Raw genomic sequence first — 42,178 nt, 5'->3', positions numbered from 1 at the left:
GAGTTGGACAAACAGGCAGAGCAGTTCAAGTTACCCGCCCGCCGAGAACGAAGTTACCCAAGGTGCATCAAAGCCAAACCACAGAAGTATGCGACGAGAAAACCTAGTAAAAACAATGCCAGTCAGGCTTAACTGACTGGCATTAGCCCCGAGGCTCCTCTTTTTCTGCGTGTTGCGGGCCCGTTTGGCTAGAACCAGAAGCCGATGATGAAGGAGCCCGCCAGGGTCAGCATGACGTTGGCCACCGCATAGGTGCCGGCATAGCCGAGCGCCGGGATGGAGCTGTTGGCCGCTTCGTTCACCACGTCCATGGCCGGGGCGCAGGTACGTGCGCCCGTGATGGCGCCGAGCAGCAGGGCTGGGTTCATTTTGAGCACCCAGACACCGAACAGGTAGCCTACCAGCACCGGCAAGGTGGTCACCAGCATGCCGGAGAAGAGCACCACCATCCCCACTTCGCTCAGGTGATCAAGGATGCCGCCCCCCGCCTTGAGGCCGGTACTCACCATGAAGACAGCGAGCCCGAGATCCTTGGCAAGGCGCAGGGCCCCCGGCGGCACATAGCCCACCGTGGGGTGGTTGGCCCGCAGGTAGCCCATCAGGATCCCCGCCAGCAGCAGGCCGACGGCATTGCCGAGGCCGAACTCTATCTGGCCGAACACCAGGGAGACGGAGCCGATGAGCAGCCCCAGCACGAAGAAGGTGGCAAAGGCCACCAGATCCGTGGTCTGGCTGTGGATGCTGATGAAGCCGATCTTGTTGGCCAGCAGCTTGACCCGCTGCTTCTCGCCGCTGATCTGCAGCACGTCACCCTTTTGCAGCATGATATTGCGATCGAACGGCATCTCGATCTGGGAGCGCACCACCCGGTTCAGGAAGCACCCCTTCTCGGTGAGGTTGAGCTCCACCAGGTGGCGACCCACCACGGCATCGTTCTTCACCACGATCTCTTCGGTGACGATCTGGAGGTCAAGCAGGTTGCGATCGAACACCTCTTTGCCGTTGCGGTAGTTGACGTCGAGCTTCTCGTGGCTCTCGGGGTAGCCCACCAGAGCTATCTCGTCCCCTTCCTGAATGACGGCATCACCGTCGGGGCTCGCCAGGATGCCGTTGCGGCGAATGCGCTCCACATAGCAGCCGGTGTGGGGATAGATGCCGGTCTCCCGCAGGGTACGCCCCCCGATCCAGGCGGCGAGCTCTGGGCCGACCCGATAGGCGCGGATGATGGGCAGATAGGTCTTGCGGCTCTCGCTGTCGGACAGCCCCCGCTCGCGCGCAATCTTCTGCGCTTCGGTATTGAGATCCAGCCTGGCCAGGGAGGGGAGGTAGCGCACCACCAGCATCAGCCCCACCAGCCCCACCAGGTAGGTCAGGGCGTAGCCGATGCCCATGTTGTCCAGCACCGACTGCATGTCGGTCTGGTGGGGCAGGTTGAGCAATCCGCTTCGCAGGGCGTCCTGCGCCCCCACCAGGGCCGGCGTGGAGGTGAGGGAACCTGCCAGAATGCCGGCGGCCATGCCGGGCCCCAGATTAAAGAACTTGGCGAGCCCCACGGTCAGCAGCAGGGCCGACAGCAGGATCACCAGGGTCAGGGTGATGTAGTGGATGCCGTCGCGAAGGAAGACGCTGAAAAAGTGCGGCCCCGCTTCAATTCCCACACAGAAGATGAACAGCATGAAGCCGACGTTTTCAGTGGAGGTGGAAAACTGGAATCCCATCTGGCCAAACAGCAGGGCGGTGAAGAGCACGCCTATGGTGTTGCCTATCTGGAAGTTGCCGATGCGTACCTTGCCCAGCAGCAGCCCGAAGGCTAGTACCACGAACAGCAGCAGGGAGTCGCTTTGATGTAGCAGTGTCACGAAATCTATGGTCATGCCCGGAAAAACCGAGGATAAAAGTGAGGCCGATATTGTGCCGGATCCTGTATCAAGAAAGAAGCGCCAAAGCGGATTAACAGCCAGTTAAGTGCTGGTCTCTTCGATGAAGATAGGGATGCGAGGGGGGGGCTGGGGAAAACACCTCTATTTTACGCTGCAAGGCCCGCTGTCAATGAGTGAAATATGCTGTTGAGCAGAGAGGGGATGACGCTCCTGTGGACAATTTATTACCTGCTGCATGGGGAGCAAACGGGCATGTTTTTCAGCATTTTCCACTGAGGAAATTGAAGGGTAACAAAAGAGACTCATGACTCATCCGGCGAGGGCTGACCCGCAGGACGCGGCATAGCGAAAAAAAATCCCCCACAGGCAGCACCGCGAGTCGATTCATCCCATTTAGGGGGGAAGGGAAAAACAGCAGAAAATGGGGAAGAGCGGGGGCAGCCATCGCAAACCGGGGACAATGGCTGCCAGCCCAGATGAACCGTGGCTTTGGTCAAGTTACCCACAGAAACTGTGGATAACCCTGTTTATGAAACTTGGCGATCAGGCTGAAAGCCGCGCCAATACTGGGCTGCAAGGACTGTTCAAAAAATACCTGCAATAAATTGTTTCTATAAAAATCAAATAGTTATACGCAGCAGAACAAAACGCTGCTGGTCAGTAACGGGAGATCAAAAGGGAGTCAGGCCGCAGGGGAGGGCTTGTGCATTAAAATTGGAAGAGGAAAGCACTAAAGTGGATAACTTGCACCGAGATGGTGAGGAATTGGCTCCCCCGACTGGACTTGAACCAGTGACATACGGATTAACAGTCCGCCGTTCTACCGACTGAACTACGGGGGAACATCAGGCAAGGAGGTGCATCATACAGAGGTCGTATTTCAGGGTCAATAGCCATCAGGGAGGGTGAGCGGATACCCAGCTCCTTCAACTCGGGGTACACTGCTCCCTTGCCGTTTTTTGCCGGGAGTCGTCATGAGCAAGTTATTCCAGTTGGCCAGCCAGTTTCAACCCGCCGGGGATCAGCCGAGGGCCATCGCCCAGCTGCTCGATGGCATCGAGTCGGGACTGGCCCACCAGACCCTGCTCGGGGTGACCGGTTCGGGCAAGACCTTTACCATGGCCAACGTCATCGCGACTCTTAATCGTCCCACCATGATCCTGGCCCCCAACAAGACCCTGGCGGCCCAGCTCTATGGGGAGATGAAGGAGTTCTTCCCCGACAACGCGGTGGAGTATTTCGTCTCTTATTACGATTACTACCAGCCCGAAGCCTATGTGCCGACCACGGACACCTTCATCGAGAAGGATGCCTCCATCAACGATCACATCGAGCAGATGCGGCTGTCAGCCACCAAGGCGCTGCTGGAGCGGCGCGACGTGGTGATCGTCGCCTCGGTATCGGCCATCTATGGTCTGGGGGATCCCCAGGCCTACCTCAGCATGATGCTGCACCTCAAAGTGGGGGACGTGATCAATCAGCGGGATATCCTGCGCCGCCTCGCCGAACTGCAGTACACCCGCAACGACATGGCCTTCCAGCGCGGCACCTTCCGGGTGCGGGGGGAGGTGATCGACATCTACCCCGCCGAATCGGACAAGCTGGCCCTGCGGGTGGAGCTGTTTGATGAAGAGGTAGAACGCCTCTCCCTGTTCGATCCCTTGACCGGCGCCATCGAGCAGACGGTGGTGCGTTACACCATCTACCCCAAGACCCACTACGCCACCCCGCGGGAGACCATTCTGGGTGCCATCGAGCACATCAAGGAGGAGCTCAAGGGGCGGCGCGAGCAGCTGATGAACCTCAACAAGCTGGTGGAGGAGCAGCGCATCAGCCAACGCACCCAGTTCGACATGGAGATGATGCAGGAGCTGGGTTACTGCTCCGGTATAGAGAACTACAGCCGCTACCTCTCCGGCCGCGCACCGGGTGAGCCGCCGCCCACCCTGTTTGACTACCTGCCGGGGGACGGCCTGCTCATCATCGACGAATCCCACGTCACGGTGCCGCAGATCGGCGCCATGTTCAAAGGGGACAGATCCCGCAAGGAGACCCTGGTGGAGTACGGCTTCCGCCTTCCCTCGGCGCTGGACAACCGGCCCCTCAAGTTCGACGAGTTCGAGGCGCTGATGCCCCAGACGGTGTTCGTCTCGGCGACCCCCGGCCCCTACGAGCTGGAGAAGTCAGGCGGTGACGTGGTGCAGCAGGTGGTGCGTCCCACCGGCCTGCTCGATCCTGAGGTGGAAGTGCGGCCGGTCAGCACCCAGGTGGACGATCTGCTCTCCGAGATCCGCAAGCGGGTGGCGGTGGAGGAGCGGGTGCTGGTCACGACACTGACCAAGCGGATGGCGGAGGACTTGACCGAATACCTGGCGGATCACGAGGTACGGGTGCGCTATCTGCACTCGGATATTGATACCGTGGAGCGGGTGGAAATCATCCGCGACCTGCGCCTTGGCAAGTTCGACGTCTTGGTGGGCATCAACCTGCTGCGCGAAGGACTCGACATGCCGGAAGTCTCCCTGGTGGCCATTCTGGATGCGGATAAAGAGGGCTTCCTGCGTTCCACCCGCTCCCTCATCCAGACCATCGGCCGGGCAGCGCGCAACCTCAACGGCAAGGTGATCCTTTACGGGGATACCATCACCAACTCCATGAAGGTTGCGATCGAAGAGACCGAGCGGCGCCGCGCCCTGCAACACGCCCACAACCTGGAACACGGCATCGTGCCGAAGGGGCTCAACAAGGCCATCGGCGATGTGATGGACATGGGGGGCAGCCGCACGGCGGGCAAGGCGGGCAAGGGGAGTCGCAAGGCTGCCGAACCGCAAGGGGAGTACCATGCCCGCTCTGCCAGCGAGATCAGCAAGGAGATCAAGCGGATGGAAGAGCAGATGTTCCAGCATGCGCGGGATCTGGAGTTCGAACAGGCGGCGGCGCTGCGGGATCAGATCCAGCGGCTGCGCGGCGAGCTGATCGAGTCATGAGCACCAGACGCTGGCTCATCTGGCGGCGTTTGCGCCGCCTCTATCAAGGCTTTCGCCACCCAGGCACGCCCTGGTGGGCGAAGGGGCTGGTGATCCTTATTCTGCTCTATGGCATCAGCCCGGTGGACGTTGTCCCCGATGTGGTGCCTCTCCTTGGCTGGCTCGACGACGCTACCTTGTTGCTGCTCCTCTTGTGGGGCTGGGAGAAATGCTTGCCCGGCGAGGTGCTGGCCGCTCTGGACAAGGCCGAGTGAGCAGAAGCCTACGTTCAGGGAGAGGGGAAAAGAAGGGGGGACTGAATGACTCCCTTCATGGGATTCGAAAAAGGGGACCATGGGGAGATTGTGAGCCAGGTCTCATTGGCGTAGACTCCACGCCGTTCACTTCATGGGTACCAAAAAATGGATCTGATCCTCTTTGCCATCGACTTTATTCTGCACGTTGACGTGCATCTGAAAGAGCTGTTCGAGAACTATGGCGTCTGGGTATACGCCATCCTGTTTCTCATCATCTTCTGTGAAACCGGGCTGGTGGTGACTCCCTTCCTGCCGGGGGACTCCCTGTTGTTTGCTGCAGGTGCCCTCACCGTGGGCAGCGTGTTGGACGTGCACACCCTAGCCGCCGTGCTGATCATCGCCGCGGTGCTCGGCAACGTGGTGAACTACACCATAGGCCACTTCTTCGGTGAGCAGCTGTTTCGCAACCCCGATTCCAAAATCTTTCGCCGGGACTATCTGGTCAAGACCCATGCCTTCTATGCCAAGCATGGCGGCAAGACCATCATCATCACCCGCTTCCTGCCCATAGTGCGCACCTTCGCCCCCTTCGTGGCGGGCATGGGGGCCATGACCTATCCCCGCTTCCTGGCGTTCAACCTGGTGGGGGGGCTCTTGTGGGTGCTCTCCTTCGTCTATGCCGGCCACTTCTTTGGCAATCTGCCGGTAGTGCGCCACAACTTTACCCTGCTCATCTTCGGCATCATCGCGGTCTCCTTGTTGCCCATGGTGATCGGCATGGTGAAGGCCAGGAGAAGTGCCAGCAAGGCTACCTCCGAAGGCGCGTGACATCGCCGTGCACGACATGAAAGAAGGGAGCCGATGGCTCCCTTCTTGTTGGTAGGCCGAGTGGCAGGTCGCTGCTGCGCCCTTTGACCCGCTTGTGGCCTGTTACGATGATGCACACCCGCAGGCAGCCACTTCATTGGCAGAACAGGGAGAAGGAGATCCGGCCCTCTGGGCATGGGGTCGTGAGGCGATAAAGAGGAAATAAAAAGGGAGCCATGGGCTCCCTTCTTAGGGTCGAGTGACGAACTAGTTGCAGCAGCGCCCTTTTATCAGGTTGCCAGCAGCCACGATGACGAACACCAGCAGATAGGCGGCAAAGATGACCACGAGCCACTGCGGCATGGAGAAACCGAGGAACTGCCAGCTGATCTCGCTGCAGTCGCCGTCCGGGTAGAACATCCAGGGAACCCACTTATCCAGTGGTGCCCAGGCAGGGAAGTCAACAAATCCCTCGCATACGTTGAAGGGGGAGGGGTTCATCTGGTAATCCACATGCTTGAGCGCCAGTTTCAGGCCCCAGAAGGCGCTGTAACCCCACAGGAGCATGGCACTCCAGCGCAGGTACCAGCGCTCTGGCGCGACCATGCCGAGGAGGCCGGCCGTGAGTACGCCGAGGAGGGCGATACGTTCATAAATGCACATCACGCAAGGGTGCAAACCCAACACGTGCTGGAAGAAGAGGGCGCAGAGTTCCAGCGCGAAAGCGGAGGCTGCCAGCAATCCCCAGGCCAGACGATGACTGGCAATGCGGCGAAGATACTCGATCATATGATTGATCTCTCAGAGAAAAATAGTGGCTGAATTAGAGCAGAGCCCCATCTGAAAAGAAAGGGGCCGAACAGCCCCTTTCATGATCAGTGTGTGGACGGGGTGGGCAGTGGCAGTGCCCCATGATCCAGCAACCACCCTGCCTGATAGAACCATTCGGTTGCAGGACCGAGGAGCAGTTCCACGGAGAAAAAGCCGACAAGCCCCAGCACCAGGGTATAGGGCAGCGCCATCCAGACCATACGGCCATAAGAGAGGCGCAGCAGGGGAGCGAGGGCCGAGGTGAGCATGAACAGGAATGCGGCCTGGCCATTGGGGGTGGCGACCGACGGCAGGTTGGTGCCCGTGTTGATGGCCACGGCCAGCAGATCAAAATGCTCCCGGTTGATGGCGCCGTTGATCAGGGCGGTCTTCACCTCGTTGATGTAGACGGTGCCGACGAAGACGTTGTCACTGACCATGGAGAGCAGACCGTTTGCTAGGTAGAAGAGGGCAAGCTGATCCTCCGGCTTGGCCGCCAGTACCCACTGGATCACCGGCTTGAACAGCTGTTGATCGATGATGACCGCCACCACGCTGAAAAAGACGGTGAGCAGGGCGGTGAATGGCAAAGCCTCCTGGAATGCCTTGCCAAGCGCGTGTTCTTCAGTCACGCCGGTGAACGCCGTCGCGAGCACGATGACCGTCAGGCCGATCAGCCCAACTGCAGCCAGATGGAGGGCAAGACCCGTGATAAGCCAGGTGGCAATCAGCGCCTGGACGATCAGCTTGGCCTTGTCCTGCGGGGTACGTTGTGCGTCTTCGTCGCGCTCGTAGGATTCCATGATGTGACGCACGGGCTCGGGCAAGCGGGCGCCATAACCGAACCAGCGGAATTTTTCGACCAGGATGCAGGTCAGCAGGCCGCAGATGAAGACCGGAATGGTGACTGGTGCCATGCGAATGGCAAATTCACCGAAGTGCCACCCGGCCTGTTCACCGATGATGAGGTTCTGGGGTTCGCCGACCAGGGTGCAGACGCCCCCCAGGGCGGTACCGATGGCGGCGTGCATCATCAGGCTGCGCAGGAAAGCACGAAACTCGTTCAGATGCTGGCGGGAGAGCTCGTCAATCTCTTCGTCATCATGATGCAGATTGCCGGACTCATCCCGGGAGGCCACCTTGTGGTAGATGGCGTAGAAGCCGGTGGCGACGCTGATGACCACGGCGATCACGGTCAGGGCATCAAGGAACGCGGAGAGGAAGGCAGACACCAGGCAGAAGGCGAGAGAAAGCAACGTTTTGGAGTGGATGCGCACCAGCATCTTGGTAAAGACGTAGAGCAGCAACTGCTTCATGAAGTAGATGCCGGCCACCATGAAGACCAGCAGCAAAAGCACTTCAATATTGGCCACCAGCTCATGTTTTATCTGGTTGGCGGAGGTCATGCCGATGAGCACGGCTTCGATGGCCAGGAGTCCGCCCGGTTGCAGCGGATAGCACTTGAGGGCCATGGCCAGGGTGAAAATGAACTCGACAACCAGCAGCCAGCCGGCCAGGAAGGGATCAACGTAGAAAATGATCGGGTTGATCAGCAGGAATAGAACGATGGCAATTTTGTACCATCGCGGAGCATTGCCCAAAAAGTTCTTTGTAAACGCGCGCCCTAGGCTGATTGGCATAATGATGGTTCTCTGTTCTGTTGTTGATATCTGCGTCTATGCAGTCGAGCCCGACCCGAGCCGAACATCCGGATATTCACCTGTATCAGATTGATTGCACATGATTTTAATCAAGGGAGCGATAACTATAAATAAGGTCGCTGAACTTGCCCAGCGAGCAAACGCTTATATTCCCATCATTTGGTGTTGGTTGACTCCCCACTTGTTGCTGTATACATATTTTTAACAAAAAGATCGGGGTAATGTGAGCAGAGGACCGACCTTCTGCTTGCCAGCATGACCGGCTTTGCTATTATTCGGGGGCCTTTTTACGCACTACAACAGAGTCATTACATGGTCATTAAAGCGCAAAGCCCTGCCGGGTTTGCCGAGGAATACATCATCGAGTCCATCTGGAACAATCGCTTTCCTCCTGGATCCATTCTGCCGGCGGAGCGCGAGCTGTCCGAATTGATCGGCGTGACTCGCACTACCTTGCGTGAAGTGTTGCAGCGCCTTGCCCGTGATGGCTGGCTCACCATCCAGCATGGCAAACCGACCAAGGTCAACAATTTCTGGGAAACCTCCGGTCTCAACATTCTGGAGACACTGGCACGTCTCGATCAGGACAAGGTGCCGGATCTGGTGGCACAGCTGCTCTCCGCCCGGACCAACATCTGCACCATCTTCATCCGTGGCGCCATTCGCAACAACCCGGAACAGGCCGCCGAGATCTTGCGGGGTGCCGATGATGTGGAGAACACGGCCGAGGCCTATGCGGACTTCGACTACCGTTTGCATCACCAGCTTTCATTTGCCTCGGGCAACCCCATCTATGCCTTGATTCTCAACGGTTTCAAGGGCTTGTACAGCCGGGTTGGCCGCTACTACTTCTCGGACAAACAGGCGCGGGAAACCGCAGATGCCTACTACAAGACGCTGCGCAAGCTGGCCGAAACCAAGGATCACGAAGCCGTGTTCATGACGGTACGCCAGTACGGCATCGAGTCTGGCAAGCTTTGGACCCGTCTGCGTCAGGACATGCCAAGCAACCTGTGTGACAACTGATTGCCCTGATCCAAGAAAAACGCGCCTGATGGCGCGTTTTTTTATGCCCGGCACTGACGTCAGGTCATGCTCTTGCGGTCCGGACAACGGCCGATGATATCTGCGGATAGCTCGCCATTGTCCTGCTCCAGCACCACATCGAAGCCCCACAGCTGATGCAGATGCTTGAGCACCTCGTGGCGTGACTCGCCAAGGGGGATGCGGTTGTGGGGAACATAGCGCAGGGTCAGGGAGCGATCACCTTTCACTGCCACGTTGTAGACCTGAATGTTGGGCTCCAGGTTGCTCAGGTTGTATTGAGCGGACAGGGTGCTACGCACCAGTCGGTAGCCCTCTTCATTGTGAATGGCGGACACCTTGAGGTAGTTCTTCAGATCGTCGTCATCGATGGCAAAGAGCTTCATGTCGCGCATCACCTTGGGACTGAGGAACTGGCTGATGAAGCTTTCGTCCTTGAAGTTCTGCATGGCGAAATGCAATGTCTCGACCCAGTTGGTGCCAGCGTAATCGGGGAACCAGTATCTGTCCTCCTCGGTCGGGTGTTCGCAGATGCGACGCAGGTCCGTGAACATGGCAAAGCCAAGGGCGTAGGGGTTGATCCCCGAGTAATACCGGCTGTTGTAGGGGGGCTGATAGACCACGTTGGTGTGGCTGTGCAGTACCTCCAGCATGAAGCGATCGCTGATTTTTCCCTCGTCATAGAGGTGGTTGAGAATGGTGTAGTGCCAGAAGGTGGCCCAGCCCTCGTTCATCACCTGCGTCTGCTTCTGCGGGTAGAAGTACTGACTGATCTTGCGCACGATACGCACCACCTCGCGCTGCCAGGGCTCGAGCAGGGGGGCATTCTTTTCGATGAAATAGAGGATGTTCTCCTGAGGCTCGGCAGGATAGCGCCTGTCTTCCACCCCGGCAATCTTGTGCTGCTTGGGCAGGGTACGCCACAGCTCATTGACCTGGGTTTGCAGATAATCTTCCCGCGCCTTCTGGCGCCGTTTCTCCTCGGCCAGAGAAATCTTCTGGGGCCGCTTGTAACGATCCACCCCGAAGTTCATCAGGGCATGGCAGGAGTCAAGCAGTTTCTCCACCGCATCGATGCCGTGTTTTTCCTCGCACTCGGTGATGTAGTTCTTGGCAAACAACAGGTAGTCGATGATGGAGGAGGCATCGGTCCAGGCCTTGAACAGATAGTTGTTCTTGAAGAAGGAGTTGTGACCATAGCAGGCGTGGGCCATGACCAGCGCCTGCATCGGCATGGTGTTCTCTTCCATCAGATAGGCGATGCAGGGGTCCGAGTTGATGACGATCTCGTAGGCCAGTCCCATTTGGCCGCGCTTGTAGTTGCGCTCGGTGTGGATAAAGCGCTTGCCGAATGACCAGTGTTGATAACCGATGGGCATGCCGACACTGGAGTAGGCATCCATCATCTGCTCTGCAGTGATCACCTCGATCTGGTTGGGATAGGTGTCGAGCCGATAGAATTTGGCGACCCGGGCTATCTCCTGGTGATAAAGCTCCAGCAGATCGAAGTTCCAGTCAGGACCATCGTCCAGCGGCGCTATCTTTCTTGCGGTTTCTACCATATGTGATCCCTCAAGCCGCTTGCTTCTTGAACAATTCCCGGAACACCGGATAAATGTCCTCGACCTTGCGAATGTGCTCCATGGCGAAGTGGGCGTATTGCTCTGCCACCGCCTCATATTCGTGCCACAGGGTCTGGTGGGCGCGGGTAGTGATCTCGATGTAGGAGTAGTAACGCACCCGCGGCATGATGTCGCGCATCAGGATCTCCCTGCACTGGGGTGAGTCATCGGCCCAGTTGTCACCATCAGAGGCCTGCGCCGCATAGATGTTCCACTGGTTGGCGGGATAACGTTCGTTGATGATGTCGTTCATCATCTTGAGCGCACTGGAGACGATGGTGCCGCCGGTCTCCTGGGAGTAGAAGAACTCGTGCTCGTCCACCTCCTTGGCCTGGGTGTGGTGGCGGATGTAGACCACCTCGACATTCTTGTAAGTCCGGCTCAGGAATAGATAAAGCAGGATATAGAAACGCTTGGCCATCTCCTTGGTAGCCTGATCCATGGAACCGGAGACGTCCATCAGGCAGAACATCACCGCCTGGCTCGAGGGGACGGGCCGTTTGACAAAGTTGTTGAATTTGAGGTCGAAGGTGTCGATAAAGGGGACCGCATCGATGCGTCGTTTCAGCTCCCTGATCTCTTTTTCAAGTTGCGCCATTTCGGCGAAATGGTCGTTGGGCTCGCAAGCCAGCTGGGCCAGGCGCTCCTCCAGTTCACACAACTGACGTTTCTTGCCTGCCTGCAGCGCCATGCGCCGCGCCAGCGAATTTTGCAGGGAGCGCACCACGTTGATGTTGGCAGGCACCCCGTTGGAGGTGTAGCCGGCCCGATAGGTCTTCATCTCCATCAGCTGGTTGAGCTGGGTCTTTTGCAGCCGCGGCAGCTCCAGATCCTCGAACAGCAAGTCCAGGTACTCGTCCTTGGAGATCTGGAAGACGAAATCATCGACTCCCTCTCCTTGATCCGAAGCCTGGCCCTCGCCACTCCCTTGGCCGCCGCCACCCCCTTTGGGCCGGTCAATCTTGTCACCAGATACGAACTGGTCGTTGCCTGGATGCACCATCTCCCGTTTGCCGCCATGACCCTGATGAAAATGGGGTTCCCCGATGTCCTTGGTCGGGATGCTGATGCTCTCACCCTTGTCCACGTCCTGAATGCTGCGCTTGGAGACAGCATCCGAGACCGCTTGTTTTATCTGCTTCTTGTAGCGGCGGATGAAGCGCTGCCGATTGACAGCGCTTTTGTTTTTGCCGTTGAGCCTGCGGTCGATAAAATGCGCCATAACTCCCCCTTGAACACGGCAGGGTCAGGATGACTTGCGTACCCTGAGATACCACTCGGAGAGCAGCCGCACCTGTTTACGTGTGTAGCCTTTCTCCATCATCCGTTCGACAAAGTTATCGTGCTTCTTCTGCTCCTCAGCCGAGGTTTTGCTGTTGAAGGAGATAACCGGCAGCAGCTCTTCCGTGTTGGAGAACATCTTCTTCTCGATCACGGTGCGCAGCTTCTCGTAACTGGTCCAGTTGGGGTTACGGCCTGCATTGTTGGCCCGGGCACGCAGCACGAAGTTGACGATTTCGTTGCGGAAATCTTTCGGGTTGCTGATCCCGGCAGGTTTTTCAATTTTCTCCAGCTCGCTGTTGAGAGACGCTCTGTCAAACAGCTGGCCGGTTTCTGGGTCACGATACTCCTGATCCTGGATCCAGAAGTCGGCGTAGGTGACGTAGCGATCGAAGATGTTCTGACCGTACTCTGAATACGACTCGAGGTAGGCGGTCTGGATCTCCTTGCCGATGAACTCGACGTAGCGCGGAGTCAGGTAACCCTTGATGAACTCCAGATAGCGATCGTGCAGCTCTTGCGGGAACTGCTCGCGCTCTATCTGCTGCTCCAGCACATAGAAGAGGTGCACCGGGTTGGCTGCCACTTCCGCGTGGTCGAAGTTGAAGACACGGGAGAGGATCTTGAACGCGAAACGGGTGGAAAGGCCGTTCATGCCCTCGTCAACCCCCGCATAATCCCGGTACTCCTGATAGCTTTTCGCTTTGGGATCCGTGTCTTTGAGACTCTCGCCGTCATAGACTCGCATCTTGGAATAGAGGCTGGAGTTTTCCGGCTCCTTGAGCCGCGACAGCACCGAGAACTGGCCCAGCAACTCCAGAGTACCCGGTGCGCATTTGGCCTCGGTCAGCTCGCTGTTGAACAGCAGTTTTTCATAGATCTTCACCTCTTCCGAGACGCGCAGGCAGTAGGGCACCTTGACGATGTAAACACGGTCGAGGAAGGCTTCGTTGTTCTTGTTGTTGCGGAACTGCTGCCACTCGGATTCGTTGGAGTGGGCCAGCAGGATGCCGTCGAAGGGGAGGGCGGAGAGCCCTTCGGTACCGTTGTAGTTCCCCTCTTGCGTCGCCGTCAGCAGCGGGTGCAGCACCTTGATGGGGGCCTTGAACATCTCGACGAACTCCATCATCCCCTGGTTTGCCTTGCATAGCGCACCGGAGTAGGAGTAAGCATCGGCATCATCCTGGGCGAAGTGTTCCAGCATGCGGATATCGACCTTGCCGACCAAGGAGGAGATGTCCTGGTTGTTGTCGTCCCCCGGTTCGGTTTTGGCGATGGCGATCTGATCGAGGATGGAGGGGTTCACCTTCTCCACCTTGAACTTGGTGATGTCGCCGCCAAACTCGTGAAGGCGCTTGGCGACCCAGGGAGACATGATGGGGCGCAGATAACGGCGAGGGATGCCGTACTCCTTCTCGAGGATTTCGCCATCTTCGTCGATGTCAAACAGGCAGAAGGGGTGATCATTCACTGGTGAGCCCTTGATGCGATAGATGGGCACTTTTTGCATCAGGGATTTGAGTTTCTCTGCCAGCGAGGATTTACCGCCGCCAACCGGTCCGAGCAGATAGAGGATCTGTTTCTTCTCTTCCAGACCCTGAGCGGAATGTTTGAGATAGGAGACAATCTGTTCGATGGCTTCTTCCATGCCATAGAAGTCTTTGAAAGCGGGATAACGCGCGACGACGCGGTTGGAAAAGAGACGGCTGAGACGTGGATTGGTCGAGGTGTCGATCATTTCCGGCTCGCCGATGGCGGTCAGCAGACGTTCGGCGGCAGAGGCGTAGCAGGATTTGTCCTGTTTGCACATATCCAGAAACTCCTGGATGCTGTACTCCTCCTCTCTGGCCTTCTCATACCGCTGTTGATAGTGCTCGAAGATGCCCATAACTTAGCCCTCGTTATAGTCGCTTGCCCTGAAAAAGAGTGGATCACTACTTTTGTTCTGTTTACCTCTTAAGCCTAGTCAACAGCCCCCAGTAATCCATCGCCATCATTGGTTTAAGTTTGTGCGGGAGCTTCCCGATCCTCGTGCGGGAAGAAGCAGTAAGTGACATACCTATGTTACTGACTGTTAAATTATTTTTGCCACGACAGTGATGCAAATGTCAAAGACATAAAAAATAAATCTTTGTGTGCCAGAGGGAGAAAATGGTGACGCTCTGTTTTGTCAGGGGGCGGTGCCAGCAAGGGCAAGGGCGGCAGGGAATAGAGGGTAAAAAGACGTGTCGCTTACGTCAACGTAATGTTACTTGCTTGGTGCTTTTGCTCTAATTTTTACATTGACGCTACATTCTGGCTGCTCTAGATTGGTCCTGTGTCGAGCAGTCATCGCTTTAGCAAGAGAGTGGGTGATTGTGCAGATACTAAGCTCTGTTTAAGCACGTTTCCGTTGGCTTGACCCTCGCATCCGCGAGGGTCTTATTTTTTCAGCGCCTGAACGGCGCCAAACCTGCAAGCTCAGGATTCGGCGGGATAGAGGGCTGACACCACCGCCAGCACCTCGGCGAAGGGATGGTTCGCCAACTGGCCAAAACCGGCCAGATCCCTGGCCTTTAGACGGGTGGTCAGCGGGGTGGCGATGCCACACAGGAAACGGGTCAGGATCCTGGGATGGCGCTGATGGCACAGGGCGATCAGCGGATCGCACCAGGCGCGCAAACCGTGCTCGTTGGGCAAGCCCGGTGATGGCAACGGCGGCAACACGGCGATCTCTCCCCGGCAGACGGAACAGTGCCCGCAGCGCTCGGGGGCGGCGTCGTCGGCAAAATAGCGGGCAAGCTCATGGCTGAGGCAGGTGGTCGAGGTGAAAAAGGCCAGCAGTGCCTGAAGGCGGGCCAGCTCGCTCTGCTCTTTCTTTTCAAACAATCCATGCAGCTCTTCGGCCAGGGTCACGGTATCGATTTGCTGGCTCAGCACCCGATAGAGCTCGGTCATCTGCTTGCTTTCAAGCTCGATCCAACCCTGCTGCTGCAGGTAGTCCAGCGCCGCCGCGGCGCGCTGGCGTTCTCCCTGATATCCCTGCCACAGCGCCTCGAAGTCAATGGTGCACCAGGTGCGCGCCTGGGGGGCGCAGGCAAAGACCTGCTCCAGGAACTGGCGGCGTTCGGAATTGAAACGAGCGAGGATCGCCTGTTTTTCCAGTACGAACCTGAAACGGTACTCGGCAAAGTAGCTGTAGGCCGGTGCAATGACCCCCGCCATCTCCAGATAGACCAGCAGGGTCTTGAGGGGCAGTTGGCGAATGTTGGTCTCGTTGGAGAGGCGCAGCAGGCTGAATTCCCACTCGGCGCCGCTCTGGCGCACGATATCGAGCAAGTGCGCGATGGCGTCCCTGTCCGGCGTATCCCCATAGACGAAGTTTTCCAGTACCGGCAACTGGGCGCGGCTCGCCAGCACGGTGCAGCGGGAGGGAAGCCCGTCACGTCCGGCGCGGCCTATCTCCTGGCTGTAGTTCTCGATGGACTTGGGCAGGTCGTAGTGAATGACCCGGCGAATGTCGGCCTTGTCGATGCCCATGCCAAAGGCGATGGTGGCCACGATGCAGTCGAGTCTGCCAGCCATGAAGTCATGCTGGATCTGGCTGCGCAGGGCGGGATCGAGCCCCGCATGGTAGGCGCATGCCCGGATGCCGCTGGCCTGTAGCTGCGCGGCGCACTGCTCTGCGCTGTGTTGCAGAGTCACGTAGACGATGGTGGGGGCGGCCGGATTCCGGTGCAGCTCCTCGCGCAGCCATGTATCGCGGGCACTGCCGGCCAGCGGGAGGACGGCCAGATCCAGATTGGGTCTGTAGAAACCGGTGACCACCAGATCGTCCCGGTCGATGGCAAATTTTGCCTGCATGTCCGCCATGACGGCCGGGGTGGCGGTGGCGGTCAGCAACAGCACCTGGGGAATGGCCAGTTCACGGCGATGATCCGGCAGCTTGAGGTAGTCGGGGCGAAAGTTGTGGCCCCACTCCGAGATGCAGTGGGCCTCGTCCACCACCAGCAGTGACAGGGGGATGTGGGCGATGAAGCGGCGAAAGCGCTCATTTTTGAGGCGCTCCACCGAAATCATCAGGATCTTGAGCTTGCCATCGCTGGCCTGCTGCATCACGCGCCGGCTCTCTTCCGCTGTCTGGCTGGAGTCCAGAGTGGCGGCGGCGATCCCCTTGCTGCGCAAAAAGGCGAGCTGATCGTGCATCAGGGCCAGCAGGGGAGAGATGACCAGGGTCAGGTGGGGCAGTGCGAGGGCGGGCAATTGATAACAGAGGGATTTCCCCGCGCCAGTCGGGAAGATGGCTGCGGCGCTCTTGCCGGCCAGCAGACGACTGATCACCGCTTCCTGCCCGGGCCGCAAGCGATCAAAGCCGAAGTGTCGGGTCAATAAAGAGGTGATCATGGCAAGGCTCCCTGAAAAAGGGCGTCATCATATCACTTCTGGCCCAGTGGTGGCCGATGATCGGACTGGTTTGGTGACATTTTGACCGTGGTTGATATTGTGTTATCACATTGTTGTAGATTTTTTGTGAGGTAACCCTGATATTTTTCAGTGATTATGTGGAAAAAAACCATGGCAGATGGGATATTCTTGTCCGCAACCCCACGCGAACGGGACAGATCCACCAGAAGAGCTGCCCACGGCGTCACCGTCAACGGACCGGTGCCAATGCGCGGGGCTGGTTGCCAACAGGACTAATGATTCACGCACCATGAGTGCACAGGGACTACTTGATGACACAACAACACCCCCTCATTCGACTGGTCAACAGCACCAGTCTGGTTAGCCAGATCCTAGTCGGTCTGGTATTCGGTATCCTTCTTGCGATGTTCATGCCCGAGTGGGCCAAGGCGGCGGGTCTGCTCGGCAGCCTGTTCGTCGGCGCCCTGAAGGCCGTGGCGCCGCTGCTGGTCTTCGTGCTGGTGATGTCGGCGATCATCGGCCACAAGCAGGGTCAGAAGACCAACATGAAACCGATCCTGCTGCTCTATGTGCTGGGTACCTTCCTGGCGGCTGCCGTGGCAGTGGTGGCGAGCTTCCTCTTCCCCTCCAACCTGCATCTGGTGGCAGGCGCTACCGAGATCACGCCGCCGGGGGGCATCACGGAAGTGCTGCAGACCCTGCTGTTCAACGTGGTGACCAACCCGGTGAAAGCACTGCTGGAAGCCAACTATATCGGCATCCTGGCCTGGGCCATCGGCCTTGGTATCGCCATGCGTCACGCCAATGAGAGCACCAAATCACTGATTTCCGATGTGTCCCACGGGGTTTCCGCCATCGTCAAGGCCGTGATCCGTTGCGCTCCACTCGGCATCCTGGGCCTGGTTGCCTCCACCCTGGCTGAAACCGGCTTCGATGCGCTGTTTGGCTATGCCCAGCTGCTGGTGGTACTGATCGGCTGCATGCTGTTCATCGCCTTCGTGGTCAATCCGCTCATCGTCTTCTGGAAGATCAAGCGCAACCCCTATCCCCTGGTGCTGACCTGCCTGAAAGAGAGCGGTGTGACCGCCTTCTTCACCCGCAGCTCCGCCGCCAACATTCCGGTCAACATGGCCCTGGCCGAGAGGCTGCGCCTGCCGGAAGACACCTATGCGGTCTCCATCCCGCTGGGGGCCACCATCAACATGGCCGGCGCCGCCATCACCATTACCGTGCTCTCCATGGCGGCGGTGCATACCCTGGGGATGGAAGTGGACATGGCAACCGCCATTCTGCTCTCCGTCGTCGCCACCATCAGTGCCTGTGGCGCTTCCGGTGTGGCGGGCGGCTCCCTGCTGCTGATCCCGCTGGCGTGCAGCCTGTTCGGTATCAGCAACGACATCGCCATGCAGGTGGTGGCCGTTGGCTTCATCATCGGGGTGTTGCAGGATTCCGCCGAAACGGCCCTCAACAGCTCCACCGACGTGCTGTTCACTGCGGCCGCCTGCATGGCCGAGGATGAGAGCCTGCTGGATGCCGCCCCGGTCCCCAGCCGCGAAGCTTGATCCCCTCAGACTTTCCGCTCTGCACAGGCGCCCTCTTCGGAGGGCGCTTTTTATTTGCGCGCGCGTCAGGCGCCCTGCACCTTCTCGCCGTGTCATGGCACTGACAGTGCTCGGATCCCCCTGTGTGATTTCCCGGGAGGGGCCCGTTGGCCGCCTTACGTGTTCTCGCCACCGCCAACAAGCCATTCCCTGTACCCGCGTGCCCGGCACTGCATTCGGCAGGGCATATCGGGCTGTTTGTGCTGTCAGCATGGCGGCCTGTGGCATCCCCTCTGGTGACCGAAGGGGTCATCTGCTCTTCGGACGCTGTACGGGAAGCCCGGTCAAGGCCCTCTCGGCGGTTTGCCTGCGCCCTGTGGCCGGTATTTTCCTTGAATGCCTTGAAGAAAGGCTCAATTGGGTGGGGATCTGGGCTCTCTGGGCTAAACCCCGAAGATCGGGCGTTCCTGGTAAGGACAAGGGCTCTGGTGTTCTGTCTGGCAAGGCAAATGGCGTGCGGCAGATGACGGGATAACGCAGCACGCCTTGGTCGTGTGCCATGGGGAAAGGAATATGAGCGGCAAGCTGTCACCAAGGGGAAAGAGAGTGGATGAAAGGGCTGTCTTTGATCTGAGGGGCTCTGATCATCTGAGTCCAGTGTCTGATGATCATAACGAACACAGCCCGGCAGAGGAGATCTGCCGGGCTGTGGGAGGCGCCGGGCCAGATGCTGGCCCGACGGTATCGCAGGAAGGCTTAGCCGACCAGTTGATAGAGGATGGCGGAGATGGCGATGAGGCCCATGGTCGCCACGAAGACGTTGCTGATCTGACCCTGGTATTTCGCCATGGCCGGAACGCGCTTGATGGCGTACATGGGCATGAGGAACAGGATGGTGGCGATGATGGGGCCACCCAGGGATTCGATCATCCCGAGGATGGAGGGGTTGATCACGGCCACGCCCCACAGGGTCAGGATGAAGAAGGCGATGATGAACAGCTCCACTTTCTTGTGGTTCGGTGCCTTGCCGGAGCTGCGCATGTTCTGGACGATCATCCCTTTCAGACCTTCACGGGCACCCAGATAGTGGCCGAAGAAGGAGGAGACGATGGCCACGAAGGCAACCAGCGGACCGAAGTAGGAGATGATGGGGCTCGCATGCTGGTTGGCCAGGTAGGAGAGCACGGCGATGTTCTGGGACTTGGCTTCTGCCAGCTGGGCCGGCGTCAGGCTCATCACGCAGGAGAAGACGAAGAACATCACGAAGCCCAGCAGAATGATGGCGGTGCGCTTGAGGATGGCGTCGGACTTGGCGACGGCATGCTCACCGTGACCACGGCGCTGAGCCAGGGCGAAGCTGGAGATGGCCGGGCTGTGGTTGAAGGAGAACACCAGCACCGGGATGGTCAGCCACAGGGTGGTGGCGAAATCCTTGGTGCTCGGCATTTCATTCAGGGTCGCACCGGTCCAGTCCGGGATCAGGTACAGGGAGATGCCCGCCAGAATGGCGATGAGCGGATAGACCAGGAACTCGGTCACTTTCAGCATCAGCTTCTCGCCAGCCAGCATCACGGACATCATGGCCATGATGAGCACGATGGAGAGGATCCAGCGCGGGGGCGGCGTCATCTGCAACTGGTTGACCAGGAAGCTTTCCACCGTGTTGGTGATGCCCACGCCGTAGATCAGCACGATGGGGTAGATGGCAAAGAAGTAGAGCAGGGTGATCAATTTACCGGCACCCACGCCGAAGTGCTCTTCCACCACCTGGGTGATGTCGGCATTGGGCTGCTTGGAGGAGAGCACGAAGCGCGCCAGACCACGGTGTGCCAGGTAGGTCATGGGGCCGACCAGCAGCGCCATCACTACCAGCGGCCAGAAGCCACCCATGCCGGCGTTGATGGGCAGGAACAGGATGCCTGCACCGACGGCGGTACCGAACAGGCTGATCACCCAGGTGTTGTCTTGTTTACTCCAAGCGCGAGATTGGACCGAGCTGATTCCTTGCTCCTGTGCGGCTGCAACATCCTGTGCGCCAGTGACAGTATTGGACATGTATCTCACCCCGAATGTGTGGTTTTAATTAGTCGGCGCAAGAATACTTTCTTTTTAATCAAAAATGTTGATCAAATTCACCTTTGTGCGGCTAAAACCCGTACTTTCTTGTAGAAATGTGATCAAAAGAATAAAAAATAAAAATTTATTTATCAAATGCAGTGTTATTTGAATGTTAGCTGGATAATTTCCCACCTCATCATGTTGTCGAAATGTTATGCCGAGATGTGTTGGGCAAGCTGGCGGATCATGCTGGCAGTGGCTCCCCAGATGAAAGATTGCTCCCAAGGGATCCAATAGATGGTGTGACGTCCGTCCGCCCTTGGCAGGCTCAGGGCTATGTGCTGCCCCGGATCCAGCACGTGGGCGAGGGGGACTTCGAAGGCCTGGGCCACCTCGTCCTGGCTCAGGGTCAGCCCGTAGCCTGGGTCGAGCATGGCGAGGACCGGCAGCACATCGTAGCGCGAGACGGTATTGAGAGGGGTGAGGCTGCCGATGATCCGGATCTGGGAGGGGGGAATGCCAAGCTCCTCCTCGGTTTCCCTGAGCGCGGTGTGAATGAGGTCCCGGTCTTCCGGGTCCTGGCGCCCGCCGGGAAAGCTGATCTGTCCCGGGTGGTGGCGCAGGGCGGCGCTGCGGCGCGTCAGCAGCAGGTGCAGGCCCTCGGGGCGCTCCACCAGGGGGATCAACACGGCAGCAGGTTTGAGCCCGGCCAGTGCCAGGCGATGGGCGGAGGCGGGGCGCTGCAGCAAAAAGCGGGTCAGCAGCTCGGCACTCGTCATCTCCATGGGTCTCCTTGTGTCGGCCCCGCAGGGCCGGATGGGATCAAAGGGCATCGAGCAGTGGCAGGATACGGGCCACCTTGTCGTAGGTTTCCTGATATTCGGCGTCGGGATCGGAGTCGGCGATGATGCCGCCCCCCGCCCAGCAGTGCAGCTGACCGGCTTCGACGATCAGGGTACGGATGCAGATGCTGGTATCCATCCTTCCGTGCTGACTCAGATAACCGATGCTGCCGCAGTAGGCATTGCGCCGCACCGGCTCCAGCTCCTCGATGATCTCCATCGCCCGGATCTTGGGAGCCCCTGTGATGGAGCCGCCGGGGAAGCAGGCCCGCAGCAGATCCACTTCTTGCCAGCGCGCATCCAGTTCTCCGTGAATGGTGGAGACCAGATGATGCACCGCCGGGAAGGATTCCACGGCAAAGAGATGCGGCACAGTGACCGATCCCGGCAGGCTCACCCGGCCGATGTCGTTGCGCAGCAGATCGACGATCATCAGGTTCTCCGATCTGTCCTTGTCGGCGCTGGCGAGTGACTCGGCCACCCTGGCATCCTGGGCGGGATCCGGGTGGCGAGGCCGGGTGCCCTTGATGGGCTTGGTCTCGATATGGCGCTTGTCGAGCAGCAGGAAACGCTCCGGGGAGAGGCTCAGAATGGCGCTGTGCGGCAGGCGGACAAAGGCGGAGAACGGCGCCTTGTTGGCGGCGCTCAGGGTTAGATAGGCGGACCATTCATCTCCCTGATAAGGGGCGCTGAAGCGCTGGGTCAGGTTGATTTGGTAACAATCCCCCGCCGCCAGATAGGCCTGGATACGGGCAAACTTGTCCCCGTATTCGGCCCGCGTCATGTTGCTCTGCCAGGGGCCGGTCAGGCGAAGGGGGAGGGTGGTTCGTTCGCGCTGCGCCATCAGCCAGTCGAGCCTGCGGGCGAGGCCGGCTTCATCACCCCAGTGGGCCAGTTGCCAGTGTCCCGTCGCGACATTTCGCAGCAGCGCCCAGTCGTAGATCCCGACCGCCATGTCGGGCACTTGGATGTCCTGTTGCGCCACTGCGGGCAGACGCTCGAATCGTCGGCCCAGATCGTAGCCAAAGAGTCCCAGGGCTCCCCCGATAAACGGCAATCCCGAGTCATCCTCAACGCGCTCCCCAAGCAGGGCTTGCTGGGTCTTGGCGAGCAGGGCGAGGGGATCGCCGTCATGATGGTGCTGGTGGTTATCCTGGGTGAGGCAGGTGCTGGTACCCCGGGTTTCCAGGGTGGCAAGCGGATCGGCGCTGATGATGTCAAAACCGTTGTCAGCCCCCAGGGGGCCGGCGGATTCCAGCAGGATGGCCCAGGGTTGGTGTTGCAGGCAGGCAAACCAGGTGTGGAGCGAGGCCTGCGGGTCGAAATGGTGGATATGCAGTCTTGGTTTCATTTTTTGTTACATAGGCAACAGTTTGCGCCCGGCTCCCTAGCCGGTTCGGGTGGTCAAGCGTATCATGGCCGCCGGCATTTTTAAGAAAAACACCGTTATAAAAACACGCCGCAGTCTGCCGGCTCCAGGTGCATTTGCCACCTGCCGAAGGCCCGGCTCATATGGAAGCCCTTGCTCGCGCAAGCGATAACAAGGACCAGTGAGGATGATATGAGCATCATTAGAAAACAGGACTTTATCGATTCCATTGCTGACGCCCTGCAGTACATCTCCTTCTACCACCCCCTCGATTTCGTGCAGGCCGCCAAGGCCGCCTATGACCGCGAGATCAACCCGGCCGCCAAAGATGCCCTGGCCCAGATTCTGATCAACTCCCGCATGTCTGCCGAAGGTCATCGCCCGCTCTGTCAGGACACCGGTATCGTCACCTGCTTCGTCAAGATCGGCATGCAGGTACAGTGGGACAGCGACATGACGGTCCAGGAGATGGTGGATGAGGGCACCCGCCGCGCCTATACCAATCCGGACAACCCGCTGCGCGCCTCCGTGCTGGCGGATCCGGCCGGCAGCCGCAAGAACACCAAAGACAATGCCCCCGCTGTCGTGCACATCGACATGATCCCGGGCAACAAGGTGGAAGTGAGTATCGCGGCCAAGGGCGGCGGCTCCGAAAACAAATCGAAGATGGTGATGCTCAATCCCTCCGACGACATCGTGGAGTGGGTGCTCAAGACGGTGCCGACCATGGGGGCTGGCTGGTGCCCGCCCGGCATGCTCGGCATCGGCATCGGCGGCACCGCCGAGAAGGCGGCGGTGCTCGCCAAGGAAGCTCTGATGGAGCACATAGACATCCAGGAGCTGATTGCCCGTGGTCCCGAGACCACCGAAGAGAAGCTGAGGGTCGAGCTCTATGACAAGGTCAACAAGCTCGGGATCGGTGCCCAGGGGCTGGGCGGCCTGACCACGGTGCTGGATGTGAAGGTGAAATCCGCACCGACCCACGCCGCCTCCAAGCCCGTGGTGATGATCCCCAACTGCGCCGCCACCCGTCACGTGCATTTCGAACTCGATGGCTCCGGCCCGGCGGAGCTGACACCCCCCAGGCTGGAAGACTGGCCGGAGATCACCCGTGAGTCCGGTGGCAATGTGCGCCGGGTCAACGTGGATGGCATCACCAAGGCAGAGCTTGCCAGCTGGAAGAGCGGTGATACCGTGCTGCTCTCCGGCAAGATCCTGACCGGCCGCGACGCCGCCCACAAGCGCATCGCCGACATGCTGAAAAAAGGTGAAGGACTGCCGGAAGGGGTCGATTTCACCAACCGCTTCATCTATTACGTGGGCCCGGTCGATGCGGTGCGTGACGAGGTGGTCGGCCCGGCTGGCCCCACCACGTCCACCCGGATGGACAAATTCACCGACATGATGCTGGGAGAAACCGGCCTTATCGGCATGATCGGCAAGTCCGAGCGCGGCCCCAAGACGGTCGAGAGCATCAAGCAGCACCAGGCTGTCTACCTGATGGCGGTGGGCGGCGCCGCCTATCTGGTAGCGAAAGCCATCAAGAAGGCGCGCGTGGTGGCCTTTGCCGATCTGGGGATGGAGGCCATCTACGAGTTCGAGGTGGAAGACATGCCGGTCACCGTGGCGGTCGACTCCCAGGGCAACAACATCCACGAGACCGGCCCGGCCTACTGGTCCGCCAAAATTGCCGAGCTGGAGACCAAGCTGGCTTGATCAATCGGACTTCGATGCAAACGGAGGGCGATTAGCCCCCGTACAGCAGCATGTTGAAAGGCGACCCTCGGGTCGCCTTTTTTTGCGGGCCCCATTTGACGGTCTGGGCCTGAGCAAATTTACTGCTGCTGTGCTGCTGTGCTGCTGTGCTGCTGTGCTGCTGTGCTGCTGTGCTGCTGTGCTGCTGTGCTGCTGTGCTGCTGTGCTGCTGTGCTGCTTTGTCTTTGTCGCCATGGCATCCCGGGTCGGAAGCCTGGATAACCCGGTGGGCAATGCCGGCGCATTGGCTGTCACGCCGAAGGGGCGATCAGTGGTTCAGGTAGATATCCTGGCCGCCGTAGCTCAGTGCCCCACCCAGAGGGGTTGCGGGCTCGAAGAAGCGGGTCAGGACACCGGCACGCTGGCCCAGGGTGCTCAATGTGCTCCGGTCCAGGGCGACCTGTTCGGGCAGCCAGGTCAGCACGGCGGCGCAGTGACCATTGATCAGGCTCTGCTCCAGCAGGCGCTGCCAATTCTTGATCTTGGGGGCGTGCACGACAAGCACCCTGGCAGGATTGATCCCTCTGGCCTGCAATTGCGCGGCGGCGGGCAGACCGGGCGGGGCGACGAGCAGGATCCAGCCACTGTCAGACTGACTCAGTTGCCCCAGGGCATCCAGCAGCGGCGCTTCCTGATGGAGAGGGCCGCGCCGCTGCTCTTGTCCCATCTTGCTCTGATGACGAGTGGGCCAGGTGGTGATCAGACCGGCAGAGGAGGAGGGGGGGCAAAGATTCAGGGGCTGGCTCATATGTCGTTCCTGTATGAATAACCATGCTGTATGCGCATACAGTAGTTTTGTTCGCAAGGAGTGACAAGTCATTTGTGGCTAAAAGTGTGAGCCGATTAACAGGAGATGACTTTAACTACATGATTAAAAAGGATATTTATATCTTCCTTATACAGGGTGTTTTTTAACCTGTAGACAAACTTCGGGTCGGCGCTCATGGTTATACAGTCCTGTATAGGGAGAGGAGGGAGCGAGATGGACGTTAGTACCTTGCAACGACTGGATGCGAACATTCTGCTCGGGATCATCAACGAGAAGCTGCGGCTGGAGTGTGATGGTCTGGAAGAGCTGCTGGCTTACTACGACATGACAGAAGATCAGCTGGCTACCCGTCTGCAACAGATCGGGTATCACTACGACCCTATGAGCAATCAGTTCAAGGCACATGGTTAATTGAAATCAAAGGGTGCTCCGATTGGGGCATCCTTTTTATTACCTGACGAGGGGGTGTGAATTGAAAGCGCTTTCAATTTCTCCCTAGTTGGCGATTATTTTCACGTATTTTCAGTCACAGGCAATCATTGAAAACATATTCATGAAACTATCTTTTTTGTTTTCATGTATCACCATGATTTAAAACGAAATTTATATTTTATTCAGACTGGCTTAAGGAAAGGGTTTTCATGGTGAAACTGTCATTTTTATGCGTTAAAGTGTGACTCACGTTAACTTTTAAACCCTTGGCTTTAGCTAGTATGCCCCCGCCGGAGCATATTCTGAGATAACAGCGCCGGTCCCCCCGATGGGATGACATTTTTTATTTGTAACGAAGGAAAATGGTTTATGGCTACCAAGAAGAAGACAGACCAGGATCTCCAACTGGATAAAGATCAGCTCAAGGCGAGTATCGTGCGTCACCTGCGTTCTACCTTGGGTACAAGCGAACAGAAAGCCTCTCCGGATGCCTGGTGGAAAGCGACCGCTGCCGCCGTCAATGAACAGGTGTACGAGCGCCTGACCCGTACTCAGCAGACTCACTTCAAGAAAGATACTCGTGCGATTCACTATCTCTCTGCTGAATTTTTGATGGGGCGTTTGACCTCCAACAACCTGCACAACCTCTCCCTCTACAAAGTCTGTGAAGAGGCGCTGGGTGAACTTGGTCTGGAACTGACCGATCTGTGTGAACAAGAGCCTGACATGGCCCTTGGCAACGGCGGCCTGGGTCGTCTGGCTGCCTGCTTCATCGATTCCCTGGCCACTCTGAACTACCCGGCGGTGGGCTATGGCATCCACTACGAGCACGGCCTGTTCCGTCAGGAAATTCAGGATGGCCGTCAGATCGAGCGTCCGGACTCCTGGCGCGAATATGGCAACCCCTGGGAGATCTGCCGCCCGGAATCGGTGCAGGAGATCCCGCTCTACGGCTACGTGGAGACCGTCTTTGGTGACAAGGGTGGCCTGAAGAAGGTGTGGCACGCCGGTCGCAAGATCAAAGGGGTGCCCTGGGACATTCCGGTGGTCGGCTTCGGTGGTCACACCGTCAACATCCTGCGTCTGTGGGAATCCCGCGCCTCCGAGTTCTTCGACTGGGACGTGTTCAACGCCGGTGGTTATATCGACTCCCAGGCCGAGAAGGCCCAGGCCGAGACCATCTCCAAGGTGCTCTACCCGAACGATGAGACCGACGCCGGCAAGGAGCTGCGCCTGATCCAGCAGTACTTCTTCTGCGCCTGCTCCATCAAGGACATCATGCGTCGCTACAAGCGGGTGCATGGCAGTGACTTCAGCAACTTTGCCGCGCAAATCGCCATCCAGCTCAACGATACCCACCCCACCGTGGCCATCCCCGAGCTGATGCGCGTGCTGGTGGACGAAGAGGGGCTGAACTGGGATACCGCCTGGGGCATCTGCTATCAGGTCTTCTCCTACACCAACCACACCCTGCTGCCGGAAGCGCTGGAGAAGTGGTCCGTCAGCCTATTCGAGAAGGTACTGCCGCGCCATCTCGAGATCATTTACGAAATCAACGCCCGTTTCCTGAACGAGCTGGTGGAGCCCAAGTGGCCGGGCAACGATGCCATCAAGGCCAAGCTCTCCATCATCGAAGAGGGTGACGTGCGCAAGGTGCGTATGGGCAACCTGTGCGTCATCGGCTCCTCCAAGGTGAACGGCGTGGCCGAGATCCACTCCAAGCTGGTGAAGGAAGATCTCTTCCCCGAGTATGCCGAGCTGTGGCCCGAGAAGATGTGCAACGTCACCAATGGTGTGACTCCCCGTCGCTGGCTGCTGGCCTGCAACCCGGAACTGGCCGAACTCTACAACGAGGTGGTGGGCAAGGAGTGGCCGCTGCAACTGGACAAGCTGCGCAGCGTGGTGAAGTTTGCCGACGACAAGGCGTTCCAGCAGCAGTTCATGACCATCAAGCGCCACAACAAGGAGAAGCTGGTCAAGGTCATCAAGGCGGAAACCGGCATCGACGTGAGCGCGGAGGCGATCTTCGACGTCCAGATCAAGCGTCTGCACGAGTACAAGCGCCAGCAACTGAACCTCATCCACATCATGGCGCTCTACCGTCGCCTGCTGGCGAACCCGGACTATGACATGCATCCGCGGGTGTTCATCTTCGGCTCCAAGGCGGCGCCCGGCTACAAGCTGGCCAAGGACATCATCTACGCCATCAACAAGCTGGCGGAGCGGGTCAACAACGACGCCCGTATTCAGGGCAAGCTGAAAGTGGTGTTCATGCCGAACTACCGCGTGAGCCTTGCCGAGAAGCTGATCCCGGCGGCGGATGTCTCCGAGCAGATCTCCACCGCAGGTTACGAAGCATCCGGTACCGGCAACATGAAGATGGCGCTGAACGGTGCCATCACCATCGGGACGCTGGATGGAGCCAACATCGAGATCGCCGAAGAGGCGGGTGCCGAGAACTGCGCCATCTTCGGTCTGAATGTGGACGAGGTGAAGTCCCTGAAGGTGCGCGGCTACAACCCGTATGACTTCTACTACGCCAACTCCGAGCTGAAAGCCGTGCTGGACTGGTTTGATACCGACTACTTCACGCCGGGTCGTCCGGGTGAGCTGGCCTCCATCAAGCGCTCCTTGCTGGAAGGGGGAGACCCTTACCTGACACTGGCGGATTTCGAGTCCTACTCCGAGGCGCACAAGCTGATCGATGCCTGGTACCGGGATCCGGCCCTGTGGGCGAAGAAAGCCATCATCAACTCTGCCACCATGGGCAAGTTCAACTCCGACCGCTCCATCCAGGATTACGTAGACCGTATCTGGAAACTGACGAGCTGCAGCGTCGGCTGATGTCTGCTCCTGTGAAAAACCCCGCGATGCGGGGTTTTTTTTCATCTGTCGGGCTGAGGGAGGCTCAGGGCCTGTCGACCACCCGGGTGTCCGCCGGCACCCGTTTCTTGCCGGTGATCATCGGAGATCACCCCGTACCAGACGATCCAGGGCGATGACGGCCAGTACATGGACGAAGATGGCCACCTGCAGCCCCTTGGCAAAGAACTCGTGGATCTCTTCCATGCGATGGGTGCCGGAGAGCGGCCCGTATTCGGTCATGATCCCGCTGGCGGCGGTGCCGACAAGGCAGGTCAACAGCAGCAGTATCATCAAGGACCCCAAAGGATTTTGACCGGCGTAGTAGGGGTGGCGCCCCTTGATCGTCTCCATGAGATAGGTGATGACGCCGGTCGGTGTCGGCAGCCACTGGGCGAAGCGGGCATGATAGGAGCCGATGAATCCCCATACGATGCGCAGTGCCAGCAGTCCGGCCAGCGCATATCCCGCATAGCGGTGGTTGCGCGCCCCCTCTTCAAGGATGAAGAGATTCAGCACGCACAACAGCACAGTGGCCCAGTGAAATACCCTGACCACCGGATCCCATACCTTGATTTCACGGTTGTTCTGCATCGTCTTACCCATGAGGTGATCCCCTTGTCGTGATGTCCATGATCATCGCCATCGTCAGCCATGGCTGCGTGATGGCCGTTGTCAGCATCATGGAGGCGATTTCTTAAGTGCAAGTTAATGTCGCCGTGATGTCGCGGGTAGGGAGTGCGGTGGTTTCGGGGCGAGAAAAAGCCCCGGCGATGCGGGGCTTGGAGGGGCATTAGGGGGCGAACCTCAGTGGAGGATATCCCCCATGAAATAGGCCAGCATGGTCAGGATGACGGTGAACACCAGGTTCAGTACCAGGCCGGCCCGCATCATCTCCCGCTGCTGGATATGGCCGCTGGCGAAGACGATGGCGTTGGGAGGCGTTGCCACCGGCAGCATGAAGGCACAGGAGGCGCCGACGGCGATCAGCACGGAGACCACGATGGGGGAGACCCCCAGTGCCTCGGCCACCCCGGCGAACAGCGGCACCAGCAGCGCGGCAGTGGCGGTGTTGGAGACCAGCTCGGTCAGGAACACCACGAAGGCGGCCAGGCAGAGCAGGATCACGAAGATGGGCATGGAGGAGAGGCCGCTGGAGAGGTGCTCCGCCAGGAAGGCGTTGGCCCCGGTCTGCTTGAGGATGGCGCTCAAGGTGAGACCACCCCCGAACAGCAGCAGCACGCCCCAGTCGGTGTTCTGGTTGATGTCATCCCAGCTGGCGACGCGGCTGACGGCGATGGCCAGGATGGCGCCCATGGCGATCAGGGTATCGAACTGGGGAATGCCGCCCAGCGCCTTGGCAAGAGGCTGGGATCCAATCCACAGCAGCACCGTGGTCAGGAAGATGGCCAGGGTCACTTTGCGCTGACCTGTCCACTCGATGGTGACCTGCTCGGTGCTGACCTGGTGGGAGAGATTGGGACGGGTCACCCAGTAGAGCAGGCCGATGCCTACCGGCATGAAGATGATCACCACGGGGATGCCGAACTCCAGCCAGTCGGTGAAGCCCAAGCCCATCTGGGCGGCGGCGATGGCATTGGGGGGGCTGCCCACCAGTGTGCCGATGCCACCGATGCTGGCGCTATAGGCGACGCCAAGCAGCACGAAGACAAGGGTGCGGCGCTCCTTGTGAACGTCCAGCCCTTTCAGCATGCCGAGGGCCAGCGGCATCATCATGGCCGCGGTTGCGGTGTTGCTGATCCACATGGAGAGGGCGGCCGTGATGGTGAAGAGCACGATGGAAGCCCAGCCCAGGTGTCCCTTGGCGAGCTGCATCACCTTGCCGGCGATCTGGGTGTCGAGTCCCTGCTTGGAGAGGGCTGCAGCGAGGGCAAAGCCGCCAAAGAAGAGGAACAGGACGGGGTTGGCAAAGTCGGTCAGCGACTTGCTCATGTCGAACACCCCGAGCAGGGTGGCGAGAACCGGGATGGAGATGGCAGTGATGGTGATGTTCACCGCCTCGGTCAGCCAGAGGATGGCGATGAAGATTAGGATGGCCAGCCCCTTGTTGACCATGGGGTCAAACGGGAGCCATGCCAGCATGGCGCAGAGCAGGAGCAGATCCAGGATGACGATCCCGGACTTGATGTCCAGCCAGCGTGAGGGGGGAGTCGGAGGTACAGCCGATGTGTGCATAACGTTCTCTCGGTTAATTTATGGTTGTTGTTGTGATGCCGAGGTTACATATATCCCCCTGTTTGAAACAGGGGGATATGGTCAAATCATGTGGCGACTCACAGAGTCAAGTGAAGATGGATCTTCAATCAAACAGAAATGAAACATTTTATTTTCATTTGACAGGGGAGGTGAAGGAGAGCAGCCACTCCTTGAACAGGCTCTTGGGCAGGGAGCCGCTGCGCTGTGCCAGGATCTCCCCCCGCTGGAAGACCATCAGGGTAGGAATGCTGCGAATGCCATAGCGACCTGCGATGGCGGCCTCCTGCTCGGTATCGAGTTTCACGAAGCGAAGGCGGGGCTCAAGCTCCCGGGCGACCTCCTGAAAGACGGGGGCAAACTGCAGGCAGGGGCCACACCAGCTTGCCCAAAAGTCCACCACCACCGGGATGTCGGACTGGATCAGGGCATCGAAGCTGGCCTGACGCCCCGCCACCGGGGTTTGTTCGAAGAGGGCGTGACGGCAGCGGCCACACTTCGCGTTTGAGTCTGCTTTTTCGACAGGCAGGCGGTTGCGGGTAAAGCATTGGCTACAATAGGTGGTGACAAGTGACATAATTGCTTCCTTATTTCATGGCCCGGCAACATCTTTATTGCAATCAGAGCGCCGACTAACGGTAACATAGCACTCAGTGGTTTTTCACAGTTGGCCTCCGGCCGTGACCTGATGTCACCGGATGGCCGACCATGACATGAGAATCGAGACGGGATGAAGAGTGTTGCACGGGGCAATCGTGTTGTCTTTGGCCTTATCATCGTATCGCTGGTGGGCTTTTCTGCCTATTGCTGGCAGTTGCTCAGCCAGCAGCAGCGTGCCTTCGTTTTGAGCGTGGCGGCTGAGATGGTGCTCAATCGGGTCAATACCGATACCGTCTATCTGCTGGGGCGCGAGAAGGCCAGCGATGGCAGCGTACAGCAACGTCTGAGCCTGCTTTCCAGTCACCTGGACAGGTTCGTCAGGCTGGTGCACGAGGATCCGGAGTCGGTGGACGACCCCGGCTCCCAGGCGTTGCAGCGGGACATCGACGGTTATCTGCTGGATCTCGCCAGGCTTTACACCATGGAGATGACCATCGAGTATCTGGCTCCCCGCTTCCAGGGCCAGCTCAAGGCGTTGCAAGGCACCCTGCCGGTCGGTGAGGCGCAGTACCGCGACCTTACCGAACTCATGCGCCTGCACCACTACCTCCGACGCAGCTGGGATCAGAACGAGCAGCGGCAACTGTTGCAACTCCAGCAGCACCTGCTTGACCGCTATGGCGAGCAGCCGAGGGTCACGGCCCTCGTCCGGCTGGGCCAGGAGTTCAATCAGCAGGTGATGGAGTACCATCGCCTGCGCAATCAGGTGGTGGAGATGAAGGGGCTGAGCTCACTGCCCGCCTGGAAGCAGAGCAAGCTGGAGCGGGCCTCCTCCCTCAAGAGCCGCTTCTACCTGATGGTGCTGGGGGGGGCGCTGCTCTGCTTCTCGCTGGTGGCCGCGACCCTGTGGCGTCGCAACCAGAAGCTGAGCGAGCTCTCTCGCCATGCCGCGCTGCTGGCCCAGGCCAAGAGCGACTTCCTGGCCAACATGAGCCACGAGATCCGCACCCCCATGAATGCCATCATCGGCTTCAGCGCCCTGGCACTGCAAACCAGTCTGGATCCCCAGCAGCGGGACTATCTCAACAAGATCAGATCCTCGTCGGACACCTTGCTGCTGCTCATCAACGACATTCTGGATCTCACCAAGGTGGAGTCCGGCAAGTTGACCTTGGAGGAGATCGACTTCGATCTCAGCGAGCAGCTCGACTCCCTCGCCGCCATGTTCGCGGATCTGGCGGAGCGCAAGCACATCGAGGTCATCATCAACAAGTCTCCCGCCGTGCCCGACTTTCTGCGCGGGGATCCGCTGCGCCTCGGTCAGGTACTGGTCAACCTGGTGAACAATGCCATCAAGTTCACCGAGCGGGGCGAGGTGGAGGTGGCCATCACCCTCACCAGCCAGCATCCCATGCGGGTCTGTTTCAGCGTGCGGGATACCGGCATCGGCATCGCCCCGGAGAAGCAGGCCCAGCTGTTCCAGCCCTTTACCCAGCTGGAGGCGGGCAATACCCGCAAATATGGCGGCTCCGGGCTTGGCCTCAACATCTCCCAGCGCCTGGTGGGGCTGATGGGCGGGGAGATCACCGTGCAGAGCAAACCCGGGGTGGGCTCCACCTTCCTGTTCGAGATCCCCATCTCCCAAGCGGTGTACGGGGTCTCGGGGCGCCGGGTCTTCTTCGATCACCAGCCCCTGATCCTGATGATGGATGACAATGAGCTGGTGCTGGAACTGGCCAAGGACATCCTGGGGCGGGCGGGGGCGTCCGTCATCACGGTCAACAGCCTCTCCCGCGCCCGTCAGGTGCTGCGTGAAGAGGGGCATCACATCCGCCTCGCCATCCTCGACTGGCGCATGGGTCAGGAGGATGGCCTGGACTTGGCCCTCGAGATGTACCAGCACAGCCAGTGGCGGCGCCTGCCTGTCCTGATGACCAGCGCCTGGTCCAGGGAGGGGCTGCACGGGCGGATGGAAAGCATGGGACTGACCCACTTCCTGGCCAAGCCCATGACCGAAAACGCCTTGCTGGCCAAGGTGGACGAACTGCTCAACGGCAGCTCCCATGACAGCAAGGTCCGCCAGGCGGAGGCACAGGGGGATCAGCAGCAGTTCCGGGAGCTGCTGCGTGGTACCCGGGTGCTGCTGGCCGAGGACAACCGGGTCAACCAGCAGCTCATTCTGGAGTACCTGCGCCGGGTGGAGGCCAAGGTCACCGTGGTGGACAACGGCCGCGAGGCGGTGGAGCAGGTGGCGGAGCAGCCGTTCGACGTCATCCTGATGGATCTGCAGATGCCGGTGCTGGACGGGCTGGATGCCACCCGCCAGATCCGCAAGATGGTGGACAAGCATGATGTGCCCATCATCGCCCTCACCGCCAGCGCCATGCCGGGGGACAGGGAGCGCTGCCTTGGCGTCGGCATGAACGGCTATGTCACCAAGCCGGTGAGCAAGCTCGATCTCTACAACAACCTGCTGCAATGGGTGAAGAGCAGCGGCGGGGAGCCCAAGGTGCCCATCGAGGTCAAGCCGCCGGCCCTCATGGGCGTGCTGGATCTGGAGGATGCCCTGCGCCGGCTGGAGCATGACAGGGAGGCGCTGCAGATCCTCTTCAAGCTGTTCCTCTCCGAGCACAAGGACGATCTGTGGGACATCCGCACCGCCCTGCGTCGCCAGCAGCCCGAAGTGGCGTGCCGCTTGCTGCATACCCTGAAGGGGGTCTCGGCCAACATCTCCGCTTCCCGCCTGCAACTGCTGGCCGGGGAACTGGAGTGGCGGCTGCGGCTGCAGGAGGAGCTGAGCGAGGGGGAGCTCAACCAGTTGCAGCAGGTCTTTACCCAGACCCGGGAGGAGGTCTCCCACTTCCTGCTCACCGGGGAGCAGCAGGAGTCGGTCGCTTTCCCGTTTTCGCCCCCCGACAAGCGGCTCTGAGGGAGGGCAAGATAGCAACCGTTCTCAAGTCACCCGCTTCAGGCTATGATGACCCACTCGTTCGCCCCCGCCAGGGGGCGATTGTATTGAGCTTCTCTTCATGATCACGCGGCAGCGCGCCGCGACCAAGGACTTCTCTGTGAGCGTATTTTTGCGGCTTGGCTGGTTTTTCAAGGATCAGTGGCGGCGTTATCTGGTGGCCATCTCCCTGCTGATGCTGGTGGCCCTGTTTACCGTGATCCCCCCCAAGGTGGTGGGCTGGGTGGTGGATGGCATCGCCAAGGGTGACCTGGACAGCGGCACCCTGACCGGCTATCTGGCGGGGCTTTTTGGCCTGGGACTGCTTATCTACCTGCTGCGCTACGTGTGGCGGGTCATGCTGTTCGGTGCCTCCTACCGGCTCGCCTACGTGCTGCGCAACCGGCTGTTCAGCCACTTCACCCGCATGAGCCCGGATTTCTACCAGCGCCACCGCACCGGTGATCTGATGGCCCACGCCACCAACGACATCCAGGCGGTGGAGATGACCGCAGGGGAAGGGGTACTGACCCTGGTGGACTCCTTCATCGTCGGCATCCTGGTGCTCTCCATCATGTGCAGCCAGTACTCCTGGCAGCTGACCCTGCTCTCCCTGCTGCCCCTGCCGGTGATGGCCTTCTTCATGAACCGCTTCGGGACCCAGATCTACAAGGAGTTCAAGGCGGCTCAGGGGGCCTTCTCCCGCCTCAACAACAAGACCCAGGAGGCCCTCTCCGGGGTGCGGGTGCTCAAATCCTACGCGGTCGAATCCCTAGAGGACGAGGGCTTTGCCGAGCTGACCCGTCAGGCGGGGGAGCGCAACATGGCGGTGGCCCGCATCGACGCCAAGTTCGACCCCGTGATTTACCTGTGCATCGGCTGCTCCTATTTTCTGGCTGTCGCAGGGGGCAGCGCCCTGGTGCTGCAAGACAAGCTGACTCTGGGGGAGCTCACCAGCTTCACCATGTACCTCGGCCAGCTCATCTGGCCCATGTTCGCCATCGCCTGGCTGTTCAACATCATCGAGCGGGGCAGCGCCGCCTACTCGCGCATCGAAAGCCTGCTGGGGGAGCACAGCGACATCGAGGAGCCGGCCCATCCCATGGCGCTGGCCTCGGCCTTTCCCCTGCGGGTGCTGGGGCTGGGCTACCGGCTGGAGCAGCGCACCCTGTTGCAGGGGGTGGATGTCACCCTGCAGGCTGGCGCCATGCTGGGGATAGTGGGACGCACCGGGGCAGGCAAGAGCTCCCTGCTCAAGCTGCTGATGCGCCTGGCCAACCCCACGGCCGGGGAGATCCGCATGGGGGAGGTGCCCATCTCGCAACTGTCGCTGGGTGAGCTGCGCAGCCAGTTTGCCTATGTGCCCCAGGAGCCGTTTCTGTTCTCCACCACCATCGCGGCCAACATCGCCCTGGGCCGCCCCGAGGCGAGCCGGGAGGAGATTGAGCGGGTGGCGCGCATCGCCTGCGTTCACGACGACATCAGTCGCTTCCCCAAAGGGTATGAAACCGAGGTGGGAGAGAAGGGGGTGACCCTCTCCGGCGGTCAGAAGCAGCGTCTGGCCATCGCCCGCGCCCTGCTGCTGGATGCCCCTATCCTGGTGCTGGATGACGCCCTCTCGGCGGTGGATGCCCACACCGAGCAGCAGATCCTGCTGGCCCTCAAGGTCCACAAGCGCACCCTGGTGCTGGTGAGCCACCGCATGACGGCGGTGGAGCAGGCGGACGAGATCCTGGTGCTGGAACAGGGCGCGATCAGCGAGCGGGGCCGTCACGAGACCCTGATGGCCAGGAACGGCTGGTACGCGGACATGGTCCGCTACCAGCGCCTGGAGCAGGACGTGGAGGAGAGCCTGTGAACAGGATGACAAGGCCCCTGGTTTCCTTCACCCCCCGCCCGGCTCCCGCGAGCGGAGAGGGGAGCAAAGAGAGTCAATTCCCGTGGAACGTTGCGCTGGAGGCAAGTCTGTGAATCCAACCATCAAACGGCTGCTCGCCTACTGCGCCAGCTACCCCCGCTGGCTGGTGCAGGCGGGCATCTGCCTGCTGCTCGCCACCGGCGCCGAGGTGGCGGGTCCCTTGCTCATCAAGCTCTTCATCGATGACTACCTGGCGCCGCGCCGGCTGGAGTGGGGCATCATCGCCGCCCTTGCCGCCGGTTATCTGGGGTTGCAGGTGTTGTCGGCGGCCGGCTTCTACCTGCAATCCCTGCGCTTCAACCGCATCGCCCAGGCGGTGGTGCAGCGTCTGCGCGAGCAGGTGTTCGCCACCGCCATCCGCCTGCCTGCCCGCTATTTCGACAAGCACCGCTCGGGCTCCCTCATCTCCCGCATCACCAACGACACCGAGGCGATCATGAACCTCTATGTCCAGGTGATAGGGCTCCTGGTGCAAAAAGTGGTGCTCCTGTGCGGCATCCTGCTCTCCATGGCGCTGCTGGACTTTCACCTGATGCTGGTGTGCGCCACCCTGCTGCCGGCGGTGGGGGCCGTGATGTGGCTCTACCAGAAACTGAGCGTGCCCGTGGTGCGGGCGACCCGATCCTTGCTCTCCGACATCAACAGCCGTCTCAACGAGTCGTTGCAGGGGATGCCGGTGATCCAGGCCATGGTGCAGGAGCGCCACTTCGCCATTGCTTTTGCGGGGGTGAACCAGCAGCACTGGCAGGCGCGGATCAAGAGCCTCAAGATCAACGGCATCCTGCTGCGCCCCCTCATCGATCTCTTCTACATGATGGTGCTCATCGGTCTGCTGGCCCTGTTTGCCCACGAGGGGCTGAGCACGGCGGGGGCCATTCAGGTGGGGGTGCTTTACGCCTTCATCAGCTATCTGGGGCGGATGATCGAGCCCCTCATCGAGATGACCAACCAGCTCAACCAGTTGCAGCAGGCCATGGTGGCGGGGGAGCGGGTATTCGCCCTGCTCGATGAAACCCGCGAGAGCACCGACGGGGAGGTGCGCCCCCTGGAGGGACGGGTACGCTTCGACGGGGTGGGCTTCTCCTACGACGGGGAGCAGCAGGTGCTGCAAGATGTGAGCTTTGCCACCCGGCCGGGCCAGATGCTGGCGCTGGTGGGCCACACCGGCAGCGGCAAGTCCACCATCATCAGCCTGCTGATGGGTTTCTACCCCCTGGATCGGGGGAGCATCCACTTCGATGATCACCCCATGAACGGCCTGGCTCTCTCGGCGGTGCGCCGCAGCATCGGCCTGGTGCAGCAGGATCCTTTCATCTTCGTCGGCACCCTGGCCGAGAACCTGCGCCTTGGGCGTGACGGCATCGAGGATGGGCGGCTCTGGCAGGCCCTGGAGGAGGTGCAGCTGGCCGATTTCGTGCGCCGCCTGCCCGATGGCCTGGCCACCCTGATGGAGGAGGGGGGCAAGAACCTCTCCGCTGGCCAGCGCCAGCTGCTCTCCTTTGCTCGCGCCCTGGTGGGGGATCCGCGCATCCTCATCCTGGACGAGGCGACCGCGAGCGTGGACTCCCAGACCGAGCTCGCCCTCTCCCAGGCGCTCTCGGCGGCACGCCGTGGCCGCACCACCATCGCCATCGCCCACCGTCTCTCCACCATTGTGGATGCCGATGAAATCCTGCTGCTCTCCCGCGGGTGGGTGAGCGAGCGCGGCACCCACGGCGAGCTGATGGCGCTGGGGGGGCATTATGCCCAGCTGTTCGAGATGCAGAGCCAGGGGGCCTGGCTTGAAGAGAAACGGGCCTGAGGCCCACCTAAAAAAACAGCCGGCATCTGCCGGCTGTTTTTTTTGACAGGCAGGGTTACACCGTGACCTTGCTGCGGCTGACCAGCTTGGGTTCCAGGGGCGGGAAGTCATCGTTGAAGAAGGTATCCGCTTCTTCAATTTGTGCCTTGCGCTGCTTCTGGATGAAGTTGTCGAAGTCGCGCTTGATCTCGGGGTCCTTGAGGGCCTCGTAGTCGAACACGTTGGCGGCATAGAGGTAGTTGAAGTAGATGTCGACGAACTCGGCGCTGGCACAGGCGGAGGTGAACTTGCTGTTCTGGCGGTCGAAGTTGACGCGGTACTGCTTGATCTTCGGCACATAGACCAGCTCGTTGCCCACCTTGAACACTTCCACTGTGACCCCCACCGTGATGGTCTTGTGAAGTCCTTGTTGTTCTCCACCCCGAAGCGGATGGCATCCCCCTGCTTTTGCAGGAACTTGTTGAAGCTGGCCAGCGCCGTGGTGCCCTGGCTCACCACCACGTCCATGATGAAGTTGATGAAGTCGGTGGCGATGCTGAGCCCCTTGATGTGGCGGCTGTAGCTCTGCTGATCGATCTTGCTCGGCCCCATCAGGGGGATCTTGGAGAGGGCCCTGGCCCAGAGATCCGCGTCCGTCTTGTACTGCTCGCCATAGGCTTCGGCGTAACGGTTGATGTAGGCGGTGACCACGGAGGTGATGGCGATGAGGTAGGCCTTCTGTTCCGCCAGCTTGGCCATGACTGCGGGATCGTCCAGCAGCTCGTTGGCCACGATGAACTCCACCAGGCCGTCCTTGTCGGCATAGGGATCACTGCCCACCGCCCGGACGGTGTCGGGCAGATTGACGTCGTTGAAGAAGGCCTCGGCCTCGGCGAACTGATCATGGTTGCTCAGGCGGTTGGCCGGTGCCTCGCGCACCAGCTGGCAGAGCACCAGCTACGGCCTCGTAGTCCGACTCGCGCCACAGGGGGGCCTGCAACTGGTTGCCGAAGGTCTTCTTGTAGGCGAGGTTGAAGTCAAACAGCACCGAACTGCAGCCGCAATCCATGGCGAAGTCGACGGTGTAGCTCAGCGGCCCGGTGGGCAGGGGCTTGCTCATCTTCCCCTTGGCGCTGAGGTTGGCATAGCACTTGAGGTACTCCCGGCCAAACAGCTCGTAGACACGGTTGTTGTTGAAGTTGAGCTGGAAAGTACCGGCGCTCTCGCCCCCGTTGAACAACTGTTGCACGTGACTCATCTCTCTATCCTTATGGTGAGATTGGTAGACGGGTTGACCCGGTGCCGAGTGGCTACTTCCTGGCCAGCAACAGCCTAGGCTGTGTTCTTAAAGTGATGAAGATATAATCTCACATCTTCTCAACAGCTTAAGATCCATTCCGTGTCCCACCGTTATCAGCTGACTGATGCACAATGGGGGCTTATCGAGCCCCAGTTTCCTTCTCGAAGCCTGATCGGGCGCCCTACCCATGAACCGCGCCAAGTGCTCGATGGCATTCTCTGGATACTCCACACCGGAGCTCCTTGGCGAGACCTTCCAGAACGTTTCGGACCATGGAATTCGGTCTACAACACCTTCCGGCGTTGGCAGGATGCAGGCCGGATTGATGCCATGCCATTGCATGAATTTTGCAAATACCCTTTGGGGGGCCGCTCACAGGGATGGCACGGGAGGCTTGTCTATCGGGAAGCAGACTGGCAACATTTGTATCACATTTACTCATCGGATCAGTTTGCAATGGACCTGCAACGCCTCAAAGCCAACCTCGCCCTGCGTCTGTTCGCCTGGCGCTACATTCCCGTCATTGGTTTCTGTGCCCCCGTCATCGAGCAGATGGACGCCAGGGCGCTGCGCATCCGCATTCCGCTGGGCTGGCGCACCCGCAACCACCTGGGCAGCATGTATTTCGGGGCGCTCGCCACCGGTGCCGACCTGGTGGGGGGGCTCCTGGTCATGGAGAAGGGGCGGGCGCGGCGCAAGAAGGTGCATTTTGCCTTCAAGGATGTGCAAGGGGAGTTTTTGAAGCGCCCGGAGGGGGACGTGCAGTTTGATTGCGCGGCGGGGGAGCTTATCGACGCCATGATCGACGAGTCCCTGGCGAGCGGTCAGCGCATCAACCGCCCCATCCAGGTGGTGGCCACCTGCCCGTCGCGCAACGGCGACGAGGCCATGGCCCGCTTTGTGCTGACCCTCTCCATCAAGGCAAGCTGAAGGCCAGAGGGCGCTTGGCGCCCTTGTTCAAGCCGGTATCAAAGGATCTCGGGACTGCTCCCTTCCTTCACCACGGCCTTCATGCTTCATGCCGTTGAAGTTGACCGCCCGCTCGGCCACTGTGCTGGGTAGCGCTTGCGTGGCAGGGCGTCAGGATCAGAGGATCTCGGGGCTGACGCCTTCTTTCACGACTACCTTCATGCCGTTGAAGTTGACCACCTGCTCGGCGACTATCTTGCAGCGTTTGCGGGTCTCGACCTGACCGTCCACTTCCACCAGGCCCTCGGCGACCAGCGCCTTGGCGGCACCGCCACAATCGGCCCAACCCTGATGCTTGATCAGGTCACACAAGGCAACGAAGGGGTGACCTTCGAGCAGAAACGTCTCCATGGGAAATCCTCTAGCTGGATGAATGGCTGAAACAGCGGGGGCTCATTCTAGGCAGTTAGGCGGGGCAGGGAAAGGGCCCGGGCCGAATTGCCCCGAAAAAGGGGCGAGCACAGGCAATAAAACCAGCCCGACCGGGCTGGTTGTATCTCTGGGGGCCACTGGCGCTCAAGGGAGTTTCACCACCGCTTCCCCCGTCACGGCGAGGGCGCCGCCCTGGGTGAAGATGCGGGTGGCCAGGGTGGCGATGGGCTTGTCGCTTCGAAGGGCAATCACCTCCACCTCCGCCGTCACCTCGTCCCCCACGAACACCGGGAGCGTGAAGGAGAGGCTCTGGCCCAGATAGATGCTCCCTTTCCCGGGCAGTTGCTGCCCGAGGAGCCCGGAGAAGAGGCTCGCCAGCAGCATTCCGTGGACGATGGGGCGCTCGAACACCGTCGTGGCGGCAAAGTCCGGGTCCAGGTGCAGGGGATTGAAATCCTCCGAGAGGCCGGCGAAGGCCGCCACCTCGGCCGGGCCGAAGCGCTTGGTCAGGCGAGCCTTCTGGCCCACGGCAAGGGGTTGTGTACTCATGCGGGTTCCTCTTCTTGCATCCTGACGCCGGCAAACACCGGATTGAGCCGTACCTTGACGTAGCTGCCGGGGGCCGCCTCCAGCCCCTCGACAGGCTGCCGGGCGGGGACGGGTTCTGCTTCGTCACGGTCTTTGATAAAGCGCATCATCTCGGGCCACCAGGAGCCGCTCTGGTGGGTCGCCCCCGCCAGCCACTGCGCCGGGCTGTCCGCCTCGACCTCGCTCTGCCAGAAGCCGTATTTGTTGGCATCCGGTGGATTGATGATGCCGGCGATGTGCCCGGATTCGGCCAGAATGAAGCGCCGTTCGCCCCCGAACAGCGCCATGCCCTGCCAGGTTCCCTGCCAGAGGGCGATGTTATCGTCCACGGCGGACACCAGCAGCACCGGGGTCTTCACCTTGGCGAGAGCGATGCGGGTGTGGCGGATCTTGAGCTCCCCCTTCACCAGCTGGTTTTCCAGGTAGAGTCGGCGCAGCAGGCTGTTGTGGATCTTGCCCGCCACGTTGGTGCTGTCGCTGTTCCAGTGCAGCAGATCGGATGCCACCGGGCTCTGGCCCTTGAGGTAGCTGTCGATGTAGTAGTTCCAGTAGAGGCTGTTCTCCCGCAGCAGACTGAAGGAGACCGCCAGCTGGCGCCCGTCCATGATGCCCCTGGCCTCGTTCTGCGCCTCCAGCGCCGCGATGATGGGCTCGTGGATGAAGATGCCAAGCTCCCCGGGCTGGGAGAAGTCCAGCAGGGTGGTGAACAGGGTGGCGCTACGCACCCGCTGCTTCTGGCGCCGCGCCGCCAGCCAGCCCATGGCGAGTGACAACGCAGTGCCACCGATGCAGTAGCCGATGCCGTGCACCTCCCGCTCGCCGGTGGCTGCCTCCACGGCGTCCAGGGCGGCGATGACCCCGTCCACCACGTAGTCGTCGAGATCGACCTGCCCCTGTGCCACCCCCGGGTTGCGCCAGGAGATCATGAAGACCGTCTGCCCCTGGGCGACCAGCCAGGCCACCAGGGAGTTCTGGGGGCGCATGTCCATCTTAAATGCGAAAGGGGACTCCCTCCGACGTAGGTGGGAGGGGAATTTCGCCGGGGCGTCAGCCCCGCTGGTTTTGAATGTATTGCTTGATCACCTCCAACGGTGCTCCGCCGCAAGAGCCCGCAAAGTAAGAGCGTGACC

Annotated in this window: 29 protein-coding genes, 1 tRNA gene and 4 pseudogenes; 13 read left to right on the top strand and 21 right to left on the bottom strand. The window is 60.0% G+C overall.

Going from position 1 to position 42,178, the window contains the following annotated elements; translation table 11 throughout:
- Positions 1–188: 188 nt before the first annotated feature.
- Together J9889_RS07025 and J9889_RS07020 are read right to left on the bottom strand one after the other, a co-directional pair.
- On the bottom strand, positions 189–1,874 hold the full coding sequence (locus J9889_RS07025) for an aspartate:alanine antiporter (RefSeq protein WP_029314601.1): 1,686 nt from the start codon (positions 1,872–1,874) through the stop codon (positions 189–191).
- 772 nt (positions 1,875–2,646) lie between these two features.
- A tRNA-Asn gene (locus J9889_RS07020) sits at positions 2,647–2,722 on the bottom strand.
- Between the two features lie 132 nt (positions 2,723–2,854).
- Here J9889_RS07020 and uvrB point away from each other — a divergent pair.
- From uvrB to J9889_RS07005, 3 genes are all read left to right on the top strand, one after another.
- Positions 2,855–4,867, top strand: coding sequence for an excinuclease ABC subunit UvrB (uvrB, locus tag J9889_RS07015; protein ID WP_052814371.1), 2,013 nt, complete (start codon positions 2,855–2,857; stop codon positions 4,865–4,867).
- Positions 4,864–5,121, top strand: a complete 258-nt coding sequence (locus J9889_RS07010) for a DUF1232 domain-containing protein (RefSeq protein ID WP_041215068.1) — start codon at positions 4,864–4,866, stop codon at positions 5,119–5,121. Before uvrB ends, J9889_RS07010 begins: the two co-directional genes overlap by 4 nt.
- Positions 5,122–5,268: 147 nt before the next feature.
- A complete protein-coding gene (locus J9889_RS07005; RefSeq protein WP_010674909.1) occupies positions 5,269–5,931 on the top strand; it encodes a DedA family protein in 663 nt (220 codons plus the stop codon).
- 246 nt (positions 5,932–6,177) lie between these two features.
- Here J9889_RS07005 and dsbB read toward each other — a convergent pair whose 3' ends face one another.
- Entirely contained in the window at positions 6,178–6,699 is a 522-nt protein-coding gene (gene dsbB / locus J9889_RS07000; RefSeq protein WP_010674908.1) for a disulfide bond formation protein DsbB, read from the bottom strand.
- An 86-nt stretch (positions 6,700–6,785) separates the two neighbouring features.
- The gene (gene nhaB / locus J9889_RS06995) at positions 6,786–8,360 is read right to left on the bottom strand and encodes a Na(+)/H(+) antiporter NhaB (protein ID WP_111897076.1); all 1,575 of its coding nucleotides are present in this window, start codon (positions 8,358–8,360) and stop codon (positions 6,786–6,788) included.
- A 333-nt stretch (positions 8,361–8,693) separates the two neighbouring features.
- On the opposite strand from nhaB, the gene fadR reads away from it, so the two are divergent.
- On the top strand, positions 8,694–9,407 hold the full coding sequence (gene fadR / locus J9889_RS06990; protein WP_010674906.1) for a fatty acid metabolism transcriptional regulator FadR: 714 nt from the start codon (positions 8,694–8,696) through the stop codon (positions 9,405–9,407).
- A gap of 59 nt (positions 9,408–9,466) precedes the next feature.
- On the opposite strand, the gene J9889_RS06985 is transcribed toward fadR, so the two are convergent.
- The 4 genes from J9889_RS06985 to J9889_RS06970 form a co-directional block, all read right to left on the bottom strand.
- Positions 9,467–10,987, bottom strand: coding sequence for a SpoVR family protein (locus J9889_RS06985; RefSeq protein ID WP_039040868.1), 1,521 nt, complete (start codon positions 10,985–10,987; stop codon positions 9,467–9,469).
- Positions 10,988–10,997: 10 nt separating this feature from the next.
- Positions 10,998–12,269, bottom strand: coding sequence for a YeaH/YhbH family protein (locus J9889_RS06980; RefSeq protein WP_052815757.1), 1,272 nt, complete (start codon positions 12,267–12,269; stop codon positions 10,998–11,000).
- 24 nt (positions 12,270–12,293) lie between these two features.
- A complete protein-coding gene (locus tag J9889_RS06975; RefSeq protein WP_010674903.1) occupies positions 12,294–14,216 on the bottom strand; it encodes a PrkA family serine protein kinase in 1,923 nt (640 codons plus the stop codon).
- Positions 14,217–14,788: 572 nt separating this feature from the next.
- Positions 14,789–16,711 carry a RecQ family ATP-dependent DNA helicase gene (locus J9889_RS06970; RefSeq protein ID WP_052815758.1) on the bottom strand — a complete coding sequence of 641 codons (1,923 nt, stop codon included), beginning with the start codon at positions 16,709–16,711 and terminating at the stop codon, positions 14,789–14,791.
- 332 nt (positions 16,712–17,043) lie between these two features.
- On the opposite strand from J9889_RS06970, the gene sstT reads away from it, so the two are divergent.
- Entirely contained in the window at positions 17,044–18,294 is a 1,251-nt protein-coding gene (gene sstT, locus J9889_RS06965; RefSeq protein WP_010674901.1) for a serine/threonine transporter SstT, read from the top strand.
- Positions 18,295–19,029: 735 nt separating this feature from the next.
- Here sstT and J9889_RS06960 read toward each other — a convergent pair.
- The 3 genes from J9889_RS06960 to pabB form a co-directional block, all read right to left on the bottom strand.
- Positions 19,030–20,328, bottom strand: coding sequence for a serine/threonine transporter (locus J9889_RS06960; protein ID WP_210556199.1), 1,299 nt, complete (start codon positions 20,326–20,328; stop codon positions 19,030–19,032).
- A 215-nt stretch (positions 20,329–20,543) separates the two neighbouring features.
- Positions 20,544–21,110 carry a CoA pyrophosphatase gene (locus tag J9889_RS06955; protein ID WP_049636012.1) on the bottom strand — a complete coding sequence of 189 codons (567 nt, stop codon included), beginning with the start codon at positions 21,108–21,110 and terminating at the stop codon, positions 20,544–20,546.
- 43 nt (positions 21,111–21,153) lie between these two features.
- Positions 21,154–22,524, bottom strand: coding sequence for an aminodeoxychorismate synthase component I (pabB, locus tag J9889_RS06950; RefSeq protein ID WP_052815759.1), 1,371 nt, complete (start codon positions 22,522–22,524; stop codon positions 21,154–21,156).
- Positions 22,525–22,734: 210 nt separating this feature from the next.
- On the opposite strand from pabB, the gene J9889_RS06945 reads away from it, so the two are divergent.
- Positions 22,735–24,258 carry a fumarate hydratase gene (locus J9889_RS06945; protein ID WP_010674897.1) on the top strand — a complete coding sequence of 508 codons (1,524 nt, stop codon included), beginning with the start codon at positions 22,735–22,737 and terminating at the stop codon, positions 24,256–24,258.
- 307 nt (positions 24,259–24,565) lie between these two features.
- Here J9889_RS06945 and J9889_RS06940 read toward each other — a convergent pair whose 3' ends face one another.
- A complete protein-coding gene (locus J9889_RS06940; protein WP_010674896.1) occupies positions 24,566–25,045 on the bottom strand; it encodes a cell division inhibitor in 480 nt (159 codons plus the stop codon).
- A gap of 234 nt (positions 25,046–25,279) precedes the next feature.
- Between J9889_RS06940 and J9889_RS06935 the strand changes: the two genes are divergently transcribed.
- Both J9889_RS06935 and J9889_RS06930 read left to right on the top strand, forming a co-directional pair.
- Complete coding sequence (locus J9889_RS06935) at positions 25,280–25,477, top strand: DUF4250 domain-containing protein (protein ID WP_005323525.1); 198 nt, start codon at positions 25,280–25,282, stop codon at positions 25,475–25,477.
- A gap of 390 nt (positions 25,478–25,867) precedes the next feature.
- Positions 25,868–28,342, top strand: coding sequence for a glycogen/starch/alpha-glucan phosphorylase (locus J9889_RS06930; RefSeq protein WP_210556198.1), 2,475 nt, complete (start codon positions 25,868–25,870; stop codon positions 28,340–28,342).
- A gap of 64 nt (positions 28,343–28,406) precedes the next feature.
- Here the strand turns inward: J9889_RS06930 and J9889_RS06925 are convergent.
- The 3 genes and pseudogenes from J9889_RS06925 to trxC form a co-directional block, all read right to left on the bottom strand.
- Positions 28,407–28,954: pseudogene (locus J9889_RS06925) on the bottom strand (cytochrome b/b6 domain-containing protein).
- A gap of 213 nt (positions 28,955–29,167) precedes the next feature.
- Positions 29,168–30,556, bottom strand: a complete 1,389-nt coding sequence (locus J9889_RS06920) for a DASS family sodium-coupled anion symporter (RefSeq protein ID WP_010674893.1) — start codon at positions 30,554–30,556, stop codon at positions 29,168–29,170.
- Between the two features lie 154 nt (positions 30,557–30,710).
- Positions 30,711–31,151, bottom strand: coding sequence for a thioredoxin TrxC (trxC, locus tag J9889_RS06915; RefSeq protein WP_010674892.1), 441 nt, complete (start codon positions 31,149–31,151; stop codon positions 30,711–30,713).
- Between the two features lie 153 nt (positions 31,152–31,304).
- Here trxC and J9889_RS06910 point away from each other — a divergent pair, with 153 nt between their 5' ends.
- The 3 genes from J9889_RS06910 (at position 31,305) to J9889_RS06900 (ending at position 37,840) form a co-directional block, all read left to right on the top strand.
- Entirely contained in the window at positions 31,305–34,103 is a 2,799-nt protein-coding gene (locus J9889_RS06910) for a response regulator (protein ID WP_210556197.1), read from the top strand.
- A gap of 139 nt (positions 34,104–34,242) precedes the next feature.
- A complete protein-coding gene (locus J9889_RS06905) occupies positions 34,243–35,979 on the top strand; it encodes an ABC transporter transmembrane domain-containing protein (protein WP_029314593.1) in 1,737 nt (578 codons plus the stop codon).
- A 109-nt stretch (positions 35,980–36,088) separates the two neighbouring features.
- Complete coding sequence (locus J9889_RS06900; protein WP_049636011.1) at positions 36,089–37,840, top strand: ABC transporter transmembrane domain-containing protein; 1,752 nt, start codon at positions 36,089–36,091, stop codon at positions 37,838–37,840.
- Positions 37,841–37,895: 55 nt separating this feature from the next.
- Here J9889_RS06900 and J9889_RS24025 read toward each other — a convergent pair.
- Together J9889_RS24025 and J9889_RS24020 are read right to left on the bottom strand one after the other, a co-directional pair.
- Positions 37,896–38,611: pseudogene (locus J9889_RS24025) on the bottom strand (hypothetical protein).
- Positions 38,612–38,720: 109 nt separating this feature from the next.
- Positions 38,721–39,077: a hypothetical protein gene (locus J9889_RS24020; RefSeq protein ID WP_223917421.1), complete on the bottom strand. Its 357-nt coding sequence runs from the start codon at positions 39,075–39,077 to the stop codon at positions 38,721–38,723.
- 141 nt (positions 39,078–39,218) lie between these two features.
- Here J9889_RS24020 and J9889_RS06890 point away from each other — a divergent pair.
- Positions 39,219–39,452 (top strand): annotated as a pseudogene (locus tag J9889_RS06890) (transposase); the annotation flags it as partial.
- 123 nt (positions 39,453–39,575) lie between these two features.
- Positions 39,576–40,049: a DUF4442 domain-containing protein gene (locus tag J9889_RS06885; RefSeq protein WP_010674883.1), complete on the top strand. Its 474-nt coding sequence runs from the start codon at positions 39,576–39,578 to the stop codon at positions 40,047–40,049.
- A 156-nt stretch (positions 40,050–40,205) separates the two neighbouring features.
- Here J9889_RS06885 and ybcJ read toward each other — a convergent pair whose 3' ends face one another.
- From ybcJ to J9889_RS06865, 4 genes and pseudogenes are all read right to left on the bottom strand, one after another.
- Positions 40,206–40,439: a ribosome-associated protein YbcJ gene (gene ybcJ / locus J9889_RS06880; protein WP_010674882.1), complete on the bottom strand. Its 234-nt coding sequence runs from the start codon at positions 40,437–40,439 to the stop codon at positions 40,206–40,208.
- Between the two features lie 165 nt (positions 40,440–40,604).
- Positions 40,605–41,009 (bottom strand): MaoC family dehydratase, encoded by a 405-nt coding sequence (locus J9889_RS06875; RefSeq protein WP_010674881.1) that lies wholly within the window; start codon positions 41,007–41,009, stop codon positions 40,605–40,607.
- Positions 41,006–42,037 (bottom strand): annotated as a pseudogene (locus tag J9889_RS06870) (alpha/beta fold hydrolase); the annotation flags it as partial. The gene J9889_RS06875 and the pseudogene J9889_RS06870, both read right to left, overlap by 4 nt.
- Positions 42,038–42,095: 58 nt before the next feature.
- Positions 42,096–42,178: transposase (locus tag J9889_RS06865; protein WP_202904331.1), on the bottom strand; the 83-nt coding region annotated here is incomplete at its 5' end.

Origin of the sequence: Aeromonas sp. PrichA-15, from assembly GCF_017939245.1 — a bacterium.
In the GTDB taxonomy this organism is placed as follows: domain Bacteria; phylum Pseudomonadota; class Gammaproteobacteria; order Enterobacterales; family Aeromonadaceae; genus Aeromonas; species Aeromonas caviae.
Note: the sequence above shows the minus strand (reverse complement) of the source record. Positions and strands in the feature narration are given on the sequence as shown.

Coding starts and splice junctions, on each gene's coding strand:
- J9889_RS06955 (WP_049636012.1), bottom strand. CDS start 21,110: ATGACGAGTGCCGAGCTGCTGACCCGCTTTTTGCTGCAGCGCCCCGCC.
- J9889_RS06980 (WP_052815757.1), bottom strand. CDS start 12,269: ATGGCGCATTTTATCGACCGCAGGCTCAACGGCAAAAACAAAAGCGCT.
- nhaB (WP_111897076.1), bottom strand. CDS start 8,360: ATGCCAATCAGCCTAGGGCGCGCGTTTACAAAGAACTTTTTGGGCAAT.
- J9889_RS06970 (WP_052815758.1), bottom strand. CDS start 16,711: ATGATCACCTCTTTATTGACCCGACACTTCGGCTTTGATCGCTTGCGG.
- J9889_RS07005 (WP_010674909.1), top strand. CDS start 5,269: ATGGATCTGATCCTCTTTGCCATCGACTTTATTCTGCACGTTGACGTG.
- ybcJ (WP_010674882.1), bottom strand. CDS start 40,439: ATGGAGACGTTTCTGCTCGAAGGTCACCCCTTCGTTGCCTTGTGTGAC.
- dsbB (WP_010674908.1), bottom strand. CDS start 6,699: ATGATCGAGTATCTTCGCCGCATTGCCAGTCATCGTCTGGCCTGGGGA.
- fadR (WP_010674906.1), top strand. CDS start 8,694: ATGGTCATTAAAGCGCAAAGCCCTGCCGGGTTTGCCGAGGAATACATC.
- J9889_RS06910 (WP_210556197.1), top strand. CDS start 31,305: ATGAAGAGTGTTGCACGGGGCAATCGTGTTGTCTTTGGCCTTATCATC.
- trxC (WP_010674892.1), bottom strand. CDS start 31,151: ATGTCACTTGTCACCACCTATTGTAGCCAATGCTTTACCCGCAACCGC.
- J9889_RS06985 (WP_039040868.1), bottom strand. CDS start 10,987: ATGGTAGAAACCGCAAGAAAGATAGCGCCGCTGGACGATGGTCCTGAC.
- J9889_RS07025 (WP_029314601.1), bottom strand. CDS start 1,874: ATGACCATAGATTTCGTGACACTGCTACATCAAAGCGACTCCCTGCTG.
- J9889_RS06975 (WP_010674903.1), bottom strand. CDS start 14,216: ATGGGCATCTTCGAGCACTATCAACAGCGGTATGAGAAGGCCAGAGAG.
- J9889_RS06920 (WP_010674893.1), bottom strand. CDS start 30,556: ATGCACACATCGGCTGTACCTCCGACTCCCCCCTCACGCTGGCTGGAC.
- sstT (WP_010674901.1), top strand. CDS start 17,044: ATGACACAACAACACCCCCTCATTCGACTGGTCAACAGCACCAGTCTG.
- pabB (WP_052815759.1), bottom strand. CDS start 22,524: ATGAAACCAAGACTGCATATCCACCATTTCGACCCGCAGGCCTCGCTC.
- J9889_RS06930 (WP_210556198.1), top strand. CDS start 25,868: ATGGCTACCAAGAAGAAGACAGACCAGGATCTCCAACTGGATAAAGAT.
- J9889_RS06875 (WP_010674881.1), bottom strand. CDS start 41,009: ATGAGTACACAACCCCTTGCCGTGGGCCAGAAGGCTCGCCTGACCAAG.
- uvrB (WP_052814371.1), top strand. CDS start 2,855: ATGAGCAAGTTATTCCAGTTGGCCAGCCAGTTTCAACCCGCCGGGGAT.
- J9889_RS06935 (WP_005323525.1), top strand. CDS start 25,280: ATGGACGTTAGTACCTTGCAACGACTGGATGCGAACATTCTGCTCGGG.
- J9889_RS06960 (WP_210556199.1), bottom strand. CDS start 20,328: ATGTCCAATACTGTCACTGGCGCACAGGATGTTGCAGCCGCACAGGAG.
- J9889_RS06885 (WP_010674883.1), top strand. CDS start 39,576: ATGGACCTGCAACGCCTCAAAGCCAACCTCGCCCTGCGTCTGTTCGCC.
- J9889_RS06940 (WP_010674896.1), bottom strand. CDS start 25,045: ATGAGCCAGCCCCTGAATCTTTGCCCCCCCTCCTCCTCTGCCGGTCTG.
- J9889_RS06945 (WP_010674897.1), top strand. CDS start 22,735: ATGAGCATCATTAGAAAACAGGACTTTATCGATTCCATTGCTGACGCC.
- J9889_RS07010 (WP_041215068.1), top strand. CDS start 4,864: ATGAGCACCAGACGCTGGCTCATCTGGCGGCGTTTGCGCCGCCTCTAT.
- J9889_RS24020 (WP_223917421.1), bottom strand. CDS start 39,077: ATGAGTCACGTGCAACAGTTGTTCAACGGGGGCGAGAGCGCCGGTACT.